The organism is Halorubrum sp. AD140 (assembly GCF_034497445.1).
Classification (GTDB): domain Archaea; phylum Halobacteriota; class Halobacteria; order Halobacteriales; family Haloferacaceae; genus Halorubrum.
Genome location: NZ_JAXRUU010000016.1, coordinates 1 through 55,303 on the forward strand (window position 1 = coordinate 1; position 55,303 = coordinate 55,303).

53 protein-coding genes, 1 tRNA gene and 1 pseudogene are annotated in these 55,303 nt (G+C 70.7%); 30 read left to right on the plus strand and 25 right to left on the minus strand.

Annotation, left to right across the window (positions count from 1 at the left end; genetic code table 11):
• Positions 1 to 1,512 (plus strand): tRNA uridine(34) 5-carboxymethylaminomethyl modification radical SAM/GNAT enzyme Elp3 (locus tag U4E84_RS05965; RefSeq protein WP_322531181.1); only part of this gene is annotated, 1,512 nt, incomplete at its 5' end.
• 42 nt (positions 1,513 to 1,554) lie between these two features.
• On the opposite strand, the gene U4E84_RS05970 is transcribed toward U4E84_RS05965, so the two are convergent.
• On the minus strand, positions 1,555 to 2,343 hold the full coding sequence (locus tag U4E84_RS05970; protein ID WP_322531182.1) for a formate/nitrite transporter family protein: 789 nt from the start codon (positions 2,341 to 2,343) through the stop codon (positions 1,555 to 1,557).
• Between the two features lie 224 nt (positions 2,344 to 2,567).
• Between U4E84_RS05970 and rqcH the strand changes: the two genes are divergently transcribed.
• The 4 genes from rqcH (at position 2,568) to U4E84_RS05990 (ending at position 7,719) form a co-directional block, all read left to right on the plus strand.
• On the plus strand, positions 2,568 to 4,784 hold the full coding sequence (rqcH, locus tag U4E84_RS05975) for a ribosome rescue protein RqcH (protein WP_322531183.1): 2,217 nt from the start codon (positions 2,568 to 2,570) through the stop codon (positions 4,782 to 4,784).
• Between the two features lie 85 nt (positions 4,785 to 4,869).
• Positions 4,870 to 5,253 (plus strand): DUF5820 family protein, encoded by a 384-nt coding sequence (locus U4E84_RS05980; RefSeq protein ID WP_322531184.1) that lies wholly within the window; start codon positions 4,870 to 4,872, stop codon positions 5,251 to 5,253.
• A 125-nt stretch (positions 5,254 to 5,378) separates the two neighbouring features.
• Complete coding sequence (purF, locus tag U4E84_RS05985) at positions 5,379 to 6,878, plus strand: amidophosphoribosyltransferase (protein WP_322531185.1); 1,500 nt, start codon at positions 5,379 to 5,381, stop codon at positions 6,876 to 6,878.
• Positions 6,879 to 6,990: 112 nt separating this feature from the next.
• Positions 6,991 to 7,719 carry a halocyanin domain-containing protein gene (locus U4E84_RS05990; protein WP_322531186.1) on the plus strand — a complete coding sequence of 243 codons (729 nt, stop codon included), beginning with the start codon at positions 6,991 to 6,993 and terminating at the stop codon, positions 7,717 to 7,719.
• A gap of 16 nt (positions 7,720 to 7,735) precedes the next feature.
• On the opposite strand, the gene U4E84_RS05995 is transcribed toward U4E84_RS05990, so the two are convergent.
• The gene (locus U4E84_RS05995) at positions 7,736 to 8,281 is read right to left on the minus strand and encodes a metal-dependent hydrolase (protein WP_322531187.1); all 546 of its coding nucleotides are present in this window, start codon (positions 8,279 to 8,281) and stop codon (positions 7,736 to 7,738) included.
• A 63-nt stretch (positions 8,282 to 8,344) separates the two neighbouring features.
• Complete coding sequence (locus U4E84_RS06000) at positions 8,345 to 8,905, minus strand: DUF420 domain-containing protein (protein WP_322531188.1); 561 nt, start codon at positions 8,903 to 8,905, stop codon at positions 8,345 to 8,347.
• Positions 8,906 to 9,056: 151 nt separating this feature from the next.
• On the opposite strand from U4E84_RS06000, the gene U4E84_RS06005 reads away from it, so the two are divergent.
• From U4E84_RS06005 to mvaD, 3 genes are all read left to right on the plus strand, one after another.
• A tRNA-Leu gene (locus U4E84_RS06005) sits at positions 9,057 to 9,141 on the plus strand.
• Positions 9,142 to 9,687: 546 nt separating this feature from the next.
• Positions 9,688 to 11,571, plus strand: coding sequence for a Glu-tRNA(Gln) amidotransferase subunit GatE (gene gatE, locus U4E84_RS06010; protein WP_322531189.1), 1,884 nt, complete (start codon positions 9,688 to 9,690; stop codon positions 11,569 to 11,571).
• A 93-nt stretch (positions 11,572 to 11,664) separates the two neighbouring features.
• Complete coding sequence (gene mvaD, locus U4E84_RS06015) at positions 11,665 to 12,663, plus strand: phosphomevalonate decarboxylase MvaD (RefSeq protein ID WP_322531190.1); 999 nt, start codon at positions 11,665 to 11,667, stop codon at positions 12,661 to 12,663.
• A gap of 303 nt (positions 12,664 to 12,966) precedes the next feature.
• Here mvaD and U4E84_RS06020 read toward each other — a convergent pair whose 3' ends face one another.
• From U4E84_RS06020 to U4E84_RS06065, 10 genes are all read right to left on the minus strand, one after another.
• The gene (locus U4E84_RS06020; protein ID WP_322531191.1) at positions 12,967 to 14,508 is read right to left on the minus strand and encodes a deoxyribodipyrimidine photo-lyase; all 1,542 of its coding nucleotides are present in this window, start codon (positions 14,506 to 14,508) and stop codon (positions 12,967 to 12,969) included.
• Positions 14,509 to 14,587: 79 nt separating this feature from the next.
• The gene (locus U4E84_RS06025) at positions 14,588 to 15,034 is read right to left on the minus strand and encodes a phosphate-starvation-inducible PsiE family protein (protein WP_322531192.1); all 447 of its coding nucleotides are present in this window, start codon (positions 15,032 to 15,034) and stop codon (positions 14,588 to 14,590) included.
• 27 nt (positions 15,035 to 15,061) lie between these two features.
• The gene (locus U4E84_RS06030) at positions 15,062 to 17,494 is read right to left on the minus strand and encodes a DEAD/DEAH box helicase (RefSeq protein ID WP_322531193.1); all 2,433 of its coding nucleotides are present in this window, start codon (positions 17,492 to 17,494) and stop codon (positions 15,062 to 15,064) included.
• 131 nt (positions 17,495 to 17,625) lie between these two features.
• On the minus strand, positions 17,626 to 18,291 hold the full coding sequence (locus U4E84_RS06035) for a GNAT family N-acetyltransferase (protein ID WP_322531194.1): 666 nt from the start codon (positions 18,289 to 18,291) through the stop codon (positions 17,626 to 17,628).
• A 99-nt stretch (positions 18,292 to 18,390) separates the two neighbouring features.
• A complete protein-coding gene (locus tag U4E84_RS06040; protein ID WP_322531195.1) occupies positions 18,391 to 19,179 on the minus strand; it encodes a mechanosensitive ion channel domain-containing protein in 789 nt (262 codons plus the stop codon).
• 5 nt (positions 19,180 to 19,184) lie between these two features.
• Positions 19,185 to 19,994 (minus strand): diadenylate cyclase DacZ, encoded by an 810-nt coding sequence (gene dacZ, locus U4E84_RS06045; protein ID WP_322531196.1) that lies wholly within the window; start codon positions 19,992 to 19,994, stop codon positions 19,185 to 19,187.
• Positions 19,995 to 20,088: 94 nt separating this feature from the next.
• A complete protein-coding gene (locus U4E84_RS06050) occupies positions 20,089 to 20,409 on the minus strand; it encodes a hypothetical protein (protein ID WP_322531197.1) in 321 nt (106 codons plus the stop codon).
• A 126-nt stretch (positions 20,410 to 20,535) separates the two neighbouring features.
• Complete coding sequence (locus U4E84_RS06055; RefSeq protein ID WP_322531198.1) at positions 20,536 to 21,063, minus strand: hypothetical protein; 528 nt, start codon at positions 21,061 to 21,063, stop codon at positions 20,536 to 20,538.
• Positions 21,064 to 21,124: 61 nt separating this feature from the next.
• Complete coding sequence (locus U4E84_RS06060; protein ID WP_322531199.1) at positions 21,125 to 22,342, minus strand: hypothetical protein; 1,218 nt, start codon at positions 22,340 to 22,342, stop codon at positions 21,125 to 21,127.
• Positions 22,343 to 22,351: 9 nt separating this feature from the next.
• Positions 22,352 to 23,101: a GNAT family N-acetyltransferase gene (locus U4E84_RS06065; protein ID WP_322531200.1), complete on the minus strand. Its 750-nt coding sequence runs from the start codon at positions 23,099 to 23,101 to the stop codon at positions 22,352 to 22,354.
• Positions 23,102 to 23,742: 641 nt separating this feature from the next.
• Between U4E84_RS06065 and U4E84_RS06070 the strand changes: the two genes are divergently transcribed.
• From U4E84_RS06070 to U4E84_RS06095, 6 genes are all read left to right on the plus strand, one after another.
• Positions 23,743 to 24,177 carry a hypothetical protein gene (locus U4E84_RS06070; RefSeq protein WP_322531201.1) on the plus strand — a complete coding sequence of 145 codons (435 nt, stop codon included), beginning with the start codon at positions 23,743 to 23,745 and terminating at the stop codon, positions 24,175 to 24,177.
• A gap of 39 nt (positions 24,178 to 24,216) precedes the next feature.
• On the plus strand, positions 24,217 to 25,176 hold the full coding sequence (locus tag U4E84_RS06075; protein WP_322531202.1) for an AI-2E family transporter: 960 nt from the start codon (positions 24,217 to 24,219) through the stop codon (positions 25,174 to 25,176).
• Positions 25,079 to 25,891 carry a manganese catalase family protein gene (locus tag U4E84_RS06080; protein ID WP_322531203.1) on the plus strand — a complete coding sequence of 271 codons (813 nt, stop codon included), beginning with the start codon at positions 25,079 to 25,081 and terminating at the stop codon, positions 25,889 to 25,891. The genes U4E84_RS06075 and U4E84_RS06080 overlap by 98 nt, the downstream gene beginning before the upstream one ends.
• Positions 25,892 to 26,035: 144 nt before the next feature.
• Positions 26,036 to 26,575 carry a metal-dependent hydrolase gene (locus U4E84_RS06085; RefSeq protein ID WP_322531204.1) on the plus strand — a complete coding sequence of 180 codons (540 nt, stop codon included), beginning with the start codon at positions 26,036 to 26,038 and terminating at the stop codon, positions 26,573 to 26,575.
• 99 nt (positions 26,576 to 26,674) lie between these two features.
• Positions 26,675 to 26,875, plus strand: a complete 201-nt coding sequence (locus U4E84_RS06090; RefSeq protein ID WP_322531205.1) for a hypothetical protein — start codon at positions 26,675 to 26,677, stop codon at positions 26,873 to 26,875.
• A gap of 70 nt (positions 26,876 to 26,945) precedes the next feature.
• Positions 26,946 to 28,052, plus strand: coding sequence for an aldo/keto reductase (locus tag U4E84_RS06095; protein WP_322531206.1), 1,107 nt, complete (start codon positions 26,946 to 26,948; stop codon positions 28,050 to 28,052).
• Positions 28,053 to 28,076: 24 nt separating this feature from the next.
• Here the strand turns inward: U4E84_RS06095 and U4E84_RS06100 are convergent, their stop codons facing one another.
• On the minus strand, positions 28,077 to 28,532 hold the full coding sequence (locus tag U4E84_RS06100; protein WP_322531207.1) for a DUF4112 domain-containing protein: 456 nt from the start codon (positions 28,530 to 28,532) through the stop codon (positions 28,077 to 28,079).
• Positions 28,533 to 28,666: 134 nt separating this feature from the next.
• A complete protein-coding gene (locus tag U4E84_RS06105) occupies positions 28,667 to 28,837 on the minus strand; it encodes an HVO_0758 family zinc finger protein (protein ID WP_322531208.1) in 171 nt (56 codons plus the stop codon).
• Positions 28,838 to 29,017: 180 nt separating this feature from the next.
• On the opposite strand from U4E84_RS06105, the gene U4E84_RS06110 reads away from it, so the two are divergent.
• The 3 genes from U4E84_RS06110 (at position 29,018) to U4E84_RS06120 (ending at position 32,111) form a co-directional block, all read left to right on the plus strand.
• Positions 29,018 to 30,202, plus strand: a complete 1,185-nt coding sequence (locus U4E84_RS06110; protein WP_322531209.1) for an MFS transporter — start codon at positions 29,018 to 29,020, stop codon at positions 30,200 to 30,202.
• Positions 30,203 to 30,314: 112 nt separating this feature from the next.
• Positions 30,315 to 31,532, plus strand: coding sequence for a glycosyl transferase family 2 (locus tag U4E84_RS06115; RefSeq protein ID WP_322531210.1), 1,218 nt, complete (start codon positions 30,315 to 30,317; stop codon positions 31,530 to 31,532).
• Between the two features lie 3 nt (positions 31,533 to 31,535).
• A complete protein-coding gene (locus U4E84_RS06120; RefSeq protein WP_322531211.1) occupies positions 31,536 to 32,111 on the plus strand; it encodes a hypothetical protein in 576 nt (191 codons plus the stop codon).
• 29 nt (positions 32,112 to 32,140) lie between these two features.
• On the opposite strand, the gene U4E84_RS06125 is transcribed toward U4E84_RS06120, so the two are convergent.
• Positions 32,141 to 32,521 (minus strand): thioredoxin, encoded by a 381-nt coding sequence (locus tag U4E84_RS06125; protein ID WP_322531212.1) that lies wholly within the window; start codon positions 32,519 to 32,521, stop codon positions 32,141 to 32,143.
• A 126-nt stretch (positions 32,522 to 32,647) separates the two neighbouring features.
• On the opposite strand from U4E84_RS06125, the gene U4E84_RS06130 reads away from it, so the two are divergent.
• From U4E84_RS06130 to U4E84_RS06150, 5 genes are all read left to right on the plus strand, one after another.
• Positions 32,648 to 33,565 (plus strand): PLP-dependent cysteine synthase family protein, encoded by a 918-nt coding sequence (locus U4E84_RS06130; protein WP_322531213.1) that lies wholly within the window; start codon positions 32,648 to 32,650, stop codon positions 33,563 to 33,565.
• Positions 33,566 to 33,661: 96 nt separating this feature from the next.
• Positions 33,662 to 34,834 carry an MFS transporter gene (locus U4E84_RS06135; RefSeq protein ID WP_322531214.1) on the plus strand — a complete coding sequence of 391 codons (1,173 nt, stop codon included), beginning with the start codon at positions 33,662 to 33,664 and terminating at the stop codon, positions 34,832 to 34,834.
• A 269-nt stretch (positions 34,835 to 35,103) separates the two neighbouring features.
• Positions 35,104 to 35,910 carry a hypothetical protein gene (locus U4E84_RS06140; protein WP_322531215.1) on the plus strand — a complete coding sequence of 269 codons (807 nt, stop codon included), beginning with the start codon at positions 35,104 to 35,106 and terminating at the stop codon, positions 35,908 to 35,910.
• Positions 35,911 to 35,918: 8 nt separating this feature from the next.
• Positions 35,919 to 36,587 (plus strand): hypothetical protein, encoded by a 669-nt coding sequence (locus U4E84_RS06145; protein WP_322531216.1) that lies wholly within the window; start codon positions 35,919 to 35,921, stop codon positions 36,585 to 36,587.
• Positions 36,584 to 37,204 carry a hypothetical protein gene (locus U4E84_RS06150; protein ID WP_322531217.1) on the plus strand — a complete coding sequence of 207 codons (621 nt, stop codon included), beginning with the start codon at positions 36,584 to 36,586 and terminating at the stop codon, positions 37,202 to 37,204. Before U4E84_RS06145 ends, U4E84_RS06150 begins: the two co-directional genes overlap by 4 nt.
• 188 nt (positions 37,205 to 37,392) lie before the next feature.
• Here the strand turns inward: U4E84_RS06150 and U4E84_RS06155 are convergent, their stop codons facing one another.
• Positions 37,393 to 38,631 (minus strand): mandelate racemase/muconate lactonizing enzyme family protein, encoded by a 1,239-nt coding sequence (locus U4E84_RS06155; protein ID WP_322531218.1) that lies wholly within the window; start codon positions 38,629 to 38,631, stop codon positions 37,393 to 37,395.
• A 150-nt stretch (positions 38,632 to 38,781) separates the two neighbouring features.
• On the opposite strand from U4E84_RS06155, the gene U4E84_RS06160 reads away from it, so the two are divergent.
• Positions 38,782 to 39,243 (plus strand): TRAM domain-containing protein, encoded by a 462-nt coding sequence (locus tag U4E84_RS06160; protein ID WP_322531219.1) that lies wholly within the window; start codon positions 38,782 to 38,784, stop codon positions 39,241 to 39,243.
• A gap of 31 nt (positions 39,244 to 39,274) precedes the next feature.
• Here the strand turns inward: U4E84_RS06160 and U4E84_RS06165 are convergent, their stop codons facing one another.
• From U4E84_RS06165 to U4E84_RS06175, 3 genes are all read right to left on the minus strand, one after another.
• The gene (locus U4E84_RS06165; protein WP_322531220.1) at positions 39,275 to 40,375 is read right to left on the minus strand and encodes a geranylgeranyl reductase family protein; all 1,101 of its coding nucleotides are present in this window, start codon (positions 40,373 to 40,375) and stop codon (positions 39,275 to 39,277) included.
• 41 nt (positions 40,376 to 40,416) lie between these two features.
• Positions 40,417 to 41,724 (minus strand): HAD family hydrolase, encoded by a 1,308-nt coding sequence (locus tag U4E84_RS06170; protein ID WP_322531221.1) that lies wholly within the window; start codon positions 41,722 to 41,724, stop codon positions 40,417 to 40,419.
• Positions 41,725 to 41,791: 67 nt separating this feature from the next.
• Positions 41,792 to 43,996 (minus strand): thioredoxin domain-containing protein, encoded by a 2,205-nt coding sequence (locus U4E84_RS06175; protein WP_322531222.1) that lies wholly within the window; start codon positions 43,994 to 43,996, stop codon positions 41,792 to 41,794.
• A gap of 143 nt (positions 43,997 to 44,139) precedes the next feature.
• On the opposite strand from U4E84_RS06175, the gene purD reads away from it, so the two are divergent.
• A complete protein-coding gene (purD, locus tag U4E84_RS06180; RefSeq protein ID WP_322531223.1) occupies positions 44,140 to 45,423 on the plus strand; it encodes a phosphoribosylamine--glycine ligase in 1,284 nt (427 codons plus the stop codon).
• 295 nt (positions 45,424 to 45,718) lie between these two features.
• A complete protein-coding gene (locus U4E84_RS06185; protein WP_322531233.1) occupies positions 45,719 to 46,279 on the plus strand; it encodes an acyltransferase in 561 nt (186 codons plus the stop codon).
• 3 nt (positions 46,280 to 46,282) lie between these two features.
• Here U4E84_RS06185 and U4E84_RS06190 read toward each other — a convergent pair whose 3' ends face one another.
• Positions 46,283 to 46,666, minus strand: coding sequence for a DUF5798 family protein (locus U4E84_RS06190; protein WP_322531224.1), 384 nt, complete (start codon positions 46,664 to 46,666; stop codon positions 46,283 to 46,285).
• A gap of 116 nt (positions 46,667 to 46,782) precedes the next feature.
• On the opposite strand from U4E84_RS06190, the gene surE reads away from it, so the two are divergent.
• Complete coding sequence (surE, locus tag U4E84_RS06195; RefSeq protein WP_322531225.1) at positions 46,783 to 47,616, plus strand: 5'/3'-nucleotidase SurE; 834 nt, start codon at positions 46,783 to 46,785, stop codon at positions 47,614 to 47,616.
• 27 nt (positions 47,617 to 47,643) lie between these two features.
• Here the strand turns inward: surE and U4E84_RS06200 are convergent, their stop codons facing one another.
• Entirely contained in the window at positions 47,644 to 48,324 is a 681-nt protein-coding gene (locus tag U4E84_RS06200) for a nucleotide exchange factor GrpE (protein ID WP_322531226.1), read from the minus strand.
• 175 nt (positions 48,325 to 48,499) lie between these two features.
• On the opposite strand from U4E84_RS06200, the gene U4E84_RS06205 reads away from it, so the two are divergent.
• Together U4E84_RS06205 and menD are read left to right on the plus strand one after the other, a co-directional pair.
• Positions 48,500 to 49,465 carry a DUF1028 domain-containing protein gene (locus tag U4E84_RS06205; protein ID WP_322531227.1) on the plus strand — a complete coding sequence of 322 codons (966 nt, stop codon included), beginning with the start codon at positions 48,500 to 48,502 and terminating at the stop codon, positions 49,463 to 49,465.
• Positions 49,466 to 49,545: 80 nt separating this feature from the next.
• A complete protein-coding gene (gene menD / locus U4E84_RS06210) occupies positions 49,546 to 51,408 on the plus strand; it encodes a 2-succinyl-5-enolpyruvyl-6-hydroxy-3-cyclohexene-1-carboxylic-acid synthase (RefSeq protein WP_322531228.1) in 1,863 nt (620 codons plus the stop codon).
• Between the two features lie 19 nt (positions 51,409 to 51,427).
• Here the strand turns inward: menD and U4E84_RS06215 are convergent, their stop codons facing one another.
• Entirely contained in the window at positions 51,428 to 51,796 is a 369-nt protein-coding gene (locus U4E84_RS06215; protein ID WP_322531229.1) for a BsuPI-related putative proteinase inhibitor, read from the minus strand.
• A 75-nt stretch (positions 51,797 to 51,871) separates the two neighbouring features.
• Here U4E84_RS06215 and U4E84_RS06220 point away from each other — a divergent pair, with 75 nt between their 5' ends.
• Complete coding sequence (locus U4E84_RS06220; RefSeq protein ID WP_322531230.1) at positions 51,872 to 52,624, plus strand: DUF2797 domain-containing protein; 753 nt, start codon at positions 51,872 to 51,874, stop codon at positions 52,622 to 52,624.
• Positions 52,621 to 53,295 carry a TRIC cation channel family protein gene (locus U4E84_RS06225; protein ID WP_322531231.1) on the plus strand — a complete coding sequence of 225 codons (675 nt, stop codon included), beginning with the start codon at positions 52,621 to 52,623 and terminating at the stop codon, positions 53,293 to 53,295. Before U4E84_RS06220 ends, U4E84_RS06225 begins: the two co-directional genes overlap by 4 nt.
• Before the next feature lie 20 nt (positions 53,296 to 53,315).
• On the opposite strand, the gene U4E84_RS06230 is transcribed toward U4E84_RS06225, so the two are convergent.
• Positions 53,316 to 54,398, minus strand: a complete 1,083-nt coding sequence (locus U4E84_RS06230; RefSeq protein WP_322531232.1) for an ABC transporter permease — start codon at positions 54,396 to 54,398, stop codon at positions 53,316 to 53,318.
• Positions 54,391 to 55,303, minus strand: a pseudogene (locus tag U4E84_RS06235) (PrsW family intramembrane metalloprotease); the annotation flags it as partial. The pseudogene U4E84_RS06235 and the gene U4E84_RS06230, both read right to left, overlap by 8 nt.

Here is a 55,303-nt window from a genome sequence, read left to right on the forward strand (position 1 = left end):
GGGGCGGCCCGCGACGACGTGATCGAGGTGGTCCGGCGGAAGCCGGTTCGGACCGCCTCGGGGGTCTCCCCGGTCGCGATCATGACCTCGCCGAAGCTCTGCCCGCACGGGAAGTGCCTCTACTGTCCCGGCGGACCGGCCTCCGAGTTCTCCTCGGCGCAGTCGTACACGGGCCACGAGCCCGCCGCCGCGCGCGGGAAGCAGAACGATTATGACCCGTACGGGCAGGTCACCCTCCGGCTCGAACAGCTCCGGAAGATCGGCCACCCGGTCGACAAGGTCGAGCTCATCCTGATGGGCGGGACCATGACCGCGCGCTCGCACGACTACCAGGAGTGGTTCGTGAAGCGCGCCCTCCAGGCGATGAACGACTACGACCTCGAGACGGAGCCCGAGCCCGCCGAGGGCGAGTCGTTCGCGCCGGACCCCGAGGAGACCGAGTTCGCGTACCTGGAGGACGTGATCGCGGAGAACGAGACCAACGAGATCCGCAACATCGGGACGACGTTCGAGACGAAGCCCGACTGGTGTGACCCCGAGCAGATCGACCGCATGCTCGACCTCGGCGGTACCAAGGTCGAGGTCGGCGTCCAGACCACCTACGAGCGGATCAACCGCGAGATGCACCGCGGGCACGGCAACGAGGCATCCCGCAGCGCGAATCGCCGCCTGCGGGACGCCGCGTTCAAGGTCGGGTTCCACATGATGCCGGGCCAGCCGGGGATGACGCGGGAGATGTGTATCGAGGACTTCCGCCAGCTGTTCGAGAACCCGGACTGGCGGCCCGACTACCTCAAAATCTATCCGACGCTCGTCGTCGGGGGGACCCGCGTGTACGACCGGTGGCGACGCGACGAGTTCGAGCCGCTCTCGAACGAGGAGGCGGCCGACGTCGTCGCCGAGGCGATGGCCCACGTTCCGAAGTACACGCGGCTCCAGCGCGTCCAGCGCGACATCCCCGCCGACTTCATCGAGGGCGGCGTCTGGAAGTCGAACCTCCGACAGCTCGCCGATCGGCGGGCGGAAGAGAAGGGGATCACCCAGCGCGACATCCGCGCCCGCGAGGTCGGCCACAACGACGCCGACCCGGACCCCGACGACGTCGAGCTCGACGTGCTCACCTACGAGGCCGGCGGCGGGACGGAGCACTTCGTCTCGTTCGAGGACCCCGTCCGCGACCTGCTCGTCGGGTTCTGTCGCCTGCGGTTCCCCTCGTTCGCCCCCGACCAGCCCGGGGCCCCCGGCACCGAGGACGACGCGGTCCGCCGCGAGCTCGAGGACGCCGCGCTGATCCGCGAGCTTCACGTGTACGGCAGCGAGGTCGCCATCGGCGACGACGGCGACTGGCAGCATCGGGGATACGGGACGAAACTCCTCGAACGCGCCGAGGAGCTCGCCCGCGACGCCGGCTATCGCAAGCTGGCGGTCATCTCCGGGATCGGCGCCCGCGAGTACTACCGGAACAAGCTCGGCTACCACCAGGACGGGCCGTACGTGTCGAAGCGGCTCTGAGAACCCCGATCGTCGGCGGCTCGGCGCCCGTCCCCGGCGACGCTAGTCGTTCGACTCCCGTGCGCCCATCGCCTGTGCGACGTGCGTGGTCGCGACCAGGCCGATCCCACCGACGAGGTTGCCGGCCGTCGCGACGAGGCCGACGGTCGCCAGCGTCCCGAACCCGAGGGGGACGCCGGACAGTACCCCGAAGACCGCGTGTAGCAGGGTGACGACGACGTGGTCGAAGGGACCGAGGGCCAGCAGAAAGCCGACGAGATAGGCCAACACGAGACGGCTTCCGACGCTGTTCACGGCGACGAGGAGGAACGAGAGGAGCGAAACGAGCGCCCCGCCGACGATGGCGCTGGCGAAGCGGGCGAGCGGTCCTCGGTTCGCGATCTCCTCGGCGCTCCCGGCCAACGCCTCGACCGCCTCCGCCGGAAGCGCTCCCTCGACGGTGAACACGAGCACGAACAGGGCGCCCCCAACGAGGTTGAAGACGAACGTGAGCGTCCACAGGCGGAGCAGCGACCCGATCATCTCCGTCTCCCGCCGTTCGGCCATCGTCGCCATCGGATCGAAGAAGTTCTCGTTGAACAGCTCGGCTCGTCCGACGACCAAGAGTACCACTCCGATACCGAACGCGAGGGCACCGACGACGTGGGCGACGTCCCCGAACTGCGGTTCGACGGCGGCGTGCACGATCCCCTGTGCCACGATGCCGAACACGATCGTGAATCCCGCGATGAAACTGGTCGACACGAGCTCGAGCAGCGACTGGTCGAGACGCCGCTTCCCCTCCTCGGCTGCCCGGCGGAATATTTCGGACGGAACGGGAGCCGCGGTCATACGCGACCCTTCGTCGGTCGGACGGAATAGTATACGTCAGTTATCGCCATCGGAACGCCGCACGAGCGCTCTCGGACGGCACTCTCGTCCGCTTCCGATCGGTGCTCGTCCGTCGAGGGACGGAGCGTTCGCCAATGGATCGCTCGCCGCGTCGTCGCTCGCGCCCCGCTCGGGGCGTCCCCACAACGACACGCCTTTTTCCGGGCCGGCTGTCTCTGTCGTGTATGGACCAGAAGCGGGAGCTGTCGAGCATCGACCTCGCGGCCCTCGTCACCGAGCTCAATCGGTACGAGGGGGCGAAGGTCGACAAGGCGTACCTCTACGACGACGACCTGCTCCGGCTGAAGCTCCGCGACTTCGACCGCGGCCGCGTCGAGCTCATGATCGAGGTCGGGGACGTCAAACGCGCCCACGTCGCGGCCCCCGAACACGTCGCCGACGCCCCGGGCCGCCCGCCGAACTTCGCGAAGATGCTGCGTAACCGCATGTCCGGCGCCGACTTCGCGGGCGTCAGCCAGTACGAGTTCGACCGGATCCTCACCTTCGAGTTCGAGCGCGAGGACGAGAACACGACCCTCGTCGCCGAGCTGTTCGGGCAGGGGAACATCGCCGCGCTCGACGAGACGGGCGAGGTCGTCGGGTCGCTGTCGACGGTCCGGCTGAAGTCCCGGACGGTCGCGCCCGGCGCGCAGTACGAGTACCCCGCCTCGCGGCTCAACCCCCTCGACGTGAGTCTCGGCGGGTTCGAGCGGCACATGCGCGACTCCGACAGCGACGTGGTGCGGACCCTCGCCACGCAGCTCAACCTCGGCGGGCTCTACGCCGAGGAGGTGTGCACTCGCGCCGGGGTCGAGAAGGAGACGCCCGTCGAGGAGGCGACGGACGACCAGCTCCGCGCGCTCCACGAGGCGCTCGAACGGATCGGCGAGCGGCTCCGCTCCGGCGACGTCGACCCGCGCGTGTACGAGGAGGCGCTCGAGGGAGGCGGTGACGACGGCGAGTCCGCCGCGGACCCCCGCGTCGTCGACGTCACGCCCTTCCCGCTCGCGGAACACGAGGGGCTCCCCAGCGTCGGGTTCGACTCCTTCAACGCCGCCGTCGACGAGTACTTCTACCGGCTCGACCGCGAGGGCGGAGGCGACGACGCGGCCCCCGCCGACGCCAGCCCGTCCCGCCCCGACTTCGAGGAGGAGATCGCCAAGCAGGAGCGGATCATCGAGCAGCAGCGGGGCGCGATCGAGGGGTTCGAGGAGCAGGCCGAGGCGGAACGGGAGCGCGCGGAGCTGCTGTACGCCAACTACGACCTCGTCGACGAGGTGCTCTCGACGGTGCGGGACGCGCGCGAGGCGGAGGTCCCCTGGGAGGAGATCGCCGAGACCCTCGACGCGGGGGCGGAGCAGGGGATCCCGGCCGCGGAGGCCGTCGTCGACGTCGACGGCGGCGCGGGGACCGTGACCGTCGAGCTCGCCGACGGTCACGACGGGAGCGACGAGAGCGACGGGGACGGCGACTCGGTCCGCGTCGAGCTCGACGCGAGCACCGGCGTCGAGGTCAACGCCGACCGGCTGTACCAGGAGGCGAAGCGAATCGAGGCGAAGAGGGAGGGCGCGATGGAGGCCATCGAGTCGACGCGCCGGGAGCTAGAGGCCGTCGAGAAGCGAAAAGCGGAGTGGGAGGCGAAGGAGGCGGCCGACGAAGACGGCGGGAGCGGTGACGACGAAGAGGGCGACGAAGACGAGGCGGAGTACGAGACCGACTGGCTCTCGCGCGCCTCGATCCCGATCCGGCGCCCCGATGACTGGTACGACCGCTTCCGGTGGTTCCACACGTCGACCGGCTACCTCGTCATCGGCGGTCGCAACGCGGACCAGAACGAGGAGCTGGTGAAAAAGTACATGGGCAAACACGACCGGTTCTTCCACACGCAGGCGCACGGAGGACCGGTGACGCTGCTGAAGGCCTCGGGACCCTCAGAGTCCGCGGACCCGGTCGACTTCTCCGAGGAGACGCTGCGGGAGGCCGCGCAGTTCGCCGTCTCGTACTCCTCGGACTGGAAGGACGGTCGCGGCGCGGGCGACGCGTACATGGTCGAGCCCGATCAGGTGTCGAAGACGCCCGAGAGCGGCGAGTACATCGAGAAGGGGAGCTTCGTGATCCGCGGCGACCGCACGTACTTCGAGGACGTCCCCTGTCGGGTCGCCGTCGGCGTCCAGTGCGAGCCCGTCACGCGGGCCATCGGGGGACCGCCGTCGGCGATCGTCGACCGCGCGGCGACGAGCGTCACGCTCGAACCCGGGATGTACGCGCAGAACGACGCGGCGATGATGGTCTACCGAGAGCTGAAAGGGCGGTTCGCCGACCAGTCGTTCGTGCGGAAGGTGGCGAGCGCTGACCAGCTCCAGGAGTTCCTGCCGCCGGGCGGGTCGGACATCGTGGACTGAGGCGCCCGCTCGACGGTCGCGGCCGACCGACGCTCTCCCCCGGCCGGAGCGCGACCCTTTCAAGCCTCCGCCCCCGACTCGGCCCATGAGCTTCGAGGCGCTGCCGGAGGGTTGGCGGGTGTGGAACGAGGAGCCGAGCGGACGCGCCATCCTCGTCTACCGACCCGACGTGTTCGACGGCGACGACCTCCCCCCCGAGTGTCTGCCGACCATCTACCTCACGAACGGCGCGCGAAACGACCGCCCGGGCGCGGGCCAGTACGCGACCGACGAGTGGCACGTCGTCCTCTTCTTGGAGCCCGAGGTCGAGGCGGTCTCGGAGACGCACGACGACCGCGAGGCGGGCGCGGCCGCGGCCGTCGAGGTCGCGGCGCGGTTCGCCGCCGGCGACGTGGACTACCGCGCCGCCTACCAGGTGCCGCGCGAGGGGTACTTCGAGCGGCTGGACGAGTGCGTCGACGGGGAGTGAGCCGGACGCGTCGGCCGCGGCCACACCGATTTCGATCCGTGTTCGTGGATATATTTCCCAGGCGCACTCCGGATAGCACCACGAACACGAGGATTTTTATCGCCTCACGCCCCACCCTCGCGTACATGAACGCCGGTGGGGACCACACCGTCGACGAGCCGCGAGAGAAGTGCGGCGTCGTCGGCATCTCGCTCGCCGACCGCGAGGCCGCGCGGCCGCTGTACTACGCGCTGTACGCGCTCCAACACCGCGGGCAGGAGTCCGCCGGGATCGTCACGCACGACGGGTTCCAACAGCACAGCCACGTCGAGCGCGGGCTCGTCGGCGACGCCTTCGAGGAGGGGGACCTGGCGTCGCTGTCGGGCGGGACCGGGATCGGCCACGTCCGATACCCGACCGCCGGCAGCCTCGACAAGAGCTGCGCACAGCCCTTCTCGGTCTCCTTCAAGTCCGGCTCGCTCGGGCTCTCGCACAACGGAAACCTCGTGAACGCCGACGAGGTGCGCGCGGAGCTCGCCGCGGCGGGCCACGCGTTCACCTCCGACGGCGACACCGAGGTGATCGCCCACGACCTCGCGCGCAACCTCTTGGAGGAGGACCTCGTCCGGGCGGTCAAACACACGATGAACCGGATCCACGGCTCCTACTCGCTGGCTATCGCGCACGACGACACCGTCCTGGGCGTGCGCGACCCGCTCGGGAACCGGCCGCTGTGTCTCGGGGAGGTCGACGGCGGCTACGTGCTCGCCAGCGAGTCGGCCGCCATCGACACCCTCGACGGGGAGCTGATCCGCGACGTGCGCCCGGGCGAGCTCGTCGTGTTGGACCCCGACGGGACCGGCTACGACACCTACCAGCTCGTCGAGCGCGACGCCACCGCGCACTGCTTCTTCGAGCACGTCTACTTCGCGCGTCCCGACTCCGTCATCGACGAGAACCTCGTGTACGAGGTCCGCCGGAAGCTGGGCCGAAAGCTCTGGGCGGAGTCCGGCGTGGAGTCGGACGTCGTGATGCCCGTCCCCGACTCGGGGCGGGCGTTCGCCTCCGGCTACGCCGACGCCGCGGCCGAGACGACCGCGACCGGCGAGCCCCGCGCGGAGGGCGACGCGGGGATCGAGTTCGCCGAGGGGCTGATGAAGAACCGCTACGTCGGGCGGACGTTCATCATGCCGACGCAGGACGAGCGCGAGCGCGCGGTCCGGCTGAAGCTCAACCCGATCAGATCGACCGTGGAGGGGAAGTCGGTCACCATCATCGACGACTCGATCGTCCGGGGGACCACGTCGACACAGCTCGTCGAGCTCGTCCGCGAGGCGGGCGCTGAGGAGGTACACCTCCGGATCGGTGCCCCGGAGATCGTCGCCCCCTGCTACTTCGGCATCGACATGGCGACCCGCGAGGAGCTGATCGCCGCCGCCGCCTCCACCGAGGAGATCCGCGAGGCGGTCGGCGCCGACTCGCTGTCGTACCTCTCCATCGACGCCGTCGCGGAGGCGCTCGGGGAGAGCCGCGCCGACCTGTGTCTCGGCTGCGTCACCGGCGAGTACCCCTTCGATGTCGAGGGCGAGGAGACCGACCGCGAGCTCGGGGGCGACGCGCTCGATCCGACGCCCGCGGACGACTGACGGTCCGGATCCGACGCCCGCGGACGACTGGCGCCGACGGCCGCCGCGGTCGTTCTCTCCGACTGACGCAGCGATCGGGAATTTAAATACGCCGACGCCGGGATGTAGGGACATGACATCCGACGCCGACGCCGACGACGCCACGATGAGCCGCCGCGGGCTGTTCAGGGCGGGCGCAGCGGGCGCTGCCGTCGCGACCGGTCTCGCCGCCGGAACCGGGAGCGCGGCCGCCCAGTACGACGGGTGGCTCGACGACGTGGACAACTACGACGGCACCGTCGACTACACCGGCGAAGACGAGGTCACCGTTGAGGTCGGCACGGGCGACAGCGGACTCCTCTTCGAACCGGCCGCGATCCTCGTCGACGCCGGCGCGACCGTCGTCTGGGAATGGACCGGGGAGGGGGGCGCACACAACGTCGTCGCCGAGGACGAGACGTTCGACAGCGGCGACCCGGTGGACGAGGAGGGGGAAACCTTCGAGCACACCTTCGAGGACGCCGAGGAGGGGGACACGTTCAACTACCTCTGTGTCCCGCACGAGTCGGTTGGCATGAAGGGCGCGGTCGCCGTCGGCGAGGTCGACGACGACCTCATCGATCCCGACGATGGAGACGGCGGAGACGGAGACGGCGGAGACGGAGACGATGGCGGGGACGGTGACGACGGCGAGGACGGCGAGGACGGCGGGGACGGAGACGATGGCGGAGACGGCGGAGACGGCGGCCGCGATCTCACTCCGGGCGACCTCGGCGCACTCGCGCTCGGCTTCGGATTCGCCGGCGCGCTCCTCGTCCCGCTGTTCTACGCGGCCCACCGGATGGCGACCAACGAGAAGTAGGGCGACGGCTCCCGGATCACCGGTCGCTTCTTCGACCAGGACCGCCGCCGAACCGCGACCGCAACGCGACGACGAGCGCCGTCAGCCACAGCGCGACTTCGAGCAGAAAAGAGGGGCTCCCGACGTAGTACAGCGCGAACTCGCCCGGCGGGATCGCGAGCGGACTGGACCGCGTCAGGACCGGCCACGCGAGGAACAGCGCGTCGTTCGCCCGGCCGTTCAGGACCACGTGGAGCGCGTCGAGCGCGAGGTGCGACCCCCAGCCGACCGCGGCCGCGAGTCCGCGGCGCCGATTCCTCGTGGCAACGGCGATTGCGAGGGGAGCGAGCAGCGCGGAGTGACCGACCGACTGATAGACGTCGACGACCCTGAGCGCGCCCAGCGGCTTGTCGACGACGTCCGGGAGCGCCGCGCCGCCGACGAGCCACGCCGTCGAGAGCGCCGGTGCGTCGTCGAGGCGCCGTCGAACTCGTGGGTGACCAGAGAGCCACCCGATACAGACGGCGACGAGGAGATGGGTCCCGAACAGCACGCCGGTCTGTACGGCTGGCGACGGCTTCAAGTTTCGTCGGTGTGGTCGGCGCCGTCAGCGTGGTCGGCGTGGACGGCGCCGTCACCGAGTACCTCAGAACGCGTGGTACAGCATGACGTACACGCCGATCCCCATCGTGAACGAGATCAGCCAGAGGACGGCGGCGACGAGGCCGACCTGCGCGTGACGCGTGTGGTACAGCTCCTCGTACGGGCGGGTCGCCGCCAGCAGGAGCGCGTGGAAGACGAACGGGACGCACGCGATCGCGAGCAGGATGTGGATCCCGAGGAACGGGAGGTAGAGGTAGGTGTAGGCGGTCTCCGGACCGGGGAACTCGGCGGTGCCGACGTGGATCAGCCGGTAGAGGTACGCGGCGAGGAAGGCGACGAAGAGCCCGAACGACGTCAGCATGAGCGCGCGGTGCCGGCGCACGTTCCCGCGGGAGATCGCGCGCCACCCGAAGAGGATGGTGGCGATGGCGGTCGCGGAGACGGCGGCGTTGAAGTGCGGGATCGCGGCGAGCGCGGCGTCGCTCGCGCGCGGGAGGACGGCGCTCGGGATCGCGCCGCCGACGGCGCCGAACACCGCGGCGAGCGCGACGACGGAGCACAGGGCGGTCAGAAGCGGGACGTTCTCGCGGGCCCACTCGAACATGACGCGTCCGACGGACTCCGTCCCCAAACGCGTGCCGGTTCCGGCGGCGCCCTCGGCCCCGATTCCGATGTCACTGCCCGACACCCCACTGCCGAATGGAAGGGCTTTTAATCGGGGGAAGGATACGTGGAGATGCGACAGAACGCCGCGAGCGTGGGTAGCCAAGCCAGGCCAACGGCGCAGCGTTGAGGGCGCTGTCCTGTAGAGGTCCGCCGGTTCAAATCCGGTCCCACGCATCGCACGGGGTCCACCCCCACGATGCACGGTGTTGTCTCTACGACAGCACCCACGCACAATTCCTTTCGACCGTTACGCGTGGAGTGGCTACTTTATACTGGGCGCTGAGATGGCGAGTGGTTCCAAAGCCGCGGTCGTTCGCTTATAAATTGCTGATCACGGATCGACGATGAACACCTCCAAAGCCCCAGCCGCGAGGACTCGATGGGCTCGCTGCGGTCCTCAGTCGGTCGCTTACGCTCCCTCCTTGCGGTCCTTGTGTCGCCCGTCTTCGTCCTCGCAGCTGCCCCTTTGAATCCCGCCCACCCGCTACCGCCCCGCACCTCACGCCTCCCCAGCCTCGTCAGTCGCCCTCCGCGTTGCTCCGGGCGACTGACTCCCTCGCGGGCTCCTCGCGGGCCGGTGGCCCGCTCGGAGGCGCGCCACCACCGAGTTCACTTATAAACCGTGTCGTCAGTATCGCTCTCCGACGCTCTTTCTCACGGTCGCTGGCGGCTCCCGCGAACTGCCACCCTTTTAGTTCCGGCCTGCCGGAGTAGCGCGTAATGAGTACGGACGCGACCCCCGAGTACGACCACGAGGAGCTGGGGCTCGTCGCCGGCCTGGAGATCCACCAGCAGCTGGACACGGAGACGAAGCTGTTCTGCGACTCCCCGACGACCGAACGCGACCCCGAGGCGGCCGACCGCGAGCTCACACGCCGGCTCCATCCGACGAAGAGCGAGCTGGGCGAGCTCGACGACGCGGCGATGGAGGAGAGCCGCGTCGACCGCGAGTTCACCTACCTCGCGTACGACACCACCTGCCTCGTCGAGGAGGACGACGAGCCGCCCCGCCGGGTCGACGACGAGGCGCTCTCCGTGGCCCTCCAGATCGCCGACCTGCTCGACGTGAGCGTCGTCGACCAGGCGCACGTGATGCGGAAGCTCGTGATCGACGGCTCGAACACCTCCGGGTTCCAGCGGTCGATCCTGCTCGGCCAGGAGGGCGCGATCGAGACGAGCGAGGGGACCATCTCCATCGCCGACCTCATGCTCGAAGAGGAGTCGGCCAAGCGCGTCGAGGAGACCGAGGAGGGCGTCGTCTTCTCGCTCGACCGCCTCGGCGTCCCCCTCGTGGAGATCGGGACGGGTCCGGACATCCGGAGCCCCGAGGGCGCCCGCGAGGCCGCCGAGCGCATCGGCATGCTGTTGCGCTCGACGGGAGCGGTCAAGCGCGGGCTCGGCACGATCCGCCAGGACGTGAACGTCTCCATCGCCGACGGCGCCCGCGTCGAGGTGAAGGGCGTACAGGACCTGCAGGGGATCGAGGACATCGTCCGCGAGGAGGTCGGTCGACAGGCCGAGCTGCTCGCGATCCGCGACGAGCTCCGCGAGCGCGACGCGAGCGTGGGCGACGTCGTCGACGTGACCGACGTCTTCGCGGACACCGACTCGGGTGTCATTCGCGGCGCGCTCGACTCGGGCGGGACGGTGACCGCGGTCCCCCTCTTCGGCTTCGACGGTCTCGTGGGACGCGAGATTCAGCCGGACCGCCGGCTCGGCACCGAGCTCTCCGATCACGCCAAGCGCCACGGCGCGGGCGGGATCTTCCACACTGACGAGCTTCCGGCGTACGGCGTGACGGACGCGGAGGTCGAGGCCCTCCGCGAGGCGGTGGGCGCCGGACCCGAGGACGCGGTGGCGATCGTCGCGGCCGACCCGGAGACGGCCGACCTCGCGATCGAGGCCGCCGCCGACCGCGCGGCCGCCGCCATCGAGGGCGTCCCCGAGGAGACCCGCGGCGCCAACGACGACGGGACCACGCGGTACCTCCGGCCCCTCCCCGGCGCCGCGCGGATGTATCCGGAGACGGACGTGCCGCCGGTCGAGCCGGACCCGACCGAGGTCGACCGCCCCGAGCTGCTCGACGAGAAGACCGACCGCTACGTCGAGCAGTTCGGGCTGGACCGCGGGCTCGCAGAGCAGGTCGCGTTCGGGCGGCGCTTCCCCCTGTTCGAGACCGCGGTCGACCGCGGCGTCGACCCCACCTTCGCGGCGTCGACGCTGGAGTCGACGACGACGGAGATCCGCCGCGAGGGGGCGTCCGTCGAGAAGTTGACCGACGACCACTTCCTCGCGCTGTTCGACCTCGTCGAGGGCGGCGACCTCGCGAAGGAGGGCGTCCCCGAGGTGCTGACGACGCTCGCGGCGAACCCGGAGCTCTCGGCGGCCGAGGCTGTCGAGGAGGCGGGGCTCTCCGGCGTGAGCGAGGCGGACGTGCGCGAGGCGGTCGTCGAGGTCGTCGAGCGCAACGCCGACCAGGTCGAGGCCGAGGGGATGGGCGCGTTCTCCGGGCTGATGGGCGAGGCGATGGGCGCGCTGCGCGGGAAGGCCGACGGCGAGGTCGTCTCCGAGGTGCTGCGCGAGGAGATCGGCGAGCGGACGTAGGGGTCGTCGCGGGCGGTCGCTCGTCTCCCTCGGGCATCGTTCCGTCTCCCGCCCATCGCAACGACTAATCGTACGCCGAACGCGTCTCGAGGTATGACCGGCAAGGCCACCGCGCGAGCCCACCCGATCCAGGGTCTCGTCAAGTACCACGGGATGCGCGACCCGGGGCTCCGGCTCCCGTACCACGACAGCATCAGCCTCTGTACCGCCCCGACCGCGACGACGACGACCGTCGAGTGGCAGCCCGACGCGAGCGGTGACGCGTACGTCATCGGCGGCGAGGAGGTCGACGGGCGCGCCGCCGAGCGCATCGACATGGTCGTCGAGCACGTGCGCGACCTGGCCGGCGTCGACGCCGCCGTCAGGCTGGAGAGCGAGAACTCCTTCCCGTCCAACATCGGGTTCGGCTCCTCGTCGTCCGGGTTCGCGGCCGCCGCGCTCGCCCTCGTGGAGGCCGCGGGGCTCGATCTGACGCTCCCCGAGGTCTCCACGGTCGCCCGCCGGGGCTCCTCCTCGGCCGCCCGCGCAGTCACCGGGGCGTACTCCCGGCTCGACGCCGGCCTCAACGACGACGACTGCCGCTCGCACCGACTGGACGTCGGCGTGAGCGAGGACGGCTTCGACCCCGAGGAGGACCTCCGGATCGTCGCCGCGCACGTCCCCGCGTACAAGGAGACGGAGGAGGCGCACCGCGAGGCGGCCGCGAGCCACATGATGCAGGCGCGGACCGCCCACGTGCAGGACCAGCTCGTCGAGATGACCGACGCCCTCCGCGAGGGTGACTTCGACCGGATCTTCGAGACGGCCGAGCACGATTCGCTCTCCCTGACGGCCACCACGATGACCGGCCCCGCCGGCTGGGTGTACTGGCAGCCGGAGACGATCGCCGTGTTCAACGCGGTCCGCGAGCTTCGAGAAGCGGGCGTCCCCGTCTACTTCTCGACGGACACCGGCGCCTCGGTGTACGTGAACACGCTGGCCGACCACGCGGACGACGTGGAGGGCAGGATCGCCGAGATCGGCGTCGACACCGACGTCTGGGAGGTCGGCGGCCCGGCGCGCGTCCTCGACGAGAGCGAGGCGCTGTTTTAAATAAAACCGCGGCGCGGTGGCGCGTGCCGCCGAGCGCCCGAAGGACGCGAGGCGCACGCGCGAGGGACGCCGCGAACGCCCGTAGGGCGTGAGCGGCGAGGCTGGGGAGGTGTGAGGCGCGGTGCTGTGCGAGATGGGGTGTGACTCAAAGAGGCAGCCGCGGGGCGAAGCACGCCACAGTAAGCACCGCAGTGACGGAGCGGTAGTGACTGAGTGAGGCGCGAAACAAGGCGTGCGAGCCGTCGGGGCTGGGGCTTTGGAGGTGTTCGCCGTCACAGCGACTCCGTATCCATCGTCGCCCGCTCATTCGTCCGGGTCCTCGCCGCGCGCCCGCTTGTACATCGCTAACGCCGCCTCGCGGCGCTCCGAGTGGTCGACGATCGGCGCCGAGTAGTCGGGCGCCGCGTTCGCGCGCTGCGTGGACGAGAGCTCGTGCCACTCGTGGATGCGGTCGGCGTCGACCCCCTGCAGTTCGGGGACGTATCGCTTGATGTACTCCGCGTCGGGGTCGTACCGCTCGCCCTGCGTCATCGGGTTGAAGATCCGGAAGTAGGGCTGGGCGTCGGTTCCGGTGGAGGCCGCCCATTGCCAGCCGCCGGTGTCGTTGGCGGTGTCGTGGTCCGCCAAGTGCTCCCGAAAGTGGTCGTAGCCGTGCCGCCAGTCGGCGAGCAGGTCCTTCGTGAGGAAGGAGGCGACGACCATCCGCACGCGGTTGTGCACGAACGCCTCCGCGCGGAGCTGGCGCATCCCGGCGTCGACGATGGGGTAGCCGGTCTCGCCGCGCTCCCACGCCGCGATCTCCTCGGGGTCGTCGCGCCACGCGATCCCCTCCTCGTACGTCCTGAAGTTCTCCGTCACCAGCTCGGGGTTGTGGTACAACACCTGGACGTAGAACTCCCGCCACGCGAGCTGCTGCTGGTACTCCTCGACCGCGGCGACCGGGCCCTCCTCGTCGTCGCCGTCTCCCCCGTCTCCGTCCGCTCCAGCCGTTCCGTCGGCCGCTGCCCGCTCTTCCGCCGCGGCCCTCGCGCGCTCCGTCGCCTCGTAGACCTCTCGCACGCCGATCTCGCCGTATTTGAGGAACGCCGACATCCGGGAGGTCGCCTCGCGAGCGGGGTAGTCGCGCTCCGCGTCGTACGAGAACACCGCCTCCGAGAGGAACGCGTCGAGGCGGTCGCGGGCGGCCTCGGTCCCCGCGGGGCCGACGTCGGCCTCGGGCTCCGCGAAGCCCAGATCGGCGGGCGCGGGCAGGTCCCCCACGACGACGCGGTCGGTCGCGACGCCGCCGTCGGCGAGGGCGCCGCCGTCCGTGCTCACCGCCGCCGAAAGCGCGTCGGCGTCGACGAGGTCGCTCGCTCCCGGCGTCGGCGCCGGCGGCTCGGTCTCGCGGTCGGTCCACTTCCGCCAGTAGTAGGTGTACACCGAGTACGGGTCGCCGGCGTTCGTGCGGATCGAGTCCGGCGTGTGCAACACCGCGTCGTGGTGGGCCTCGCGGTCGGTTCCGACGGCGTTGAGCGCCTTCCGGACCTGAGCGTCCCGCTCGCGGGCGAGCCCCGAGTAGTCCCGGTTCCAGACGACGCGGTCGGCGTCGAGGGCCTCGGCCAGCTCCGGGAGCACGGTCTCCGGGTCGCCGCGGGCGACGAGGAGGTCGCTCCCGCGGTCCCGGTAGTCCTCCCGCAGCGCCGCGAGACCGTCGAGCAGACGGCGGACCCGCACGTCGCTCGCGTGTGCGAGCACGTCGTCATCGAAGACGAACGCGCCCGCGACCTCGTCCCGGTCGGCCGCGGCCGCGAGCCCGACGTTGTCCGCGATCCTGAGGTCCCGCCGGTGCCAGAACAGCTCCATGGGATCCGCACGGGTGCGAGTACCGTGAAAGCACCGGCGGCGGGCGCCGGCAACACGGACACGGCGACGGGTACGAGGCCTACAGCTCCGGTCGCCCGGGGACGCTCACGCGGTCGAGCAGAAAGTAGCCGACGGTGAGCGCGAGTACCAGCACGGCGATAGAGAGCGCGGCCAGCAGGGTTTCCTCGCCCGTCCCGTAGTCCTCCAGGCGGAAACTGATCGCGCGGCGGGCGACCGCGATGATCGACGCGCTGACGACGATCCGGAGGACGGGCTTACCCCTGGCGTACGCGACCAGTGTCCGGTGGACCTCGACGATGATCAGCAGGAGGAGGACGCTGTCGAGGAGCCCGACGACCTCGTTCGGGTCGGTGAAGTTGCCGGCGACGAGCAGTCGGTACAGCGATAGGAACAGGTCGAACACACCGATGAGGAACAACAGGAGGAGGAAGTACGCGGCGCCGAGCACGAGCCACTCCATCGCCACCGCGGCCGGATCGGTCGCGTCGTCGAGGTCGAACGCCATGTAGTCACCTCGGCCGGCCACGGCAAGTCAGTTGTGCCGGCGAACGGGGGAGAGGGCCTCCAGCAGGTGGACCGCCGGCGCCTTCGCGAGCGGGTCGTTGGCGTTGCCGCAGTGGGGAGACTGGACGCAGGCCGGACAGCCGCCCTCGCAGTCGCAGCCGTCGATGAGCCGGGCGGTGCGGGCCAGCAGCTCCTCGATCCGCTCGTGACCCCGGCGCGTGAGCCCGACCCCGCCCGGGTAGCCGTCGTAGACGAACACCGCGGGCGCATCGGTGTGCGGGTGGTACGGCGTCGAGAGGCCGCCCACGTCGGCGCGGTCACAGAGCAGGTGGAACGGGAACAGCGAGATGAGCCCGTGTTCGGCCGCGTGGATCCCGCCGTTGAAGGCGTACTCGCCGTCGGGTGCGGCCTCGCTCGCTCCGTCCCCAGACGCTTCCTCGCCGCCGTCGGTCGCCGCTTCCGTGTGTCCGTCGCTCCCCTCACGGCTCCCGATCGCCCGCATCTCCGACTCCAGGTCGGCGGGAACCGGAAAGTACAGCGCCTTCGTGCGGAGCGTCGTCTCCGGCAGGTCGAGCGTCGACTCGCCGAGCGAGTCGCCGGTCGTGGCGTCCTTCCGGACGAACCCCGTGATCCGCTCGGTGACCGTCACGTCCGCGAACCGGACCGGGACGTCGGCGCGCGCGGCGAGCGCCCGCTCCGCGAGGTCCTCGTTCACGACGACGTGCTTCTCGGTGAGCGGCTGCGTGTAGTAGTCGGCCCACGAGGACCGCAGCTCGGCCACGTCGCGGTCGAGGTCCAGCGCCGTCACCTCGTAGGTGCGCCCCTGCTGGTGGTAGATCGCGCCGGGGTGGGCGTCGCGCAGGGCGTCGCCGAACCCGAGGGAGGCCACCGTCTCGTTCCGCGAGGCGTCGATCAGGTCGACCTCGCGGTCGCCCGCGGTCCGGAGGCTCACGGACTGTTGCGGGCTCGACGGCCCGGCGTGGGTCCACCGCAGCCCGTCGGCGGTCTCCCGCCTGTCCAGGACGCCCTCGTCGGTCAGGTCGGCGACGACGCCCGGGAACGACGCGCCGAAGAAGCGCTCGTCGTCGGGCGAGAGCCAGCTCTCATCGGCCGCGCAGGCGACGTGGTTGGGGAGGAGCTGACCGTTCTCGGGGTCGCAGATCGCGTCCTCCGGCGGCGCCTCGAAGAAGTCGTCCGGGTTTCGCATGAGGTACTGGTCGAGCTGGTCCTCGCCGCCGACCAGCACGACCAGCGCGGGGTCGTCGCCGCGCCCCGCCCGCCCCGCGCGCTGGTGAGCCGACATCCGCGTACCGGGGTAGCCGTCCAGGATCACGGCGTCGAGTCCCCCGACGTCGACGCCGAGTTCGAGGGCGTTCGTCGACCAGACGCCCCGGAGCTCGCCCGCGTGGAGGTCGGCCTCGATCTCCCGGCGGCGCTCGTCCGTCAGGGCCGCCTGGTACGCGCCGACCCGACTCGCCAGCTCGCGCTCGCCGCGCTCCCGGAGGTCGCTGGCGCTGTCGGTGGCGTACTGCTCCGCGGTCTGGCGCGCCCGCGTGAACGCCAGCGTCTGCGCGCCGGCGGTCACCAGGTCACAGAAGAGCCGTTTGCTCTCGGTGTGGCTCGACTTCCGGCGGCCGCTCCCGCGCTCGGCCCAGTCGTCGTCGTACTCCGGCGGGTTCCACAGCACCCAGTCGCGCGGCCCCCGACCCGACGCGTCCTCGTCGACGAGGGCGACCCCGTCCGGGTCGCGGCCGGTCACCGCCGCGACGTGTTCGACGGGGTTGTTGATCGTCGCCGAACAGCAGACGAACCGCGGGCTCGACCCGAACCGCTCGCAGGTCCGCGCCAGCCGACGCAGAGTCATGGCGACCTGCGAGCCGAACACCCCGCGGTAGCTGTGCACCTCGTCGATCACGACGTACTCCAGCGACGAGAAGAACCACTCCCACAGGCGCCCGGCGTACGGGAGCAGCGCGTAGTGGAGCATGTCGGGATTCGACAGCAGGACGGTCGGCTCGCGGTCGCGCACGTCGCGCTTCTCGCTCCGCGAGAGCCGGCCCGTGTACGACTCGACCGAGACGCCGCTGCCGAAGCCGAGCCCGTGAGCGAGCTCGCTCAGGCTCTCCTCCTGGTCGGCGATCAGCGCGTTCTGCGGTCCGAGGTAGAGTGTCCGTCCCCCGTGGTCCATCGCCGCCTCGAAGGCGGGGACGGCGTACGCGAGCGACTTCCCGCTCGCCGTCTCGGTGGCGAGCACGACGTCGTCGCCGCCGCGAACCGCCTCGATCGCGTCGGCTTGGTGGCGGTAGAGGCGGTCAATCCCCGCCTTCGCGAGGGCGTCGGCCATCCGGGGCGCGAGGTCGACGTCACCGAACGCGGGCTCGCGGGCGGGGAGGCGGCGGTGATCGGCGATCTGTCCCTCGTAGAAGGGCCGGTCCCGCAGCCACTCGATGGCGTCGTCCACGGTTACGGTAGCCTGGGGACGGTGATGCCTAACGGTTGTGGTGATCGCGTGTGCTCAGGCGTCGGCTCCGGCGAGGGGGCGTCGCGGCCCGGAGCGGGCGTCGCGGCCGCCGAGCAGGCAGAACGGCGCGATCAGTCGTCCGCTGGGGGCCGCACGGACGCTGTGTCGCCCGACGGAACTCCGGCGGGCGGCTCCGCCGATCCCTCCCGAACGATCGGCGGCCAGCGGACCTCGGTCGCGATCGGGTCGTCGAGGTCGAGTCGCATCCGGAGGTCGCCTCGACGCTCGACGACCTCGAACCCGACCGTCCGGTACACGCTCCGGGCGGCGCGGTTGCCGGTCTCGACGTGGAGCTCGATCCCCTCGCGGCCCGCGGCGGCAGCGTCCGCGATCACGTGACGGCACAGTTCCGTCCCCACGCCGCGGTCCTGTGCGTCCGGGTGGACGAAGACGGCGAGCTCGGGGACCGCCGCGTCGGTCGGCGTGTACATCGCGTGGCCGAAGGGCTCGCCGCCCCGCTCCGCGACGACGTTGCTCCCCTCGGTCAGCATCGCTCGCACCCACTCGACTCGCCGGCTCCGGCTCACCGGGGGGAGCCCCTGCGCGCGGTCCGAGCGACCGAACCGCTCGTACATCTCGACGAGGAACCGCTCGTCCTCGTCGACCGCGGGCCGGACCGTCCAGCGCGCGCCCTCCTTGTCGACGAACCGGGGACACCGGGGCGGACAGTGGACCGTGCCCTCGCACCCGCTCGCGTCCCACCCAACGCAGGCGCCGTCGGTGCCGTGGTGGCTCATGAGTGGTCCTCCGTTCCCCGGCGGGTTATATCGTGACAGCTGCTCCCACGGCGTGGGAACGATCGAGCGATCGGAACCGAGCGGGTTCGCTCCCACCCCTCACTCGCGAACGAGGACGATCCCGTCGCGGAACACCGAGTGGTTCGGGACGACGTGCTCTTCGCCGTCGGCCTCGATCCGGGTGACGAATAGGTCGACCTCCTGGACGACCCCGCGCTGACCCACGACCTTGACCTCGTCGCCCACGCCGTACGGCTGCCGAAGGAGGAGGAACACCCCGGCGGCCGCGCTCGCGACGAGGTCCTTCGTCGCGAGCGCGGCGAACAGCACGACCGCGAACGCGTACGCCGCCAGGAGAACGACCAGCGCGAGCGTCTGTACGCCCACCTGTCCCAGCGCGATCAGGGCGGCGACGTACACGACGCTGTACTTCACGAGCGGCGGCAGCACGCCGAGTTCGGGGAGCTTGATCCCGCGGAGCCGCTCGGCGACGAGCAGCTCCGCCTTGTCGCCGACGACGACGCCGACGATCATGACGAACACGGCGACGAACAGCTGGGGGAGAAACGAGGCGACCGAGGACCAGAAGCGTTCGAGAAAGTTGACGTCCGCGACGGTGAGCGCGACGATGATCGCGACGGCGACGATGAAGTAGCTCGACAGCTTCGCCAGGATGTTCACCGTCGACGTGTCGAACTCCTGGACGGTGCGCTCGAAGGCAGTCCCCTCGATGGCGTCCGGGACGCCGGCCCGCGTCAGGAGCCGCCGGTTGATCACGCCGACGAGGTACGCCGCGATCAGGCCGATGCCCAGCACGATCAGGGCGAGCCAGAACCGATCCGGAACTCTCGACGCGTACTCGACGACCGCGTTCGGAACCGGTGACATGGGGATCAGTACTCCTCCGGATCGATCTCCAGAACGAGTTCGCCCGACTTGAACGCCCGAACGAGCCCGTCCGACTCCGAGAGGACGATCGCGGTGGCGTTCGTGTCCCGCGTGATCGCGCCGCCAGCCATGTGGCGCGCGCCGAGCCCCTTCGGGATGTCGACGCCCTCCGCGCCCGGCTCGAGGTAGCGGTACGCGGAGACGATCTTCCCGGAGTCGGAGACGACGAAGGCGCCGTCGAGCCGCGAGAACTCCTTGAGCATGACGTTGACGATGGGGTCGCCCACGTGGACGTGCGATTTCTCGAAGGGGTTGTACGACAGCGGGCGGGACTTGTTCATCACCTTCCCCGCGTCGCCGACGACGAACAGGGCGCCGACGGGCTTCCCCTTCTGTCCCTTCCGCCCGAGCTCGATCGCGACCTCGAAGACGTCGCGGATCACGCTCGGCTCCGCTCGGGTGTTGACGAACAGGTCGTAGATCCCGGTGTGGACCGTCTCGTCGACGGTGACGCGGATCACCGCGTCCGACCCCCCGTCGAAGACGGAGGCGATGCAGACGACCTCGTCGCCCTCGGAGACCAGCTCGGCGTCCATCGCGCCCTCGATCCCGAACCGGATCCGGTCCTTGACGTTGTCGAACGGGAGGGGAAGCTCGACGAACGTCTCGGCGCCGACGTCGTTGTCGGGGGCGACGACGACGATGTCCGTGTCGCCGTCCTCGAACCGGTCGTGAAAGGAGCTGGTCGGCGAGAACAGGAGCACCGCGTCCGCGTCCTCGACGAGGTCGGACAGGTAGTCGGTGAGCGAGGCCATTACCCGAACTGACTCTCGGACGACGTATAGTCGTTGTGTCGGCGTCGTGCGAGCGTCTGACGCCGGGGGTCGATCTCCCCCGTGTCCCGGCCGCTTACATCGACTCCTCGTCGCCCTCCTCGGCCTCCGTGTTGCCGCCGCGGTCCGTGTAGTTCTTCCGACCGATGGCCTCGTCACCGACCATCCCGACGATGCTCTGACGCACGTCGTCGGCGGAGTCGTAGGTGGCCTCGTCCTGGGGTCCCAACACCGTCCGGAGCGTCGAGGTGTCGTCTCCCAGCCCCACCTCGCGGTCGCCGTACCGCTCCAGTAACGCCCCCAGCTCGAGCGGGTATTCCTCGTCCTCGAGGTCGTCCGCCAGCGGACCGAGCTCCACGCCCTGCTTGCGGCTGTCGTCGTTCTGATCGGTCGTCATTCTCGGATAGTCGCGTCGAAGCCACTTACGCTCTGTGCCGGCCCCTGCAGGGTGATGGAGGCCCGCCCGTGTGTGGGCTGGCCGGTCCGAACGGCGGACGTCCGGGTTCGGTTCGACCCGACGCCCTCACTCGTACACCTCGCCCTTCCGGTCCCGGAAGCCGATCCACGTCCCGAGGGTCAGCCCGTAGACGACGTGCCCGACGTGGAATATCACCGCTTCGTCCGGCTCGAGTTCCTCGTCGAGAAGGAAGGGGAACAGGAACCGGGTTCCGAACGCGGAAAGGGCGAGGCCGTAGGCGGTGGAGAGCCCGATCACGCCGAGGCGGCGTTCGCGTTCGCTCCGGAAGTCCACGAGGCTGATCCCGACGCCGAACAGCCCGCCTGCGGTGGCCCCGTACAGGAAGTGTAAGAGCAGTCCCGTGGCGGGATGCGCTTCCGCATCACCGCCTCCGACGTATTTCGCCCAGAAGTCGGCGGTCGGCGGCAGCGCGCGGAAGACGGGGAACCGGTACAGGGTCATGAGCGCCGTTGCGAGCAGGCCACCGACGACGCCTCGAAGCAGCCCACGGAGGACGCCCGGTGCGGAACCGGCGGTCGGGCCGCGCTGTACGTCGATCCGTCGTCGACTCGCATCCAGTTCTCGAACAGTCACGTCGAGAGATATGTCGCGCGTCATGTTAACTGTGCCCACGGCCACCGCCGTCGACGCGCGCCTACGCACGGTCACGGAAGAGCGCGAGGTGCCGGAGCGCCATTCGGTTCTCGATCCCGCCCGCGAGGGCCCCCGACAGCACCCCCAGCGTGCTGATGAAGCCACCGACGCGGACGAGGTTGACAGGTCCGACGGAGGGGTCTTCGAGGCTCGGCCAGTTCGTCATCAGGTTCGGCGGAAAGACGGCGAGTTCGATCAGGAGCTTGATCGACCCGACGAGGACGAAGAGCCCCGTCATCGCGACGACGAGGATACAGAACACCGTCACGTTCACCAGCGCCATGTGTTCGGTGATCACTTGGCTGTGCTCGCGCGGGAAGAACAGACGCTGAACGTACAAGAGATGGACCGCGGCGGCAACGATGCTCCCGATGGCGAACAGCGCGGTGGTCCCGTTGGTCAGGTTCAACCCGACGTCCCACGCCTCGGCACTGAACACGAGGATCAGCGTCGGCGTCACCGCGGCCGTCGAGAGGCGCGGGAGCGAGAACGGGAGCAGCGGCGCGCGGCTCTGCAGCAGCGTCGCGGTAACGATACCCGGGTTCCGCGCGAGGCTGAGCGCGTGAAACCCCAGCCGTCGAAGCCGCCCTCGCGAGACGTCCTCTTCGGGGAGGCGGGCGGCGAGCTTCCGGAGGTGTTGCGTGATGTCCGCGTCGAACGGCGGGACGCTCCGTCGGTCGGGATCGAACGAGAACGGAGCCATCACGCCGCCATCACTGTGGTCCGCGCGGAACACGTGTCCGAAGAGATGTACGAGGAGGGTCGCGGCGTTCCAGCGGACAGCCGCCGAATCGAGCGCCCTGGCCGTCTCTCGGCCGGGTCTCCGCAGGAGCCGTCGCGTCGAGACGACGACCACGCGCGCGAGCGGAGACGCGAGCCCCTCGACGGAGCGCTCCTCGCGCGTGGTCAGGGGCACGTCGGTCACGACGACGACGAGGTCGTACGGGCGTTTCACCATGTGAAGCGCGGCTTCGTCGAGGAACTCGGACGGTCGCCGGGACGCGGCGTCGGTAAGCGGGTCCGGTTCGGCGCAGTGAACTCTCCAGGTCGCGTCCGTGGCTGCCGCGAGCGCGTCGACGCCGTCGCGGGTCGTCCGCTCGGCGAACGACTGCAGCGGCTCGACGTCCGTCCCCGGCGAGTGTGCGAAAAGAACGCCGACGTCGATTCCCGGTGCGGTCCCGTCGCCGCGCTGGTCCGCCGACCGAGAACCGTCTACCATTCGCCCGTCTCAGAGATACGCATCGTCCCACTCGTCGGCCAGGTGAGTGTTGCCACAGTCCCCGCACTCGAGCCTGTCGAGCCCGTCTATGGAGACGTTCGTACCGCCGCACTGCGAACAGAAGTACCCGTACGCCTCCTCCTCGCCGTCCCCAGCGTACACCGTGAAGAACGGGGCCTCGCTGCCGGGAACGCTCTCGTCCCGATCGACGGGTCGATCACCCCCGTCGACGGCGACGGACTCCGGGACCGCGACGGTCGGTTCGTTCGCCGTCGACGTCGACTGGCCCTCCGTGAACAGGGTGACGGCGAACTCCTCTCCGCCGACCAGTAGGTGGTCGTGACCGCCCCGTTTGAGGCCGAACCCTTCGAGGAACTCGCCGCCCTCGACGGCCTCGTCGAGGATACGCGCCGCGATCGGCGTCTCTGAAAACCGTTCGCGAACGCGATCGAGCAGCGCCGTGGCGACGCCCCCGCCCCGCGCCGCCGGATCCACGTGGAGCCATCGGACCGTCGCTTCCGTTCCGACTTCGACGGTTACGAAGCCGCGGACGGTGTCCGTGTCGTCGATCGTCTCCTCGACGACGAGCACCGCCGTGTCCGCGTCGTCGAGCAGGTCGTCCAGCGACGCGTCGTCGAACTCCTCTTCGAGTATCATCTCGATCTGTTCCGGACTGAGCGAGTACGACGCGCGCAGCGAGTCGCGCGCGATTGCTCTGATCTGTTCTCGGTCGCCTGGCTCCGCGAAGCGTACGTTCATGTGAGGTGGTCGGTTGTGACTTTCGGACGACGTGGACGGTTGTGCGCGAACGCACCGACGTCTCGCACTCGAGAGAGGGGTTCTACGGGAGACGGACCGAACGCTCCAGTGGACCGTGTCACCAGCCCGGGCGGGTCTCGTCGTCAGAGGCGGTCTCGACGCTAGCGGCGTCGAGTCCGTCGGCGTCTCCGTCGGTCTCCGTCGGTGCTGCCTCGTCTCGCATGTGGTCCGACGAACGACGCTTCCGAGACTAACGGTTCTGCTTGCCTATGTAAGGCGTATTTACGACTCGCAACCGAGCGACGTGACCTCGCCTCCTGCGGCTCCGGCGTCGAGGCGGAAGCCCGTCGACCGGCGTGCGTTCGCCGGCTCGTGCGCCGTCGAACAGTGGCATCGACTCCTTTCGGCGATCAGCGCGGGAAAAGGGGCCCGACGCCTGCGCTCGCAAGGCGTTGATTAGCCAACCGCGATCCGGCCTACGTGCGGGTCTCAGCCTCTCTCCGCGTAACGTTCAATAACGTCGGAGCTCCAAAATTCAACGTGGTTGACGTGTCTCTCCACGACCCGATCGCCCCGGGACGTCTCGCGCCCGAAACGGGCGTCCGACCCACGGGGGCGGCGCCTCTCGCCGAGGTAGTGACATGGACCGGGGTATGAACGGACTCGCGGACCAGCTGCCGTCCCGTAGCCGCCTCGGCTGGTGGGTGTTCGTCCTTCTGCTCGGCCTGGCGGTCGCGTACGTCGTCGGCTCGTTCATCGGGCTCGTCGTCCTGGGCCTGTTCGGCTACTACGCCACTCGACCGATCTGCGACCGGCTCCGTTCGGTGACGGGCTCTCGACACCTCGCGGCGACGCTCACGGCCCTGTCGGTCCTGGTCCCGATTCTGATACTCTTCGTTCTCGTCGGCCTCCGTCTGTTTCAGGTCGTCCAGCGGGAGTTCGAAGGCGGGGAGTTCGTCGACACGCTCGTCGGCCGGATCACCGGCGTCGACGCCCTCCCGATGGAACAGCGCGAGCGGCTGGTGTCGGTGCTGTCGAACCCCTCGTCGGTCTTCGACGCGGGCGGCTCGTTCTGATCCAGTGCGGGGACCGCCCTGAGCGCGCTCCAGGGCGTATTGGGCGGGCTGTTTCTGCTCGGACTCGCGACGACGCTGGCGTACTTCCTGCTCGCCAACGATTCCGACATCTCCGAGACCCTGATCGAACTGATCGGGGGGCGGGACTCGACGGCGTACACCTACGGCGTCGCGGTCGACGCCGACCTGGAGTCCGTGTTCTTCGGCAACCTGCTGTTCGTCGCCGCCATGTCCGTCATCGCGACCGTGACGTACGCGGCGACGAACCTCGTGGCGCCGCCGGGGCTCCAGGTCCCGATGGTGCTCGTGGCCGGTTTCCTGACCGGGCTGGCGAGCCTGCTCCCCGTCGTCGTCGGCAAGATCGTCTACGTGCCCATGGTCGCCTCTCTCGGCTTCCAAGCCATCACCAGCGACCAGGGCCAAGGGAGCCTCGCGTTCGTCGGGGCCGTCCTCGTGGCCTATGTGGTCCTCCTGGACATCCTGCCGCAGTCGTTTTTGCAGCCGTACCTGTCCGGCCGTCGGATCGACCCGATCCTGCTGTTGTTCGCCTACCTGATCGGACCGATCCTGTTCGGGTGGTACGGGTTCTTTCTCATGCCGATCCTGTTCATCCTCGTCCTCGAGGCGATCCGAATCGTCCTTCCGGAACTGCTCAGCGGGGAGCCGATCCGCCCCGAGGCCACTGTCGCGGAGGAGGTCGGAACGGACCCGGAGGAGGTCGGGACGACCCTGAGTCCGAACACGACTCCGAGCCCGAATCCGACCCGGATCCGGACGAGCGTTGAGGACACGGGTCGGGAGCTCGCTGGGTCACGCGCGACTCCGCGAACGGGGGTACGTCAAAACCGGCCGGCACTCGCAGGCAGGACGCTTTTGCGAACTCTCGCTGTTCGTTCACTCCATGTTCTACCACGACGACCAGCTCCAGTTCGAGGTCGAAGTCGAGACCCCCGACCCCCGGTTCGCGAAGATGCTCCAGCAGGCCATCGGCGGCGCTGAGGGTGAGATGCGCGTCGCCCTGCAGTACATGTTCCAGGCGTTCGCAGTCCCGGCCGAGAAACAGGAGATCAGGCGGTTCCTGATGGAGACCGCGACGGAGGAACTCGGCCACATCGAGATGCTCGCGACCGCGGTCTCGAAGAACCTCGAAGGAGCCTCCAAGGAGGCTCGCGAGTCCGCCCGTGAGGACCCTATCATCGACGAGCTGATGCGCACTGGCCAACCTCGACAGGCCCTCTCGGCGGGCTTGCACGCGATGCCCGTCGACAGCAACGGAGTCCCCTTCACCGGCAACTACGTGGTCGCCTCGGGGAATCTGGCCGCCGACATGTACGCGAACGTCATGGCCGAGTCCACCGGACGCGTACTCGCCACCCGGCTGTACGAGTTCACGGACGACCCCGGCATGAAGGAGATGCTGGAGTACCTCATCGCCCGAGACACGATGCATCAAAACCAGTGGCACGCCGCGCTAGAGAGCCTCGGCGAACACCGCCCCGTCCCGGCGAGCTTCGATCAGGAGAAGGAGAATCAGGAGCACAACTACTCGTTCATGTCGACTGCCCGCGAGGAACGGGTTGACCCGAAACAACCGTGGACGCAGGGCGAAGCGCCCGACGGGAAGGGTGAATTCAGCTACGCGCCCCGTCAGCCCGGAGGTGGCGCTCCCGACCTCAAGGCGGCGATCGACGAGATGTACAACGAAGTTCGGTGACCCTTCCCACGCAACGATGCGCGCCGTAGTTGCGGTCGAGACGCCGACAGGGGTGGCTATCGCCCGGGGCACCCGAGCCGTCGCGATCCGGCCGGCGTCACGCTCCCCAGGAGGCGAGTCAACGGCTCCGGAGGTTCCGCTCCGATGGTAGACGTGAGCGGCCACCTGGGCATGGCGCTGCTCTGGCTCGCCCCGGCGTGGTTCATCGTCGACTGCCGGAGAACGGCGGTAGCGTTCGTCCTGGTGGGCACTCCCTTCGGGATGCTGCCGGACGTCGACCTGGTGCTTCCGAGGCTCGTCCCGACCGTGAAGCACCACGGGGTGTTCCACACCGTCCTCGTGGTGACGCTCCTCGCCGCGGCCATCGGCCCGCTCGTCGGGACGCTCCTCGAGCGGATCGACGGCGAGACGGACTGGCTGTCCACCGAGACGGTGCGCCACAGCGCTCGGTTCGGCTTCCTGGCGGTCTGGATCTCCGGACTCGCCCACCTCTCCGCGGACGTCCTCTCGGCACCGGACATCGCCGATTCCATCGAACCCTTCTGGCCGATTTACCCGCATTCGCTCGGTATCGACCTCGTCTGGTACAACGATCCGCTGGTCAATTGGGGACTGCTCGCCGCCGGCGTCCTCGTCAACGTCGGGCTGTACCTGTCCACCGGCGATCGGTCCCGCTCGGAGTGAGCGGGACCGACGCTGCGGCGACCAGGCGAGGTGGGCCCGCGAAGAAGAACTTGCGAAAGCAAGCCCGCCGCTATTCCCCCTCCCTCTCGTAGTCGACCCATGACGACACTACCATTCGGCGGACGAACGCTCTGGAGACTGGGTATCGCGTCGACCCTGCTGGACGCCGCCGCGGCGTTCGTCCGTCGGGACGTCCGGACTGGGGTTCTCTTGCTCGGTGCGGCCGTCGCGTCGATATGGGTGCCGGGACTGGGCGTAGTCGCCTCCGTTCTCGCCCGGCTCTTCCGGAAGTTCCGGTGAGGCCGGCGTCCGGCCCTCGGGGCCGCTTCCCGCGCGACTTTTACCCGCGAGGCGCCACGATCGGACGAACATGGCGACCCGCGAAGCGCTCTGGGCCTACCGCGACCGGTTCGGCGACGCCTTCGGGCGGACCTACTTCCGACGCTTCGGCCCGGGCGTGGCCTCCAGCGTCGGGATCGGCACCTACCTCGGCGAGCCGACCGCCGCGGTCGACGACGCCTCCCGCGAGGCGATCGGGCTCGCGCTCCGCTCCGGCGTGAACCACGTCGACACCGCGGTCAACTACCGGTGCGGACGCGCCGAGCGCGTCGTCGGCGAAGCGGTCCGGGACTCCCCGATCGACCGCGACGCGGTCGTGGTGGCGACGAAGGGCGGGTTCCTCCCGTTCGACGGCGATCGCCCGGACGACCCCTCCGCCCACGTCCGCGAGCGCTTCCTCGAGCCGGGGATCGTCGCCCCAGGAGACCTCGCGAACGGCGCTCACGCCCTCGCGCCCGACTACCTGGAGTGGTCGCTGGACCGCTCGCTGGACCGGCTCGGAGTCGACGCGGTCGACTGCTACTACGTCCACAATCCGGAGACGCAGCTCGCGGCCCGACCGCGAGAGGAGGTGTACGACCAGCTGGAGGCCGCCTTCGAGGCCCTGGAGCGACGGCGGGCGGCGGGCGACCTCGGCGCCTACGGCGTCGCGACGTGGGACGCCTTCCGCGTCCCCGAGGATCACGATCGGTACCTCTCGCTCGCGGAGGTACTCGCGCGAGCCGAGGCCGCCGGCCGGACGGTCGGCACCGGCGACGACCACGGTCTCGAGGTGATCCAGCTCCCGTTCAACGTGGCGATGGCGGACGCGTTTACGCGGGCGAACCAGCGGTCGCCCGGCGGCGGCTCCGGTCCCGTCTCGACCCTGGCACTCGCCCACCAGGCGGGACTCTCCGTGGTGACGAGCGCGAGCATCGGGCAGGGGGAACTCGCGGTCGAGGGAGCGATCCCCCCCGACGTCGACGCGGTCCTCGCCGGCGAGACGCCGGCTCAGCGCGCGCTCAACTTCGCTCGGAGCGCGCCCGGAGTCACCTCCTCGCTCGTCGGCGCGACCGACGTCGACCACGTCCGCGAGAACGTCGCCGCGGGCACCTTCGACCCGCTCGGCGCGTCGGCGTTCGACGCCGTCTTCGAGTGAGAAGACGCGAGACGGAGCTGCCGTTCAATTGATCTCGATCTCGGTTCGCTCGCCTGGTGACCGAGCGGAGCGGTCGTACCCCGTCTCGAGATCGGTCAGTACCAGTTCGAAATTGCGCTTGTTGGCCTTCCAGGCGGCGTCGAAGATATCGCCCGCCACTGGAACCGCTCCCCCGACCACGTCTACGGAGATGTTCGCGATCAGCTTGAGCAGCGTCGCGTAGGACACGCCGAGACGAGCCGCCTCGAGCACGATGTACAGGGAGATTCCCCCGGTGAGGACGTCTCCCGCCCCCGGGAGCACACCGAGCAGCGGATCGACGCCGATACGGTAACCCGTTCCGGGAACGCGGATCCCCTCGTCGAGAACGTACGCCACGAACTGCATCCGCCTGACCGCCGCCCGGTCGACCGACTCCGGGAGGCGTTCTATCCTGTCGTCGAACTCGGTCAGCAGCTCGCTCTCCTGTTCACTTCTCATGGGCACCGTACGGGGCCCCGCCGCATAAATCGCTCACCGGTGAGCGGACGAGCGGTCGCACGAGAGGTCACGAGAGACCGCGCCGCGCGCCGCCGGGAAGGGCGCGGCCGACGCCGTTGCGGCGAGGTCCGGCGTCAGCGAAGCTCCTTGTACCGGGTTTCACACTCGGGACAGACGCGGACCGAGAACACCTCGTCCGGGTCGTTCTTCTTCTTCAGGACCTTCTCGCAGTCGGCGCAGTTCAGCCGCTCGTAGGTGTCCTTGAACAGGTCGCCGTCTCGGAGGCCCTTCCGCGTCGATATCATGTGCCTGAGTTGCGCGCGGGAAGTATAAAAACCCCGTACGACGCGAGTCGGACGCTCGGCGGCCCGGACGCGGCGAACCCGCCGGCGTCGAGACGACGTGCGGGGCGCCGCGTCACGCTACGGCGTACCGCCCCGCGTCGATTTCGCAACGCTTGTCTCCCGGCGTCGAGTAGGCCGCCCGTGTCACGGACTCGGCTGTTCGGATCGCTCTGTGCCCTCGTCTTCCTCGTCAACTTCGCCCGCGTCGTGTTCGCACCCCTCGTGGGCGAGTTCATCGGGGAGTTCTCCATCGGCGAGGGGACCGCCGGGCTCATCGTCACGCTCGCGTGGCTCGGCTCGGCGGCGCCGCGGCTCCCGGCCGGCTGGGCGCTCACGCGGCTCTCTCGCGAGCTCGTGATCTTCGTCTCGGGCGCGATGCTGACGCTGGGCGCGCTCGGCGTCGCGCTGGCGCCCGGCGTGCCGACGCTGATGGCGGCCGCGTTCGCGATCGGCCTGGCGTCCGGCGTCTACTTCGTCGCCGCGAACCCGTTCGTCGCCGAGCTGTTCCCGCAGCGCGTCGGGCGCGTGATGGGCGTCCACGGAATGGCGAGCCAGCTCGCCGCGGTGGCCGCCGCGCCGGTCGTCACGGTCGCGCTGTGGTACGACTGGCGGCTGGCCTTCCACGGGCTCGCGCTCGTCGCCGCCGCGACCACCGTCGCCTTCGTCCTCCTGGCCCGGCGGACGGCCCTCCCGGACGCCGGCACCGGCGACACCGACTTCGTCGGCGGTGCGCTCTCCGAGTGGAAGCTCATCCTCGCGGGCGTCGTGCTGATGGGGCTCACGAGCTTCGTCTGGCAGGGACTGTTCAACTTCTACGAGCTGTACATGGTCGACAAGGGGCTCTCCGGGGCGGCCGCGCGCAACCTGCTGACGGTGATCTTCGCGGCGGGAGTCCCGGCGTTCCTCGTCTCCGGCGACCTCGCCGACCGCCTGCCCCACGTCCCGTACCTGCTCGGGATCGTGACGGCGTTTCTCGCGAGCGTCGTCCTCGTGGTCGTCTCCTCCGGGTTCGTCGCCGTCGTGCTCGCCAGCGTCGCCGTCGGCTTCACGATCCACATGCTGTTCCCCGCGAGCGACACCTACCTGCTCGCGTCGCTGCCGGACGAGTCCCGGGCGTCGGCGTACGCCGTCTATTCCGCCGGGATGATGTCGGCGCAGGCGGCCGGGTCGTGGGTCGTCGGCGAGGCGATCGAGGCCGGCGTCACGTACGACGCCGCCTTCCTCGCGCTCGCCGGGGGGCTCGGCGCGGTCGTCGTCGGGTACGCCGTCCTGGAGCGTCTCGGACGCGTTCCGGGCGGCGCCGCCGGCGCCGAGTCGGTCGCGTGACCCCCGCCGGCGGCGGGTCGATTTTGCGACCGCCGCCGCGCGGACGGGGAGCGACCGGCACCGCCCTCGGGTATCGCACCTATTTTGAGCGTCCCTCCCCTGTGTATCCGTAATGGAGTACGTGCAAGAGCGCGTGACGACGCTGCACGCGTTGACCGACCACCGGCCGGACGCCCCGACCGGCCGGGCGGCGGTCGTGGTGCCGATGACCGAACGCGAGTACGGCACCCTCGCGGCCGATCGCGTCCTCTCGGCGCTCGAGGAGGTCGCGCCGGCTCGCGTGATCGTTCCGCTCCGTGCCCCTCGGGAGAGCGTCGGGCCCTTCGCGCGGTGGCTCGACGGCTTCGACCTCGAGGTGGAGACGCTCTGGTGCGGGGGCCCGCGGCTGACCCGCCTCCTCGCGAATCACGGGCTCGACGGGACCCGCGGAAAGGGTCGCGACGTGTGGCTCGGGCTCGGTCGGGCGCTGGAGGAGGAGTACGTCGTCGTCCACGACGCCGACACGAAGACGTACTCGCCGGCGTTCGTCGACCGACTGCTGTTCCCGGTCGCGAACGGGCACGCGTTCTCGAAGGGGTACTACGCGCGCGTGGAGGACGGAGCGCTGTACGGCCGGCTGTTCCGGCTGTTCTTCCGACCGCTCGTCCGCGCGCTCGCCGACGCCACCGAGCGCCGCGAACCCGGCGTGATCGAGTACCTCTCGGCGTTCCGATACGCGCTCGCCGGGGAGTTCGCGGCGACGACCGACCTGGTCTCACGGCTTCGGATCCAGCGCGGCTGGGGACTGGAGGCGGGCATCCTGGGCGAGGCGTTCGCGCACGCCGGCTTCGCGGGGAGCGCGCAGGTCGACCTGGGCCGCTACGAGCACGACCACCGCTCGGTCGACGGCCCGACCGGACTCGCGGACATGAGCCGGGCGGTGGGCGAGGCGACCCTCAGAGCGGTCGAGGACGGCGGTATCGCCGTCGACTACGACGGGCTCGCCGACCGCTACCGCGAGGCCGCGGCAGAGCTGATCGACGGCTACGCGGACGACGCCGCGTTCAACGGACTCGACTACGACCGCGAGGACGAGCGCTCGCAGGTCGAGACGTACGCCGGCGCCCTCGTCGAGCCGGGACCGGACACCCGGCTGCCGACGTGGCGCGACGCGCCGATTACGCCCGCCGAGGTCGCCGACGCGGCAGCGACCGACCTCGCGGCAGCGACCGACGACGCGGCCGACGCGGCGACCCGAGCCGCCGGCGAGGCCGCCGACGCCGACGTCCGCGGAAACGCCCACCGACCGTCGGCGACTCCGCCCTCCGACCCCGCGCCGGGGGAGGACTGACGGATGCCCGAGGAGAGCGGTTCGGACGGCGCCGGGGCGGACGCCCCCAGCGCGGCGGCGCGCGACGACCTCGCGGGCGTCGTGGACCTGTTCGGCTGGCTCACCCGCGCGGAGCTCTCGCGCGCGCTCTCAGAGCTCGCGTTCAAGCGACGGGCCGAGGTCGACGACGACGCCATCGCCGCGGCCATCGACGTCGCCGTCGCGGAGTACGCCCTGGTGCCGGCGCCGCCCGCGGCGCTCGCGGAGGGAGGTGACGCGCCGACGGACGTGGTCGACCCGGACGCTGGACTCGACGCCGACGAGGTCGCCCTCGCGGTCGGTCCCGCGGCGTTCCCCTCACTCCCGACCGACGCCGAGGACCTCCCGCACATCCTCGACGTGCCCGAACGCGGCGTGGACCGCGAGGCGCTCTCGAAGGCGGTCCTCGCGCGGCTCTCCGAGGACGCGATCGCGGCGATTGGGGAGGGCGACGCCGACCGGCTGGAGGTCCTCGCCGCCGTGACCTACGACGTCGAGGCGTGGGCGCCCGTCGACGCCGGGGAGATTCGCGAGCGGATCGTCGCCGAGCTGGACGCCTGAGTGGCCGGGAACAGAACGCTGTCCCCGTCTCAGGCGTTCGCTTCTCCCTCGGCGAGCTCTCGCGCGAGGAACTCTGCGATGGGGACGTCCGCCTCCTCGACGAAGCGGGCGAGCTCCTCGCCGTCGGCGCCCTCGACCACGACGGTCGGGATCCGCTCGATCCCGTACTCGTCGACGCCCTCGCCCTCCTTGCCGTCCGGCCCCTTCGTGACCGGGAAGTCCTCGATCCGCTCCCCGGGGACACCCGCCGCGTCGAGCGCCGCCGCGAACGCGGGGAGCTGTCGCCGACAGTCGCCGCACCAGTCGCCGCCCCACACCTTGAACCGGTAGTCGCCGTCCCCGAGCGTCGCGAGGACCTCGTCGTCGAGCGCGTCGGCGTCGTCGTCGGGGGCGAGCGTTTCGAGCGTCATTGCCTCCCGGTACGCCGTGAGGTCATGTAAATCGCGCGCCGGTGGCAACGCGACGGCCGTCGGAGACGTGGCGTCACTTGCCGCGGTCCGTCGAGCATTTGAGCCCCGACCACGTTCGTCGGTCCAATGGACGACGACGTGCTGGAGGGGCTCGGCTCGCCGCTGGTGCGGGTCGACTCGCCGCCGGACACGACGGTGGCCGCGAAGGTCGAGTCGCGCAACCCGGGCGGCTCCGCGAAGGACCGCCCGGCGCTGTACATGGTCGAGGCCGCCGAGGAATCTGGCGAGCTGACGCCAGGCGACGGCATCGTCGAGCCCACCTCGGGCAACACCGGCATCGGACTGGCGATGGTCGGCGCCGTGAAGGGGTACGACGTGACGCTCGTGATGCCGGACGGCAAGTCGATGGAGCGCCGCCGGCTCATGCGCGCGTACGGCGCCGACGTCGAGCTCGTCGACGGCGACATCTCCGCGGCCAAGGCGCGCGCCGACGCGCTCGAAGCCGAGGCGGGGATGGTCCAGCTCCGCCAGTTCGAGAACCCCGCGAACCCGCGGGCCCACTACGAGACGACGGGCCCGGAGGTCGTCGAGCAGGTCGGCGACCGCACCGTCGACGCGCTGGTCGCCGGGGTCGGTACCGGCGGCACCGTCTCCGGGGTCGGTCGGCGGCTCCGCGAGGCGTTCCCCGACGTGCGGATCGACGCGGTCGAGCCCAGCGACAACGCCGTCCTCTCCGGCGGCGAACCCGGCGTCGATCGCTTCCAGGGAATGGGGCCGGGGTTCGTGGCGCCGAACCTCGACGTCGACCTCATCGACGAGGTGCACACGGTCGACATCGAGGACGCCGAGGCCGAGTGCCGCCGGCTGGCCCGCGAGGAGGGGATCCTCGTGGGACAGTCCTCCGGCGCGTCGAACCTCGCGGCGAAGGACGTCGCCGCGGAGCTCCGTGACTCGGGTGCGTACGCGGGCGACGAGCCGCTCGTCGTCACCGTGTTCTGGGACAGCGGCGAGCGGTACCTCTCGGCCGGGACGTTCGACGGGTAGGAGAGGCGGACCCGCGTCCCGCACGTCGCCGCCGTCTCTTCCGGAACCGAAAGCGTTGACCCCGGACCGGACCGACCACCTCTCAGTGACCGTCGGATGAGCTGGCAGTACCGCCACACGGTGCTGTCGCTGTGTATGCTCGCGTTCCTGGTGACGTACTTCGCCAGGCTGGCGATCAGCCCGGTCGTCCCGCTCATCGTCGACGACTTCGCGGTGTCGAACACCGCCATCGGAGTCGCGCTCTCGGGGATGTGGCTGGCGTACGGCACCGCCCAGTTCCCCAGCGGCGTGCTCGCGGACCGACACGGCGAGCGGATCGTGATCCTCGTCGCCGTCGGCGGGACGACGGCGATGAGCCTCGTGCTCGCGCTCGCGCCCGTCTTCCCCCTGTTCGTGCTAGCGGCGGTGGTGCTGGGGCTCGTCGCCGGCCTCCACTACGCGGTGGCCACGACGCTCCTCTCGCGCACCTTCGACGACATCGGCACCGCGTTCGGGCTCCACTCCGCGGGCGGCCCGCTTGCGGGGCTCGTGGCGCCGGTCGCGGCGGCGTGGGTCGGGGTCCGATTCGGCTGGCGGCCCGCGGTCGCGCTGGCCGCCCTGGTCGGCGCGCCGGTGTTCCTGCTGTTCGCGTGGCGCGTCCGTCCGACCGAGCCGCGACGTCCCGACCAGCCGATGCGGGACCGGTTCGCTGTCGCGCCGCTCGTCGAGCTCCTCTCGCGACCGAGCATCCTCCTCCCGCTGTTCGTCGCGATGGCGGGCACGTACGTGGTGCAGGGCGTGATGTCCTTTCTCCCGACGTTCCTCGTCGAGTTCCGCGGGTTCTCGCCGTCGTTCGCCGCCGGCGTCTTCTCCGCGTTCTTCGTCGTCCGGGCGGTCGCACAGGTGGTTCTCGGGCGGGTCTCGGACAGCGTGGGTCGCGACGCCGCCATCGGCGCGGCCATGCTCGCGGGCGCGCTCGGGATCACCTCGTTCGTCCTCGGCCCCGGGATCGCCGGCGTCGGCGTCGCCGTGCTGCTGGCCGGATCCGGATCGAGCTTCTTCTCGGCGATCGACCCGCGGTTCATGGACGCGCTCGGCGACGCGGAGCGAGGGGCAGGGTTCGGGCTCGTCCGGACCGTCTACACCGTGATCGGCTCCGCCGGCTCCGTCGGCGTCGGACTGGCGGCCGACCTGTTCGGCTGGGGCGTCTCCTTCGCGATCCTGGCGCTGCTGTTCGGGCTCACGTTCGCCCTGCTCGTCGCGAACTGGGCGCTCGACACGGGATACTGAGCCAGGAACCGGATACCGCTCCCACCCATCGAGCGTGGCGGGAGCGTCCCGCGTTCACCGCCTGCCCCGACGCGTGCCGACACCTCCGAGACGGGGTCGATCGGCACCTCGATCCCGTCACCCTGTTTCCGGTGAACGGACCGTCGATACCGTCGAATCCGTCGTCCTTCGAGAGCGCGGATCGGTTCGTCCCGCGTACTTCTCTCAACTCACAACCATTGTTAATTGATATCATATATAATTATAATGATCTATTACGATCGTCGGGCATGCCACCCCAAGCGTCCGACGTCGTAGACCAACTGAGCAGAGTCGACGAGATCGGATTCCCGGAGTTCACTCACAAACTCATCAGCGACACGTTCGACGCGACCGTGTCGTCGATGATCCGCCAGCAAGAGGCGTACGCGGAGCTCCTCGAACAGGTCGTCACCAGTATCGAGCAGTTCGAATCGGACAACGTCACGCCGCTAGAGATCGACGCGTGGATCCAATCCAACGCGCCGATGGAGGACGACGAGTCCACGATCGGTACCCCCGACGACCCGGGGGAACTCGAATCCGAGGCGGCCGAGAGGCTCGAATCCAAGCTCGCCGGTCCGATGGAGGAGCTGGAGGTCTCGTCGATCCCGAGCGGGAGCCTCGACGAGAGCGACGTCCATCAGATCCGCATGCTCGTCCGACGGAAGATCTCACGACCGCGTCAAGAGGCGTTGGAGGAACTCGTCGAGCAGGGGATAGTCCGGATCGTCCTCGACGAGGGAACGATCGAGACGCGACTCAAGTTCGAGGCCGAGGGGCGCGAAACCGACGAGGTCACCGAGAGGGAGTACGATCGTACCCGGACAGGCGTGAGCGGGTCCGGACGCCTGCTCACGTCGATTCTCGGCGTCGGCGTCGGCGGGGGATACCAGAACATCGACGTTTCGACCCGCCGGGAACGGCGCGAAAGCGAGGTCGAGGTCGAGGGAGAGATATTCGGCCGAGTCGAACTCAACCTCCGTGGGGACTACCAGCCGCTCCGCACGCCCGAATCGGAACCGGAGGAGGGTGAGTCCGAGATTCCGCCACAGTAACCCGACCGATGGTGGATCTCTCCCAGTTGGTGACGGGCGTCGTCCTGGAGAGCACGACCGGCGTTGCCGCCGCCGAAGTGGAAGCCGCGGCCGAACGCGCCGCGTTCCGCGAGTCGCTCGAACGCGACCCCACGGCGTTCACCGACCGCGTGGAGGTGACCGAGTTCCTCCGCGAGCGGTTCCCGCCGTTCGAGCGAGACCCCCGAAGTGCACTCCGTCCCTACGTCGATACCGAGGTGCTATACGAGGCGCTCGGCGAGTGGGAATCCGGCGAGACCGGCGTCCTCCCGGGCAGTCCGTACGTTCACCCGGAGCGCTTCCCCGCCGGAGGGCTCTCGGAGACGCCACCCGTGGAGCGGGTTCTGGGCGTCGAAATCCCGGAGCGGGAACTGGAGGTCACGGACGGGTTCGCGCTGTTCACGAGGTCGGCGGTCCGCACCGTCCGCGACGCGGTCGCGAAACGGATCGGTCGACGACGCCTCGAAGCCAGACGGACGGTGGCGGAACAGGGGTATCCCCGACCCGTCGTCGAGGGGATCGACGTCGAGACGAAGGTCACGTTCGGGTCGGCGCTCGACGCCACGCTGTTCGACGCGCACTACGCCGAGTCGGCGTCGTCGGGCGCGGTCGGATCCGTCAGGACCGAACTCCACTTCGAAGACGAGAGCCCACCGTGACGCTCACGCTCTCGGAACTGACGCGTCGCGTCTACGACCAGCTTCGGGAGGCGACCGACGACATCGACGCCGACCGCGAGACCGTCGACGGTCGGTCGCTGGCGCTGACCGCGGTCGACGTGGACGTCCCCGTCGGCTTTCTCGCGGAGCCCCCCGACGCGGTCGACTCCGCGAACGAGCCGACGGGCCTCGCCGTGAACGTCGACGAGGGCGACGGGCTCGTCTCCCTCTCGTTCCGTCCACGCCCGCCGCCAGAGAAGACGGGCGACGACGGGTCGAGCCGACGCGAGCGGGGCCTGAACCGGCTCGGCTCCCCGGAAAGACGACCGGGAGCGGCCTCCCGAGCGGGGTCGGAGGGCGCCGAGAGACGCGCTACGGAGCCGAGCGGATCGACCGTCGACGATCTGCGTTCGCTGGGTACCGATCCGACGACCGCCCGGCTCTTGGCGGCGCGTGATATCGGAGTCGCGGAGCTCGCGGATCTGTCGGAAGCGGAGGTGTACGACGAACTGCAGACCGCGATACAGCACGCACCGAACGTGAGTTCCGAGTGGTACGAGCCGGACATCCGGCGGCTGTCACGGCTGATCGCGAACGCGTCGGAGCGCTCCTCGTGAGCGCGGTCGCGGGGCTCAAAAACACGTGGCAGTTCGCGGAACGACCGGTCGAGACGGTCGTCGCCGACGCTGACCGACGGAACCGACTCTTCGTCCGCTCGAACACCGGCCGACGGCGCCGGGCGCTCCCGACGAAGCTACGCTTCGTCGAACTGCGGAAATCTTCTACTTCCGCGCTTGACGTCGGCTTACGCCTCGTCAAACAACGTCTCGCCCTCGACCATGTGCTCTTCGACGGCGTCCATGTCCAGCGTGACGCCGAGACCCGGCTTCTCTGGGACCTCGATGCGACCGTCCTCGATGACGTCTTCCTCGACGAGGTCCTCCCACCAGCCCAGCTCGTAGGAGTGGTACTCGATCGCGAGCGAGTTCGGGATCGCTGCGCCGACGTGCGTCGCCGCCAGCGTTGCGACCGGCGAGGCGACGTTGTGCATCGCGACCGGGACGTAGTACTGGTTCGCCACGTCGGCGATCTTGCGGGTCTCCCGCATCCCGCCGACCTTAGGCAGGTCGGGCGCGACGATGTCGACGGCCTGGCTCTCGATGAGCCGCCGCAGTTCGGTGACGCGGTAGCGGTTCTCCCCGACCGCGATCGGCGTGATCGTGTTCTTCGTGACCTCCTCCTGCACCTCGAGGTTCTCCGGCGGCACGGGGTCTTCGAGCCACCACACGTCGTACTCCTCGATGGCGTCCGCGAGCCGCATCGCGGACCCGCCCGAGAACGTCCAGTGGCAGTCGAACGCGACGTCGGCCTCGTCTTTCACGCGCTCGGTGACCGTCTCGACGATCTCAGCCTTGTGACGGATCTCGCCGGGGCGGAGGTGGCGGTTCGCGCGGTCCTTCTCGAACCCCGAGGGGACGTCGAGGTCGAACTTCAGCGCGTCGTAGCCGAGCTCGTGGACGACGCGCTCGGCCTCGTCGGCGCAGGCCTCGGGGTCGGCCTCCTCCTCGGTGTGGCAGTCGCAGTAGACACGCAGCTCGTCGCGGTACTTCCCGCCGAGCAGCTGGTAGGCGGGCACGTCGAGGATCTTGCCGGCGAGGTCGTGGAGGGCGACCTCGATCCCGGAGATCGCGGTGACGGTGACGCCCTCGACGGAGCCCTCGCCGGACATCTTCTGGATCAGGTGCTCGTACAGCCGGTCGATGTCCAGCGGGTTCTCGCCGACGACGAACGGCTTCATGCGCTCGATGAGCTCCGGCACGCCGGCGCCCCAGTACGCCTCGCCGGTGCCGACGACGCCCGCGTCGGTGTACACGCGAACAAGCGTCCACGGGAAGTTCCCGTCGACCATCGTGGTCTGGACGTCCGTGATCTCGACGTCGCGGTCACCGCCGCGCGAGCCCGTGACGCCCATCGTCTCCGCGGAGAGTTCCCGCATCGTGTACTCGGCGTTCGGGTCGTGGAGCGACTCGTAGTTCCTGCTCATGACCGCCGATTCATTCGGAACAGGGTAAACGTTTGTGTTTGTCGGCACTCCGAGAGGTGACCCGGCAACGCTCGCCCGCTCTCGGACCCCCCCGATCGCGCCGGGTGATAAATAGGGAGCTTTTCATTACCGTGCGCGCAACGTAGATCCATGGTCGAGATCACCGATTCGCTCGCGTGTCTGTTCACCGGAGAGGTCGAGGAGCGCGACGGCGACCACGTCGTCGCCGTTCCTTCGTCGGAGATCGAACACGGGGCGATCGCCCCCGACGAGACGTATCGCGTAGCGCTCATACAACGCGATGGCGGGGTCGGTAGCGACGCGCCGACGGAATCCGAAGCCGCCGCGTCGGCTGACCGAGACGTCGTCGGCAACGGTGACCGCGGGTCCACGGCGCGCTCTCCCGTGAGCGACGCCGCCGGACCGCCGGTCTCCGAGGGCGACGTCCGCGAGGTCACCGTCGAGACGCTCGGCGACAAGGGGGACGGCATCGCGAAGATCGAACGCGGCTACGTCGTCATCGTCCCCGACTCCGAGCCGGGAGACCAGCCGACCGTGGAGATCACGAGCGTCCGCGAGAACGTCTCGTTCGCCGAGGTCGTCGAGGAGTAGGGCCGCTGTTCGACCGCCGGCGCAACCGCGGTCACTCCGGCGGGTCGCTCCGCGAGAACAGCCGCCGGAGGTGCGCCGGCGAGAAGAACGAGCTCGGGCGGTCCATGTGGACGCCGATCTCGCCCGAGAGGGCCCACAGCCCGAGCCGCTGGACCGGCTCCGGCAACGAGTAACACCGCCGGATCGCGCTTCCGAGCCGAATCTCCCTGCCGAGCGCGTCGCGCCAGCCGGCCTCGTAGTCTGCGAGCGTCGACGGGTCCGCGGGGTCGATCGCCTCGGCGGCCACGTCGGCCGCGGTCATTCCGTACAGGATCCCCCCGCCGGTGAACGGCTTCGTCTGCGCGGCCGCGTCGCCGATCAGGAACGCGCGTTCCGTGGTGACCCGCTCCGGGGGGCCGACCGGAATCGCGCCCGAACAGAACCGGTCGGTCGTCGCCCCGTACGCGTCGGTGAGCCGGTCGAACATCGCGGTGACGTCGTCGCTCGGGGGCGCCGCGAGCCCGTACTCGACGCCCGCGTCGCCACGCGGGATCCGCCACGCGAAGAACGTCGGCGCGGTGAGGTGGACGTCGACGAGTTCGCCGTCGTCGGCCGCGTCGTCGAACGCGAGCACGCCGTGGAGCAGCTCTTCCGGCTCCGGGAGGTCGAGCGACCGGCGAACGCGAGATGTGGGGCCATCGCAGCCGGCGACCATCCGGGCCTCGACCGTCTCCACGTCGCCGCCGGGGGTCCGGACCTCGACGGCGACCCGGTCAGGTCGCTCGTCGACGTCGAGGACGGTGTGCCCCTCGCGGACGTCGGCGCCGGCGTCACGGGCGCAGTCGGCGAGCGTCCGGTCGAGCCCGACGCGGTCGATGACGTTCGAGACGGGGCGGTCTTTGTAAAACGGGTGCGCCGTCGACCCGGGGCCGCCGACGTGGAACCGCGCCCCGTACACGCGGTTCTGGAGGAGCCGGTCGCGAGCCTCGTCGGGTACGTACGCCCAGACGTCGTCGGAGACGTGCCCCGAGCAGGCCAACGGCTCGCCGACCGTTCCCTTCTCGAAGACGACGACGTCGCGGCCGGCCTCGGCCGCGCGCCGGGCGAACCGCGACCCCGGGGGGCCGGCACCGACGACGACGAAATCGTGCATGGGCGGAGCGTCGTGGCGGACGCTTATAATTACGACGCGACTTACTCGAGCCGAGCGAGCAGGTTGAGGACGTAGGCGGTGCGTAGCGTCCGCTCCGAGGCCCCGCGATCGAACACCAGCTCGTCGCGGTCGAGCACGTGCGAGAGGACGTCCGCGGAGGCGTGCTCCGGCGCGGCGGCGACGCCCAGATTCCGGTCGGCGACCCACTCCATCACCCGGAGATCGGACTTGCTGTCGCCCATCACAAGCAGGAACGGGTCTCGAACCTCGAGCACTTCCAGCGCGGCCTCGACGCCGGCGACCTTGTCCAGCTCCAGCGAGCTGATCTCCGCGGCGTCACCCCGGTAGTAGCCGACGTCTATTCGGTCGAACAGCGCGGCGACCGGTTCCGGGACGTCGGCGAGCAGGATCGGGTCGAACGTCTCCGGCTCGTCGTCGTCGGCCTCGAGCACCTCGCGGATCTCGGGATCGGCCGCCGCGTAGTGGGCACGCGCCCACGCGGCGCCGCGCTCGGCGGAGGCGTCGTCGTCGTCCGCCGACCCGTCGCCTTCGCTGTCGCCGTCGGTCTCGACGTCGGCCCGCTCGACGACGACCGCGCCGAGCAGGTCGATCAGGTGGACGAGGCCGTCGTCGATCACGGCCTCCGCGTCCGGGCTCCCGGTCTCGAAGTTCGGCTTCAGGGTGACGTTGAACTCGTTTCCCTGGAGGTGACAGCCCCTCCGCACGTCCTGCGGAGCCTCGGGCAGGAGACGGGAGCGGACGTCGTCGAAGACGCCCCGCACCGACTCGTCGAGCTCTTCGTAGAGCAGGCGCTTCGTCCGCGAGCCGTGTCCCGGTGTGAACACGCCGTTGCCGGCCTCGTAGACGATCGAGAAGTCGCCGGAGTGCACCAGCTCGTTGCCGAGCCCCTGGATCATGAACCCCTTCACGTTCTCGAGGGTCTGACCGGTGCAGATGACGATCGGCACCCCCGAGTCGTGGAGCGTCGTCAGCATGTGCAGCGCCTCGCGGGGGATCTCGTTGTCGGTGCCGCCCGCCGACCGGAGCGTCTCGTCGACGTCCAACACCAGCCCGTTGACGGCGCGGCCGTACCGAGCGTGGAGGTCGAGCGCGGTGAACGCCGTCTCGCGGTCGGCGTGGGCTGCGACCTCCGCGAAGGTGGCGCCGCCCGGGAGCGCGTCGCGGATCTCGGATTTCAAGCGCTCCAGCTCGTCGCTCGCGTCCTCCCAGTGGTCCAGCGCCACGCGCGAGTCGACCGGCGGGAACAGGTCGACGAACGACTGGTGCTCGCGGAGCGTCTCGCAGTCGAACTCGTCGTACAGCCGATAGAGGAGGTCGTACCGCTCCATGCTCGCCCTCCGCTCCGGGGTCCGTAAAGGGTGCCGGCTCGGCGACGCGTGTCCTTCGTCGACGACGCTAGGCCGACCGCCGCTCCGTCAGCCACGTCAGCGCCGCATCGAGGTCGGTCTCCGGCGGCGAGCAGGTGCGACCCTCGCAGACGTACGCGGTCGGCTTGCCGTCGACGGCGTCGCGACCCGCCCAGATCGGCGGCGCCTCCTGCATCCCGAGCCGGTCCAGCCACGCGTCCAGCTCCGTCTCGGTCGGCGGGCGCGGCGCGACGAGTGCCCCCGGAAGGTAGCGCTCTCCGAGCGTCTCTCGCCACGCGTCCGGCACTACGTCGGCGGCGATCGTCGCCTCGACTCCGCCGGTCTCGACGCGTTCGGCCGCCCGCACGAGCGAGACGTGTTCTAAGGGGCTCGCGCGGATCCGATCGGCGTGGGTCGTCACGACCGCCTCCGCCACCGCGGCGAACTCGCGATCGGTCCTGAACCCGTCGAGCAGGGCGAGCGTCTCGGCCGCCACGCCGAGACTCGACGGCGTCGAGCGGTCGGTGAACTCCTGCGGGCGGGCGAATAGGGCGTCCCCGTCCGTCCCGTCGACCTCGTTGGCCTCCGGCTCCCGCGTGAAGTAGATCGTCCCGTCGTCGGCGTCGTAGAACTCCGAGACGATCGCCCCGGCCAGCTCTACGGCGAACCCGAGCGGCTCCGGGTCGCCGGTGGCGCCGTAGACGTCGAGCGCGCCGCGGGCGAGGAACGCGTGGTCGTCGAGGTACCCCGGACCGCGGACGTCGCCGTCGAGCCAGCGGCGGGCGAGCGCTCCCGTCTCCGCGTCGTACAGGCGCTCCCGACAGAAGTCGAGCGCCTCGCGGGCCGTCTCGGCGTACGGCTGGCCGAGGACGCCCCCCGCGCTCGCGAACGCGGAGATCGCCCGGCCGTTCCACGCGGCGAGGACCTTCTCGTCGCGGGCCGGCCGCGGGCGCGCCTCCCGCGCCTCGAACAGCGCGACGCGGGCGTCGGTGAGGCGCCCTCGGACCTCGTCGGTCGAGAGGTCGTGCTCCTGGGCCAGCTCCTCTATCGACGCCGCGATCCGCGGGACGGTCGTCCCCCGCTCGAAGTTCCCGCCCGCCCGGATTCCGTACCGGGCCTTCGCGAGCGACGCGGCCGGCTCGTCGAGGACGGCGTCGACCTCGGCCGGCGTCCAGACGTAGAACGCGCCCTCGACGTCGGCGTGTCCGTCGCCGTCGTCGCGCGCGTCTCCCCGCCGGCTCGCGGGCGGCGCGCTCCGCGCGTCGAGCGTGCTGAAGAAGCCGCCGTCCTCGTGGCGGAGCTCGCGGTCGAGGAAGCCCAACGACTCGCTCGCGATCCGGGCGTACGCGGGATCGCCCGTCAGGCGGTACCCGTCGAGGTACGCCAAGGGGAGCTCCGCGTTGTCGTACAGCATCTTCTCGAAGTGCGGGACCGTCCACTGCCGGTCGGTCGCGTATCGGTGGAACCCGCCCCCGATCTGGTCGTACATCCCGCCGCGGGCCATCCCGTCCAGCGTTCCGGTCGCGGCCGTGAGCGCGGCGTCTCGGCCGCTTCGGGCGTACGCGCGCATGAGCAGGTCGATTCGGCCCGGCATGGGGAACTTCGCGCCCCCGCTCCCGAACCCGCCGTACTCGTCGTCGTAGCCGCGGACCGCGGCGGCGGCCGCCTCGTCGAGGAGGTCGGTGCCGGGGGGGTCTCGATCGCTCGCGGGGGTCGGACCCTGCGTCGATTCCAACTCGTCGCGAGCGCTCGTCGTCCACTGCTCGGCCCGACGCCTCATCTCCTCGCGCTGCTCGGGGTCCGCCCACGACTCGGCGATGCGCTCGCAGAGGTCGCGGAATCCGGGCTGGTTCCGGCGCGGTTCCGGGGGGAAGTACGTCCCGACGTAGAATGGCTTCCCCTCGGGCGTACACCACGCGGAGAGCGGCCAGCCGCCCCCGCCCGTGACGAGCTGTGAGACGGTCATGAACGTGCTGTCGACGTCGGGACGCTCCTCGCGGTCGACCTTGATCGGTACGAACGACGCGTTGAGCACGTCGGCGACGGCCTCGTCCTCGAAGCTCTCCTCGGCCATCACGTGACACCAGTGACACGAGGAGTAGCCGATCGAGACGAACACCGGCGCGTCGTGCTCGCGGGCGCGCTCGAACGCGTCGTCGCCCCACGGCTGCCAGTGAACCGGGTTGTCCGCGTGCTGCTGGAGGTACGGGCTCGCCTCGCTCGCGAGGCGGTTCCGCTCCGTCGGCTGTGACATACCCGCGATTCGCTCCGACGCGGCAAAAACCCGTCACACGAGCGTCGCGTCCGAACGGTGACCACGAACATGATCCACGAGTGTGTCTATCTCGGTGTAAACGGAAAGTAAAGCTTACACTTCCGTGCACTCATCCGTCGGACATGACCGAGACCGTACTCCTCGTCGGCGGCGGCGGACGCGAGCACGCGATCGCCCGCGCGGTCGCCGACGACTGCGCGCTGTACGCCTGTGCGAGCAACCGGAACCCGGGGATCCGCCGGTTGGCCGAGGGCTTCGAATCGATCGACGAGACCGACGCCGAGGGAATCGCCGACTACGCGGCCGACGTCGGGGCGGACCTGGCGGTGATCGGTCCCGAGTCCGCGCTCGCGGCGGGCGTCGCGGACGCGCTCGACGACGCCGGGGTGTACGCGTTCGGCCCGCGGGCCGAGGAGGCGCGCCTGGAGACGGACAAGGCGTACCAGCGCGAGTTCATGGAGGAGGCGTCGATCCCCGGCTGTCCGGACTACGCGGTGTTCGACGACGTCGAGGCCGCCTGCGAGCACATCGACGCGTACGACGGCGACCTCGCCGTGAAGCCCGCCGGACTCACGGGCGGCAAGGGCGTGAAGGTGATCGGCGACCAGGTGACCGCCGAGGAGGCGAAGGCGTACCTCCGCGACGCCGACTACGACCGCGTCGTGTTGGAGGAGCGGCTGGTCGGCGAGGAGTTCACGATCCAGGCGTTCGTCGCGAACGGCGACGTCCGGACCACGCCCGCGGTCCAGGACCACAAGCGCGCCTACGAGGGCGACGAGGGGCCGAACACGGGCGGGATGGGCTCGTACTCGGACACGGGGCTCTCGCTCCCGTTTATGCGGGACGGCGACTACGAGGCCGCCGTCGACGTCCTCGACGCCGTGGTCGAGGCGCTCCCCGACTACAAGGGGGTCCTCTACGGCCAGTTCATGCTCACGGCCGAGGGACCGAAGGTCGTCGAGTTCAACGCACGCTTCGGCGACCCGGAGGCGATGAACACGCTGCCGGTGCTGGCGACGCCGTTCATCGACGTGTTGACGGCCGCGCGAGACGGTAACGACCTCCCCGAGCTCTCCTTCTCCGGCGAGGCGACCGTCTGCAAGTACGCCGTGCCGGACGGCTACCCGGTCGACCCCGACGCGGGCGCGAAGATCGCCGTCGACGAGGAGAGCGTCGGCGACGCGCTCCTCTACTACGCCAGCGTCGACGAGCGCGACGACGGGCTGTACACGACCACCTCGCGGTCGTTCGCGGTCGTCGGCCGCGGCGACTCGATCGCCGCCGCCGAGCGACAGGCCGAGGACGCGCTGTCGGCCGCCGGCGACGGCCTCCGGATCCGCCACGACGTCGGTAAGCGAGACCTCGTCGAGCGACGGATCGCGCACATGAGCGAGCTGCGGGAGTAGCGCACCCGAGCGGACGTCTGGAGAGACGCGACGCTGAGCGGCGTGGCGAACAGGCGGTCGTCGATCGCGTCCACACGGCGGTCGACCGCGCACCCGTCTCGGCCGGCCGTGGGCCCTCGTCAGGTCGTGTGGGCGTTGGCCGCGGTATCCGATTTGAACCCTCGCGCCGACTGCGTCGGCGACCCTTATACGTGAGCCGTCCGAACGTCCCGTCGTGACTCACGAGGACGACGGCGCGTCGGCGGATGGGGCAGGTCACGCGTCTGCGGATGCGCCGAGAGACGCTGCAGAGGGGATCGACGCCAGCGAGGGCCTCGACGACTCCCGAACCGACCGGCTGGACCGACACCCGACGCCGGGGGTGCGCAACTCGCTGTGGTCGTGGCCGGACGCGAAGTCGCCGCTCGTCGTCGTCCGCAACTACGTCGCGATCGTCCTCGCGCGGATCTGTCCGAGCCTCCGGCTGAAGAACTGGCTGCTGCGTCGGCTCGGCGTCACGGTGGGTTCCGGCGTCGCGTGGGGGCTTGAGTCGACGCCGGACGTGTTCTGGCCCGAGCGGATCACGGTCGGCGACGACGCCATTATCGGCTACGACGCCACGCTGCTGTGCCACGAGTTCCTCCGCGAGGAGTACCGCCTCGGCGACGTCGTCGTCGAGGCGGACGCGATGATCGGGGCGGGCGCGATAGTGCTGCCGGGCGTCACGGTCGGCGAGGGCGCGCGCGTCGCCGCAAACTCCCTCGTCGCCGCCGACGTCCCGCCGGAGACGACGGTGGCGGGCGTGCCGGCCGAGGTCGTGTCGCGGGCGGGCGAGGGAGAGACGACGGACGACGGGACGTCCGAGACGGTCGACTGAGCGTTACGCCGCGTCGCCGGCCGTGGTCTCGTCGCCGTCGCCGGCCGTAGTCTCGTCGCCGTCGGTTTCGGCGGGCTCCCCGCCGTCGCCCTCGGCGGGCTCCGCGTCTCCCGCCGCGTTCGCGTCGGCGGCCGCGCGCTCCGCCTCGGTGATGTGCGCTTCGGTGCTGACGCTCTCCAGGTCGACGCCGACCTCGCGCGCGACCGCGTCGAGGACGGCCCGCTGCTCTGCCATCTCGTTCTCAAGCCGCTGGACGCGTTCGGAGGTGTCGAGGACGGTCGTCTGGGTCTCCTCGACCTCGCTGCGGAGCTCGTTGATCTTCTGGTACGTGCGCTCGGCCTTGTCGGCGAGCGTCTGGATCTTCTTCGCCGTGTCCCCGAATCCCATGTCGGAGGGTGCGGGTCCCGGATACGTGGGCTTTTCCGTTCGCGGTGGCCGGGGCAGGCCAGACGGTTTCGCACCGTCGACGGTGGACTTTTGCCCGAACCGCCCGACGTGAGGGTATGAGCGTCGAGCGGATCCTGTTGACGAACGACGACGGCATCGACGCCGTCGGCCTCCGCGCCGTGTACGACGCGCTCGCGGTCGACTACGAGGTGGTGGCGGTCGGGCCGACCGACGATAGGTCCTCCGTCGGCCGCGCCATCTCCGCGGACGTCGAGGTCACCGAGCACGAACTCGGCTACGCCGTCGACGGGACCCCGGTCGACTGCGTCGTCGTCGGCCTCGACGAGCTCGTTCCGGACGCCGACCTCGTCGTCGCCGGCTGCAACGAGGGGGCGAACCTCGGGGCGTACGTCCTCGGGCGGTCGGGCACGGTCTCGGCCGTCGTCGAGGGGGCGTTCTTCGGCGTTCCGGGCGTCGCCGTCTCGATGTACGTGCCGGGCGACGAGGACTGGTGGAAGCGAGACCTGCGGCCGGCGGAGTTCGGGCACGCGACCCGGGCGGTGCGGTACCTCGTCGACGAGGCGCCGGCCGCGGGCGTCTTCGAGCGGGCCGACTACCTCAACGTCAACGCGCCGACCGCCGATGCCGTGGAGGGCGACGGCGGCGCGGACGCCGTGGAGGCGGCGAACCCAGACCCCGTACCGATGCGGGTCACCACGCCCTCGGAGTGGTACGGGATGGAGGCGACGGCGGACGGGAACGGCGGCGTGGCCATCTCCGACCCGATCTGGGGGCGGATGACGTCCGCGAACGTGCCCGACCCGGTCGGCACCGACCGTCGGGCGATCGTCGACGGCGAGGTGTCCGTCTCGCCGCTGTCGGTGCCCCACGCCGCGGAGCCCGAGGCGGGGCTCGACGAGGTCGCGAGCCGGTACGGGGCCGGGGAGTGAAAGCGGGGGGCAGCTCCGTGACGCCGACTACGACTCGTCGGCGCTGACGGTGACCTTCGCCTCGCTGACGACGCGGTCGCCCATCTCGTAGCCGGGCTCGTACACCTCGTGGACGGTGCCCTCGGGCTGGTCGCTCTCGACCCGTAACATCACCTGGTGACGCGCCGGGTCGACCTCGTCCCCCGGGTCGGGGGCGATCGGCTCGACGCCCTCCTCGGCGAGCACCTCGTCGAACTTCTCCAGCGTGGACTCCACGCCGGGGCGGAGGTCGCTCCCCTCCTCTTGGTCGAGCGCGCGTAGGAGGTCGTTGCGGACGGGAGTGAGCCGCTCGACGAGCGCCTCGGAGGCGCGCTCGCGGATCTCGTCCTGCTTCCGCTTGGCGCGCTGCTTGTAGTTGCTGAAGTCCGCCTTCGCGCGGGCGAGCTTGCTCGTCAGCTCCTCGGCCTCCTCCTCGGCAGCCAGCAGCTCCTCGCGCGTCTCCGCGAGCTCTGCCTCCAGTTCCGCCACCTCCCGCGCGAGCGCCTCGTCGTGCTCGGCGACGGCGGCAGCCAGCGCCTCGCCGTCGTCGCGGGCGTCGCCGTCCGCGTCGGCCGACTCGTCGCTCGGTCCCTCGGCGGTCGCCTCCGCCGTGCCGTTCGATCTCGCCGCGTCGCCCTCGGCGTCGTCGGAGGACTCGACCTCGACGTCGACGGCGTCGTCGTCGCTCATACCCGATCGAAGTCGGTCGGCGTGCATAAGCGTTGCAGAACGCGGTCGCGAGGGAGGGCGTGGGGCGCGGTCGCGAGGGAGGGCGCGGTCGTGAGGAACGCGCCGCCGTCCGTCGCCGGTCGCCGTGACGACCCCGACCGGGTTTATGAGCGCGCGCTCCGATCGCTCGATCCACATGTCAGTCCGACCCTCGACGTTCTCGATCGCCGCGCGCGACCCGGAGACCGACGCCGTCGGCGTCGCGGTCCAGTCGAAGTTCGTCAGCGTCGGCGCGGTCGTTCCGTTCGTGAGCGCGGACGCCGGCGCGATCGCCACGCAGAGCTTCGCGAACGTCGCCTACGGCCCCGACGGGCTCGACCTCCTCCGCGAGGGACGCGACGCCGCCAGCGTCGTCGACGAGCTCACCAGCGCCGACGACGAGGCCCCCTCCCGACAGGTCGGCGTCGTCGGCCTGGACGGCGAGCCGGCCGCGTTCACCGGCGAGGCGTGCCACGACTACGCCGGCGACCTGCAGGGGGACGAGTACACCGTGCAGGGGAACATCCTGGAGAACGCCGAGACCCTCACCGCCATGGCGGAGGCGTTCGAGGAGACCGACGGCGGGCTCCCGGAGCGGCTGATCGCCGCGCTCCACGCCGGCAACGAGGCGGGCGGCGACAAGCGGGGCGAGCAGTCGGCCGCGCTGTACGTCGCCAGGCCGGACGGAGGGTACGACGGCCGCAACGACCGCTGGATCGACGTGCGCGTCGACGATCACGAGCGCCCGATCGACGAGCTGGAGCGCGTCTTCAAGCTGTACGACGTCACCCTCCTGGAGCGCGAGGCGCCGGACGAGACCCGCGAGCTGACCGGCGACGCGGCCGTGGCGGTGGCGGCGACCCTCGCCGACCTCGGGTTCCTCGACGAGTCCGACGCGATCGACGGCGACGCGATCGGCGGCGACGCGACCGACGGCGAGGCCTTCGGCGAGTCGCACCGCGAGGCGCTGGAGACGTTCCGCGGGATGAACAACTTCGAGAACCACCCCGTTCCCGTGTTGGAAGACGCCATCGCCCGCGGCTGGGCCGACGCCGAGGGCGAGGGCGAGGACCGGCTCGTCGACGCGGTGTGGCACGGGCTCTCGCGGCTCGACCGGGTGTAGCGACTGTCCGCCGTCGAGAGCGACCACCCGACGCGAGCGACCCGCGGGAGTATTTAAATGTCGACTCCCAAGCGGTGGCAATGACCGCGCCGAACCGGAACGCGCTGTGGGGGCAGGCGCTCGTGGACGAACTCGTCGCCGCGGGCGTCGACGCCGTCGTCGTCTCGCCGGGCAGCCGCTCGACGCCGCTGACGATGGCCGCCGCGCGCCGCGACGACCTCCGCGTCTTCTCGCAACTGGACGAGCGCTCCGCCGCCTACTTCGCGCTGGGCCGCGCCCGGCGGACCGGGAGGGTCACGCCGCTGATCTGCACCTCCGGTACCGCCGCCGCCAACTACCATCCGGCCGTGATGGAGGCGAGCGAGGCCCGCGTCCCCCTCCTCGCGCTCACCGCCGACCGGCCGCCCGAACTGCGGGACTCGGGGGCGAACCAGACCGCCGACCAGGAGAAGCTGTACGGCGACGCCGTCCGATTTTACAAGGACCTCCCCGAGCCCGCGCCGAACGACCGCGCGCTCCGGTCGCTGCGGACCACCGTCTCCCGCGCCGTCGCGACAGCCGAGGGCGCCGACCCCGGGCCGGTGCACCTCAACGTCCCGTTCAAGAAGCCGCTGGAGCCGACGCGGGTGCCGGGCGACGTGCCCGCCGACCTCGACCCGGTCGCCGAGTCGGGTCGCGACGGCCCCTACGTCGACGTGACGCCGGGGTCGCCGGAACCGGGCGACGACGAGCTCCGCGCGCTCGCGAACGCGCTCGCGACGGCCGACCGCGGGCTGATCGTCGCCGGTCCCGCGGACCCGCCGGGGCTCGACGCCGAGTCGGTAACGGCGCTGTCGCACGCGACGGGGTTCCCGATCCTCGCCGACCCGCTCTCGGGCGTCCGGCACGGCGGCCACACCCGCGTCGCGCCCGTGATCGGCGCGTACGACGCGTACCTCTCGGCGTCGGTCGCGGGGGAGTCGGGAACGGGTCCCGAGTGGACCGACCCCGACGTCGTCCTCCGGCTCGGCGCGTCGCCGACGTCGAAGAACCTCCGCAAGTACCTCGCCGCCACCGGCGCCGACCAGTTCCAGGTCGACCCCGCAGGGCGCTGGCGCGAGGCGGAGTTCGCCGCGACCGACCTCGTCGTCGCCGAGCCGAGCCGCCTCTGCGCCCGTCTCTCGCGGCTCGTCGGCGGCGGGGGCGACGACGCGACCTGGCGCGCGCAGTGGGAGGCGGCCGACCGCGTCGCGCGAGCGGTCCACGCCCGCGAGGCGGACGCGCTCCCCGACTCGTCCGATCCCGCGCCGTTCCACGAGGGCGACGCGCTCCGCGCCGTCGCCGACGCCCTCCCGGACCCGGCGACGCTGTTCGTCTCCAACTCCATGCCCGTTCGCGACCTCGACCGGTTCGTCGGGCCGACGACGACGAGCGTCACCGCGCTCGGCAACCGCGGGGTCAGCGGGATCGACGGGATCGTCTCCAGCGCGCTCGGGGCCGGCTCGGCGACGACCGACGACCTCACCCTCGTCGTCGGCGACCTCGCGCTGTACCACGACGCCAACGGCCTGCTCGCGCTCGACCGGTGCGGCGTCGACGCGACGGTCGTGCTGATCAACAACGACGGCGGCGGGATCTTCCACGCGCTGCCGATCGAGTCGTTCGAGCCGGAGTTCACGGAGTCCTTCAAGACGCCGCACGGGATCGCCTTCGAGCCGCTCGCGGAGCTCCACGGGCTGCAGTACGCCCGAATCGACGCGCGCCCGGAGACCACCGGCGATGGCGAGCGGAAGGGGGACGCGGATGCGATCGCGGCGGAGATCGAAGCGGCGTGCGCGCGAGCCCGCGACGCCGACGGCTCTCACCTGATCGAGGTCCAGACGGACGCCGAGTCGAGCCACCGGACGCGAGAGCGGCTCGCGGCCGCCGTCGACGAGGCGGTTCACGGCGACGGCTCGGACTGAGACGCTGCCCGCCGAGGAGTCACTCCACCGCGACCGTCGCGGTCGCCTCCGCGTCGTGCTCCTCGGCGGTCAGCGTCCCCTCGATCAGGTAGACGCCCGGCGGCGGCTCCCGCCACGTCCCTTCGTACGTCGCCGACTCGCCCGGCGCCAGCGTCTCGGTGCCGAGCGCCTGCGTGAACAGCCGCCCTTCGCCGTGTCGCCAGACCGGTCCGGCGGTGCCGCGACGGGGACCGTCCCCCTCGTCGCCGGCGGACTCGAAGGCCGCGAAGTCGGCGCGCTGGCCGGTCCGGAACCGGAGCGTGACCGGGTCGTCGCCCTCGTTCGTCACGGTGAGCGCGAGAGTGACGCCACCGCCGCCCGCGGCGGCCGTCAGCGCGGCGTCGAGCATGGCGATCCATCCGGACGCCGCCCCCATGAATCTCCCGACGACGCGCATAAGTCGGGGCTCCCCCTACGGGAGCGCGTGCAGGTCGTGGGATACGAGTCGGGCGAGGGCCTCTACGTCGCCAGCGGCGGCGCGGTCGAGTTCGTCGACGCGAGCCCCGGCGCGGAGCTCGCCTACGGGCTCGGCGACCGACGCTGTGCGGGGACCGTCCACGACGGCGAACACGTCGCCTGCGAGGCCCCCGAGGCCCCCTACTGCGACGCCCACGGGAGCGTCTGGGTGTGCGCGCGGTGCACGGGGACGTGTCTGAAAGACGAGATGGACTGCCACGAGGAGCACGCGCTGTACCTCGCCGCGTTCGCCCCCGACGTGCTGAAGGTCGGGGTGACGCGGCTGTGGCGGCTGGAGACGCGGCTCCGCGAGCAGGGCGCGGACCGGGCCGCCCACGTTCGCACCTTCCCCGACGGTCGCGTCGCTCGGCGGGTAGAGGCCGAACTGGCCGGCGGCGAGGACCTCGTCGACCGGGTGCGGGTGCCGACGAAGCTCGCCGGGTTCGGGCGCGAGGTCGACGAGTCGGCGTGGGAGGCCCTGTTAGAGCGGTTCGACCCGACCGAGCGGTTCGACTTCGACTACGGGCTCGACCTCGACGGGCGACCCGTCGCGGAGACATTGGCGTCCGGGACGGTGCGCGGCTGGAAGGGCCGCGTGCTGGTGTTGGACCGCGGCGGGTCCACCTACGCGGTCGACGCCCGCGAGCTGGTCGGCTACGAGCTCACCGAGGAGGTGCCGGGGCGCGAACTGCAGTCGAGCCTGGGGGCCTTCGGCGAGTGACGGGGGGACTCTGGGCGGCCCTGTTCGGTGACCCGTTCGCGGTGATGAACACCGTCGGGCTGGTCGCGTTCGCGCTCGTCGGCTCGACGAAGGCGATCCGCGAGGAGTACGACCTGTTCGGCGTCGCGGTCGTCGGGCTGGCGATGGCGTTCGCCGGCGGGGTGACGCGCGACCTCCTCGTGAACCGGGTCCCGCTCGTCCTGCAGTCGCCCGTCGAGGTCGCGCTCGGGCTGATCGGCGTCGCGCTGGCCGTCGTCCTCAGCGCCGCGCTCGCGTCGCCGGACGCGCACCCGATCACGGTCGTCTCGGACGCGATCGGCCTCGCCGCCTTCGCGACGACCGGCGCGATCGTCGCGACCGAGGCGGGCGCGTCCGCCTTCGGCGTCGTCACCGTCGCGACGATCAACGCGGTCGGCGGCGGCGCGTTCGCGGACATCCTGCTGGACCGCGCGCCGTTCGTCCTGTTCGACGACTTCTACGCGAGCTGCGCGGTGTTGGGCGGGGCCGCGTACTGGGCGCTCGGCGTCCTGGGCGGACTCGGCGGGGTCGCCGCCGGCGCGTGCGCGGCGGTGACCGTCGGCACGCGGCTGGTCGCGGTCGCGTACGGCTGGTCCCTCCCGACCGCAGGGTGGTTCGAACGCGTCGTCGACCGGGTTATCGGCGAGCGGTGAGCCCGGATTTTCAATAGCGCTCACCCCTCGAACCCGCTCTCGGCGACGATCCGCCGAACGCCGGCGTACGCGACCGCCGCGATGCCGACGTAGGCGACGACGAGCGCGGTCGTCGTCGCGTCCGCGCTGTCGATGGCGAGTCGCGCGACCGCGTTCGCCGGACCGCCGGCGGTCGCCGTGGCGCCGCCGAAGAGGACGAGCACGCCGACAGAGTAGAGGAACTGGGCGGCCCGCCGGTCGGGCGCGAGCGCCGAGATGGCGACCGCGAGCGCGACGACGAGCGTCGTCAGCGCGGTCATCAGCGCGAGTATCGACGGGACGTTCGCGACCGGCGTGCCGTTCGCCCGCAGCAACAGCAGCCACAGCAGCGCCTGTCCGGGAGCGATCGCGACCGCGGCGAGCGCCTTCCCGTCGACGATCTCCGCGAGCGTGACGGGCGCGACCCTGAGCAGTTCGAGCGTCCCCTCGTCTATCTCCTGTGTGATCGAGTCGACGACGAGCGACCCGGAGATGAACACCGGGAGGAAGACCAACACCGGGATCAACACGGTGTACGTGAACGTGAAGTACGGGCTGGAGCCGGTCCGCTCGGGCAGGGGGAGCGGCGACTCGCGCAGGTGCGCGCTCCGGTCTGCGCGCTCGGCCCGCTCGTAGGTGCGCAGCAGGTCGCGGAGCTGCACGACGGTCACCGTCGTCTCGACGCTGGCGTCCGGCGCCGTGACCGCCGCCGAGACCCGTCCCCCGTCCGTCCGGGTCGCGACCACGACCGCGTCGGCCGCGCTGCGATCGAACGCCCGGCGGGCGTCGCCGGCGTCCTCGTAGGGCGTCACCGAGACCCCCTCGACGTCGCCCGCGGCGCGTTCGAGGCCCGCCACGTCGTCGCCCGCGGCCGCGACCTCCACCTCCGCGCCGTCCAGCGCGCCGGGGTCGTACATCGAGACGAGCCCGACCACGAGGAACGACGAGAACGCGGCGACGAACAGCTGGATCCCGATCGCCAGCAGGATCGTCTTCTCGGCGCGCAGGCCCGCCAGCTCTCGCCCGGCGATCGTCAGTCGGCCGCTCCGCCCGGCGCTCGCCGGCCGGCTATCGGTCCTATCCATGGACGCTCACCACCCCGAAGTTGTACGCGGCGTGGAGCAGCGTCGCCAGCGCGAGCGTCAGGGCGTAGCGCGTCCGCCCACGGCTCGCGCCCACCGCGGCGACGACCGTCGCGAAGCCGTGAAGCACGAGGGGAGCGAACAGCAGCGCCGCGAGGGCGACGGGGGAGAGGCCCTCCACGCCGGCCACGCCCCCGAACGCGGCCCGGCCGACGAAGAGCTCGGTGAGTCCGACGGCCTGCACGACGGCGGTGGCCTTCTCCGCGAGGAAGAACCCGACCGCGGAGGCGAGGCCGACGGCGACGGCGACCCGGTCCGTCCGGGCGAAGACCCCGCGCTCGAACCCGGCGTAGAGGTGCACGCTCTTGGCGACCTCCTCGACGAAGGCGATCGTCACGAGCAGCACGGGGACGGACACGGTGATCGGCAGCGCGAACAGCGTCGCCACCGCCAGCAGCTCCGCGACGAACACGAAGGGGATCGTGCAGGCGGTGAGGAACGCGACCGACGCGAGCGCCCGAAGCAGCCGACGGTCGACGAGTCCGCCGAGGGCGACGTCCTCGACCGACGCGAGCCGCACCGCGAGCGCGTCGAGGAACTTGCGCGTCACCGGCTTCTGTGCGAACATGTCCTCCTCGCGGTACACGCCGAGGCCGAGCCCGAACAGGAGCGCGGCGCCGAGCGTCATCGGGCCGGTCGCGAACAGCACCTCCCCGACCGAGACGGCCTCGCCCTGGAGGTCGAACACGACGAGCGTCAGCGGCGACACCAGCGCGACGGGGGTGACGTCCGTGAAGACGGCGGGAACGAACGCGTACGTCGTCAGGAGGACGCTGACGCCCACCGTGACGAAGGTGAGCTCCTTGAACGACCGCGCGAACATCGCGCCGACGAACGTCGCCGCGAGG

Excerpts from the sequence above, each read along its gene's own strand:
- U4E84_RS06100 (WP_322531207.1), bottom strand. The coding sequence starts at position 28,532 with ATGAGAAGTGAACAGGAGAGCGAGCTGCTGACCGAGTTCGACGACAGG.
- U4E84_RS06060 (WP_322531199.1), bottom strand. The coding sequence starts at position 22,342 with ATGGTAGACGGTTCTCGGTCGGCGGACCAGCGCGGCGACGGGACCGCA.
- U4E84_RS06175 (WP_322531222.1), bottom strand. The coding sequence starts at position 43,996 with ATGTCACAGCCGACGGAGCGGAACCGCCTCGCGAGCGAGGCGAGCCCG.
- U4E84_RS06090 (WP_322531205.1), top strand. The coding sequence starts at position 26,675 with ATGACGACACTACCATTCGGCGGACGAACGCTCTGGAGACTGGGTATC.
- U4E84_RS06170 (WP_322531221.1), bottom strand. The coding sequence starts at position 41,724 with ATGGAGCGGTACGACCTCCTCTATCGGCTGTACGACGAGTTCGACTGC.
- U4E84_RS06115 (WP_322531210.1), top strand. The coding sequence starts at position 30,315 with ATGGAGTACGTGCAAGAGCGCGTGACGACGCTGCACGCGTTGACCGAC.
- U4E84_RS06080 (WP_322531203.1), top strand. The coding sequence starts at position 25,079 with ATGTTCTACCACGACGACCAGCTCCAGTTCGAGGTCGAAGTCGAGACC.
- U4E84_RS06095 (WP_322531206.1), top strand. The coding sequence starts at position 26,946 with ATGGCGACCCGCGAAGCGCTCTGGGCCTACCGCGACCGGTTCGGCGAC.
- U4E84_RS06085 (WP_322531204.1), top strand. The coding sequence starts at position 26,036 with ATGGTAGACGTGAGCGGCCACCTGGGCATGGCGCTGCTCTGGCTCGCC.
- U4E84_RS06165 (WP_322531220.1), bottom strand. The coding sequence starts at position 40,375 with ATGCACGATTTCGTCGTCGTCGGTGCCGGCCCCCCGGGGTCGCGGTTC.
- U4E84_RS05970 (WP_322531182.1), bottom strand. The coding sequence starts at position 2,343 with ATGACCGCGGCTCCCGTTCCGTCCGAAATATTCCGCCGGGCAGCCGAG.
- U4E84_RS06160 (WP_322531219.1), top strand. The coding sequence starts at position 38,782 with ATGGTCGAGATCACCGATTCGCTCGCGTGTCTGTTCACCGGAGAGGTC.
- U4E84_RS05990 (WP_322531186.1), top strand. The coding sequence starts at position 6,991 with ATGACATCCGACGCCGACGCCGACGACGCCACGATGAGCCGCCGCGGG.
- U4E84_RS06065 (WP_322531200.1), bottom strand. The coding sequence starts at position 23,101 with ATGAACGTACGCTTCGCGGAGCCAGGCGACCGAGAACAGATCAGAGCA.
- dacZ (WP_322531196.1), bottom strand. The coding sequence starts at position 19,994 with ATGGCCTCGCTCACCGACTACCTGTCCGACCTCGTCGAGGACGCGGAC.
- U4E84_RS06155 (WP_322531218.1), bottom strand. The coding sequence starts at position 38,631 with ATGAGCAGGAACTACGAGTCGCTCCACGACCCGAACGCCGAGTACACG.
- U4E84_RS06025 (WP_322531192.1), bottom strand. The coding sequence starts at position 15,034 with ATGGCGTTCGACCTCGACGACGCGACCGATCCGGCCGCGGTGGCGATG.
- U4E84_RS06205 (WP_322531227.1), top strand. The coding sequence starts at position 48,500 with ATGTCAGTCCGACCCTCGACGTTCTCGATCGCCGCGCGCGACCCGGAG.
- U4E84_RS06040 (WP_322531195.1), bottom strand. The coding sequence starts at position 19,179 with ATGTCACCGGTTCCGAACGCGGTCGTCGAGTACGCGTCGAGAGTTCCG.
- U4E84_RS06215 (WP_322531229.1), bottom strand. The coding sequence starts at position 51,796 with ATGCTCGACGCCGCGCTGACGGCCGCCGCGGGCGGCGGTGGCGTCACT.
- surE (WP_322531225.1), top strand. The coding sequence starts at position 46,783 with ATGAGCGTCGAGCGGATCCTGTTGACGAACGACGACGGCATCGACGCC.
- U4E84_RS06105 (WP_322531208.1), bottom strand. The coding sequence starts at position 28,837 with ATGATATCGACGCGGAAGGGCCTCCGAGACGGCGACCTGTTCAAGGAC.
- U4E84_RS06135 (WP_322531214.1), top strand. The coding sequence starts at position 33,662 with ATGAGCTGGCAGTACCGCCACACGGTGCTGTCGCTGTGTATGCTCGCG.
- U4E84_RS06200 (WP_322531226.1), bottom strand. The coding sequence starts at position 48,324 with ATGAGCGACGACGACGCCGTCGACGTCGAGGTCGAGTCCTCCGACGAC.
- U4E84_RS06020 (WP_322531191.1), bottom strand. The coding sequence starts at position 14,508 with ATGGAGCTGTTCTGGCACCGGCGGGACCTCAGGATCGCGGACAACGTC.
- U4E84_RS06130 (WP_322531213.1), top strand. The coding sequence starts at position 32,648 with ATGGACGACGACGTGCTGGAGGGGCTCGGCTCGCCGCTGGTGCGGGTC.
- U4E84_RS06120 (WP_322531211.1), top strand. The coding sequence starts at position 31,536 with ATGCCCGAGGAGAGCGGTTCGGACGGCGCCGGGGCGGACGCCCCCAGC.
- U4E84_RS05980 (WP_322531184.1), top strand. The coding sequence starts at position 4,870 with ATGAGCTTCGAGGCGCTGCCGGAGGGTTGGCGGGTGTGGAACGAGGAG.
- menD (WP_322531228.1), top strand. The coding sequence starts at position 49,546 with ATGACCGCGCCGAACCGGAACGCGCTGTGGGGGCAGGCGCTCGTGGAC.
- U4E84_RS06145 (WP_322531216.1), top strand. The coding sequence starts at position 35,919 with ATGGTGGATCTCTCCCAGTTGGTGACGGGCGTCGTCCTGGAGAGCACG.
- U4E84_RS06035 (WP_322531194.1), bottom strand. The coding sequence starts at position 18,291 with ATGAGCCACCACGGCACCGACGGCGCCTGCGTTGGGTGGGACGCGAGC.
- purD (WP_322531223.1), top strand. The coding sequence starts at position 44,140 with ATGACCGAGACCGTACTCCTCGTCGGCGGCGGCGGACGCGAGCACGCG.
- rqcH (WP_322531183.1), top strand. The coding sequence starts at position 2,568 with ATGGACCAGAAGCGGGAGCTGTCGAGCATCGACCTCGCGGCCCTCGTC.
- U4E84_RS06230 (WP_322531232.1), bottom strand. The coding sequence starts at position 54,398 with ATGGATAGGACCGATAGCCGGCCGGCGAGCGCCGGGCGGAGCGGCCGA.
- gatE (WP_322531189.1), top strand. The coding sequence starts at position 9,688 with ATGAGTACGGACGCGACCCCCGAGTACGACCACGAGGAGCTGGGGCTC.
- U4E84_RS06070 (WP_322531201.1), top strand. The coding sequence starts at position 23,743 with ATGGACCGGGGTATGAACGGACTCGCGGACCAGCTGCCGTCCCGTAGC.
- U4E84_RS06190 (WP_322531224.1), bottom strand. The coding sequence starts at position 46,666 with ATGGGATTCGGGGACACGGCGAAGAAGATCCAGACGCTCGCCGACAAG.
- mvaD (WP_322531190.1), top strand. The coding sequence starts at position 11,665 with ATGACCGGCAAGGCCACCGCGCGAGCCCACCCGATCCAGGGTCTCGTC.
- U4E84_RS06140 (WP_322531215.1), top strand. The coding sequence starts at position 35,104 with ATGCCACCCCAAGCGTCCGACGTCGTAGACCAACTGAGCAGAGTCGAC.
- purF (WP_322531185.1), top strand. The coding sequence starts at position 5,379 with ATGAACGCCGGTGGGGACCACACCGTCGACGAGCCGCGAGAGAAGTGC.
- U4E84_RS06050 (WP_322531197.1), bottom strand. The coding sequence starts at position 20,409 with ATGACGACCGATCAGAACGACGACAGCCGCAAGCAGGGCGTGGAGCTC.
- U4E84_RS06000 (WP_322531188.1), bottom strand. The coding sequence starts at position 8,905 with ATGTTCGAGTGGGCCCGCGAGAACGTCCCGCTTCTGACCGCCCTGTGC.
- U4E84_RS06125 (WP_322531212.1), bottom strand. The coding sequence starts at position 32,521 with ATGACGCTCGAAACGCTCGCCCCCGACGACGACGCCGACGCGCTCGAC.